The sequence below is a fragment of the Methylomonas stagni genome, assembly GCF_050154735.1.
GTDB classification, from domain to species: domain Bacteria; phylum Pseudomonadota; class Gammaproteobacteria; order Methylococcales; family Methylomonadaceae; genus Methylomonas; species Methylomonas koyamae_A.
Genome location: NZ_CP189557.1, coordinates 403,064 through 460,734, shown reverse-complemented (window position 1 = coordinate 460,734; position 57,671 = coordinate 403,064). Strand labels below are relative to the sequence as shown.

Annotated in this window: 37 protein-coding genes and 2 pseudogenes (2 of these 39 running past the window's edge); 22 read left to right on the top strand and 17 right to left on the bottom strand. The window is 58.8% G+C overall.

What is annotated here, in order from left to right:
• Positions 1-390 carry the 5' end (the start) of an N-6 DNA methylase gene (locus ACP4CD_RS02090; RefSeq protein WP_426993229.1) on the bottom strand. It extends 2,028 nt beyond the left edge of the window, so the window shows 390 of its 2,418 coding nt (coding positions 1-390); the start codon lies at positions 388-390; the stop codon falls past the left edge of the window.
• A 526-nt stretch (positions 391-916) separates the two neighbouring features.
• Positions 917-1,828, bottom strand: coding sequence for a PIG-L deacetylase family protein (locus ACP4CD_RS02085; protein WP_426993228.1), 912 nt, complete (start codon positions 1,826-1,828; stop codon positions 917-919).
• A 378-nt stretch (positions 1,829-2,206) separates the two neighbouring features.
• Between ACP4CD_RS02085 and ACP4CD_RS02080 the strand changes: the two genes are divergently transcribed.
• The gene (locus tag ACP4CD_RS02080) at positions 2,207-3,001 is read left to right on the top strand and encodes a zinc-dependent peptidase (RefSeq protein WP_426993226.1); all 795 of its coding nucleotides are present in this window, start codon (positions 2,207-2,209) and stop codon (positions 2,999-3,001) included.
• A 114-nt stretch (positions 3,002-3,115) separates the two neighbouring features.
• On the opposite strand, the gene ACP4CD_RS02075 is transcribed toward ACP4CD_RS02080, so the two are convergent.
• The 4 genes from ACP4CD_RS02075 to ACP4CD_RS02060 all read right to left on the bottom strand — a co-directional run bounded on the left by ACP4CD_RS02075 (position 3,116) and on the right by ACP4CD_RS02060 (position 8,899).
• Positions 3,116-5,359: a PKD domain-containing protein gene (locus ACP4CD_RS02075; RefSeq protein WP_426993225.1), complete on the bottom strand. Its 2,244-nt coding sequence runs from the start codon at positions 5,357-5,359 to the stop codon at positions 3,116-3,118.
• 769 nt (positions 5,360-6,128) lie between these two features.
• Positions 6,129-6,578, bottom strand: a complete 450-nt coding sequence (locus ACP4CD_RS02070) for a hypothetical protein (RefSeq protein ID WP_071157896.1) — start codon at positions 6,576-6,578, stop codon at positions 6,129-6,131.
• 129 nt (positions 6,579-6,707) lie between these two features.
• Positions 6,708-7,673, bottom strand: a complete 966-nt coding sequence (gene corA / locus ACP4CD_RS02065) for a magnesium/cobalt transporter CorA (protein WP_064028715.1) — start codon at positions 7,671-7,673, stop codon at positions 6,708-6,710.
• A 35-nt stretch (positions 7,674-7,708) separates the two neighbouring features.
• A complete protein-coding gene (locus tag ACP4CD_RS02060) occupies positions 7,709-8,899 on the bottom strand; it encodes a hypothetical protein (protein WP_426993224.1) in 1,191 nt (396 codons plus the stop codon).
• Positions 8,900-9,064: 165 nt separating this feature from the next.
• On the opposite strand from ACP4CD_RS02060, the gene ACP4CD_RS02055 reads away from it, so the two are divergent.
• A complete protein-coding gene (locus ACP4CD_RS02055; protein WP_426993223.1) occupies positions 9,065-11,770 on the top strand; it encodes a cation-translocating P-type ATPase in 2,706 nt (901 codons plus the stop codon).
• 252 nt (positions 11,771-12,022) lie between these two features.
• Here ACP4CD_RS02055 and ACP4CD_RS02050 read toward each other — a convergent pair.
• From ACP4CD_RS02050 to ACP4CD_RS02035, 4 genes and pseudogenes are all read right to left on the bottom strand, one after another.
• Positions 12,023-15,126: pseudogene (locus tag ACP4CD_RS02050) on the bottom strand (efflux RND transporter permease subunit).
• A 1-nt stretch (position 15,127) separates the two neighbouring features.
• Complete coding sequence (locus tag ACP4CD_RS02045) at positions 15,128-18,262, bottom strand: MdtB/MuxB family multidrug efflux RND transporter permease subunit (protein ID WP_426993221.1); 3,135 nt, start codon at positions 18,260-18,262, stop codon at positions 15,128-15,130.
• 3 nt (positions 18,263-18,265) lie between these two features.
• Entirely contained in the window at positions 18,266-19,537 is a 1,272-nt protein-coding gene (locus tag ACP4CD_RS02040) for an MdtA/MuxA family multidrug efflux RND transporter periplasmic adaptor subunit (protein WP_426993220.1), read from the bottom strand.
• A 1,781-nt stretch (positions 19,538-21,318) separates the two neighbouring features.
• Entirely contained in the window at positions 21,319-21,669 is a 351-nt protein-coding gene (locus ACP4CD_RS02035; RefSeq protein WP_426993219.1) for a hypothetical protein, read from the bottom strand.
• Positions 21,670-21,797: 128 nt separating this feature from the next.
• Between ACP4CD_RS02035 and ACP4CD_RS02030 the strand changes: the two genes are divergently transcribed.
• Together ACP4CD_RS02030 and ACP4CD_RS02025 are read left to right on the top strand one after the other, a co-directional pair.
• Positions 21,798-23,120 carry an alkaline phosphatase family protein gene (locus ACP4CD_RS02030; RefSeq protein WP_426993217.1) on the top strand — a complete coding sequence of 441 codons (1,323 nt, stop codon included), beginning with the start codon at positions 21,798-21,800 and terminating at the stop codon, positions 23,118-23,120.
• A gap of 317 nt (positions 23,121-23,437) precedes the next feature.
• Entirely contained in the window at positions 23,438-25,723 is a 2,286-nt protein-coding gene (locus ACP4CD_RS02025) for a hypothetical protein (protein ID WP_426993215.1), read from the top strand.
• Positions 25,724-25,756: 33 nt separating this feature from the next.
• On the opposite strand, the gene ppk2 is transcribed toward ACP4CD_RS02025, so the two are convergent.
• Complete coding sequence (ppk2, locus tag ACP4CD_RS02020) at positions 25,757-26,530, bottom strand: polyphosphate kinase 2 (RefSeq protein ID WP_064028691.1); 774 nt, start codon at positions 26,528-26,530, stop codon at positions 25,757-25,759.
• 401 nt (positions 26,531-26,931) lie between these two features.
• On the opposite strand from ppk2, the gene ACP4CD_RS02015 reads away from it, so the two are divergent.
• From ACP4CD_RS02015 to ACP4CD_RS01950, 14 genes are all read left to right on the top strand, one after another.
• Complete coding sequence (locus tag ACP4CD_RS02015; protein WP_064028688.1) at positions 26,932-28,317, top strand: CmpA/NrtA family ABC transporter substrate-binding protein; 1,386 nt, start codon at positions 26,932-26,934, stop codon at positions 28,315-28,317.
• A 186-nt stretch (positions 28,318-28,503) separates the two neighbouring features.
• Positions 28,504-29,517 carry an ABC transporter permease gene (locus ACP4CD_RS02010; RefSeq protein ID WP_168029609.1) on the top strand — a complete coding sequence of 338 codons (1,014 nt, stop codon included), beginning with the start codon at positions 28,504-28,506 and terminating at the stop codon, positions 29,515-29,517.
• A 10-nt stretch (positions 29,518-29,527) separates the two neighbouring features.
• Positions 29,528-31,279, top strand: a complete 1,752-nt coding sequence (locus ACP4CD_RS02005) for an ABC transporter ATP-binding protein (RefSeq protein ID WP_064028686.1) — start codon at positions 29,528-29,530, stop codon at positions 31,277-31,279.
• Positions 31,280-31,441: 162 nt separating this feature from the next.
• A complete protein-coding gene (locus ACP4CD_RS02000) occupies positions 31,442-32,803 on the top strand; it encodes an alginate export family protein (protein WP_426993214.1) in 1,362 nt (453 codons plus the stop codon).
• Positions 32,800-34,020, top strand: a complete 1,221-nt coding sequence (locus tag ACP4CD_RS01995; RefSeq protein WP_426993212.1) for an NAD(P)/FAD-dependent oxidoreductase — start codon at positions 32,800-32,802, stop codon at positions 34,018-34,020. Before ACP4CD_RS02000 ends, ACP4CD_RS01995 begins: the two co-directional genes overlap by 4 nt.
• Positions 34,021-34,032: 12 nt before the next feature.
• A complete protein-coding gene (locus ACP4CD_RS01990) occupies positions 34,033-36,708 on the top strand; it encodes a molybdopterin-dependent oxidoreductase (protein WP_426993210.1) in 2,676 nt (891 codons plus the stop codon).
• A gap of 36 nt (positions 36,709-36,744) precedes the next feature.
• Complete coding sequence (locus ACP4CD_RS01985) at positions 36,745-37,917, top strand: EAL domain-containing protein (protein ID WP_064028671.1); 1,173 nt, start codon at positions 36,745-36,747, stop codon at positions 37,915-37,917.
• 188 nt (positions 37,918-38,105) lie between these two features.
• Complete coding sequence (locus ACP4CD_RS01980; RefSeq protein WP_426993207.1) at positions 38,106-39,557, top strand: two-component system sensor histidine kinase NtrB; 1,452 nt, start codon at positions 38,106-38,108, stop codon at positions 39,555-39,557.
• Positions 39,550-40,776, top strand: a complete 1,227-nt coding sequence (locus ACP4CD_RS01975) for a response regulator (RefSeq protein WP_168029617.1) — start codon at positions 39,550-39,552, stop codon at positions 40,774-40,776. Before ACP4CD_RS01980 ends, ACP4CD_RS01975 begins: the two co-directional genes overlap by 8 nt.
• Entirely contained in the window at positions 40,773-42,419 is a 1,647-nt protein-coding gene (locus tag ACP4CD_RS01970) for an HD domain-containing phosphohydrolase (RefSeq protein WP_426993206.1), read from the top strand. The genes ACP4CD_RS01975 and ACP4CD_RS01970 overlap by 4 nt, the downstream gene beginning before the upstream one ends.
• A gap of 45 nt (positions 42,420-42,464) precedes the next feature.
• On the top strand, positions 42,465-42,923 hold the full coding sequence (locus ACP4CD_RS01965) for an EVE domain-containing protein (protein WP_064028663.1): 459 nt from the start codon (positions 42,465-42,467) through the stop codon (positions 42,921-42,923).
• Positions 42,924-42,938: 15 nt separating this feature from the next.
• Positions 42,939-44,711 (top strand): flagellar hook-length control protein FliK, encoded by a 1,773-nt coding sequence (locus ACP4CD_RS01960; RefSeq protein WP_426993203.1) that lies wholly within the window; start codon positions 42,939-42,941, stop codon positions 44,709-44,711.
• Between the two features lie 127 nt (positions 44,712-44,838).
• Positions 44,839-45,852: a class 1 fructose-bisphosphatase gene (locus ACP4CD_RS01955; protein ID WP_426993202.1), complete on the top strand. Its 1,014-nt coding sequence runs from the start codon at positions 44,839-44,841 to the stop codon at positions 45,850-45,852.
• Entirely contained in the window at positions 45,852-46,607 is a 756-nt protein-coding gene (locus tag ACP4CD_RS01950) for a helix-turn-helix domain-containing protein (protein ID WP_168029625.1), read from the top strand. The genes ACP4CD_RS01955 and ACP4CD_RS01950 overlap by 1 nt, the downstream gene beginning before the upstream one ends.
• Positions 46,608-46,700: 93 nt before the next feature.
• Here ACP4CD_RS01950 and ACP4CD_RS01945 read toward each other — a convergent pair whose 3' ends face one another.
• Both ACP4CD_RS01945 and ACP4CD_RS01940 read right to left on the bottom strand, forming a co-directional pair.
• Positions 46,701-47,465 carry an ABC transporter permease gene (locus ACP4CD_RS01945; protein ID WP_426993200.1) on the bottom strand — a complete coding sequence of 255 codons (765 nt, stop codon included), beginning with the start codon at positions 47,463-47,465 and terminating at the stop codon, positions 46,701-46,703.
• Positions 47,462-48,366: pseudogene (locus ACP4CD_RS01940) on the bottom strand (ABC transporter ATP-binding protein). The gene ACP4CD_RS01945 and the pseudogene ACP4CD_RS01940 overlap by 4 nt, the downstream one beginning before the upstream one ends.
• Before the next feature lie 118 nt (positions 48,367-48,484).
• Between ACP4CD_RS01940 and ppx the strand changes: the two are divergent.
• A complete protein-coding gene (ppx, locus tag ACP4CD_RS01935; protein ID WP_071158409.1) occupies positions 48,485-49,987 on the top strand; it encodes an exopolyphosphatase in 1,503 nt (500 codons plus the stop codon).
• A gap of 481 nt (positions 49,988-50,468) precedes the next feature.
• Positions 50,469-51,218 carry a hypothetical protein gene (locus tag ACP4CD_RS01930; RefSeq protein ID WP_426993198.1) on the top strand — a complete coding sequence of 250 codons (750 nt, stop codon included), beginning with the start codon at positions 50,469-50,471 and terminating at the stop codon, positions 51,216-51,218.
• A 75-nt stretch (positions 51,219-51,293) separates the two neighbouring features.
• Here the strand turns inward: ACP4CD_RS01930 and rpoS are convergent, their stop codons facing one another.
• Both rpoS and ACP4CD_RS01920 read right to left on the bottom strand, forming a co-directional pair.
• The gene (gene rpoS / locus ACP4CD_RS01925) at positions 51,294-52,274 is read right to left on the bottom strand and encodes an RNA polymerase sigma factor RpoS (protein WP_313729895.1); all 981 of its coding nucleotides are present in this window, start codon (positions 52,272-52,274) and stop codon (positions 51,294-51,296) included.
• Between the two features lie 456 nt (positions 52,275-52,730).
• Positions 52,731-53,240 carry a molecular chaperone DnaJ gene (locus ACP4CD_RS01920; protein WP_168029631.1) on the bottom strand — a complete coding sequence of 170 codons (510 nt, stop codon included), beginning with the start codon at positions 53,238-53,240 and terminating at the stop codon, positions 52,731-52,733.
• A 77-nt stretch (positions 53,241-53,317) separates the two neighbouring features.
• On the opposite strand from ACP4CD_RS01920, the gene mobB reads away from it, so the two are divergent.
• Positions 53,318-53,842: a molybdopterin-guanine dinucleotide biosynthesis protein B gene (gene mobB / locus ACP4CD_RS01915; protein ID WP_426993196.1), complete on the top strand. Its 525-nt coding sequence runs from the start codon at positions 53,318-53,320 to the stop codon at positions 53,840-53,842.
• The gene (gene moeA / locus ACP4CD_RS01910) at positions 53,839-55,092 is read left to right on the top strand and encodes a molybdopterin molybdotransferase MoeA (RefSeq protein ID WP_426993194.1); all 1,254 of its coding nucleotides are present in this window, start codon (positions 53,839-53,841) and stop codon (positions 55,090-55,092) included. The genes mobB and moeA overlap by 4 nt, the downstream gene beginning before the upstream one ends.
• 25 nt (positions 55,093-55,117) lie before the next feature.
• Here the strand turns inward: moeA and abc-f are convergent, their stop codons facing one another.
• Both abc-f and ACP4CD_RS01900 read right to left on the bottom strand, forming a co-directional pair.
• Entirely contained in the window at positions 55,118-57,010 is a 1,893-nt protein-coding gene (gene abc-f / locus ACP4CD_RS01905; protein WP_426993192.1) for a ribosomal protection-like ABC-F family protein, read from the bottom strand.
• A protein-coding gene (locus tag ACP4CD_RS01900; protein WP_426993190.1) for a competence/damage-inducible protein A crosses the window boundary here: on the bottom strand, positions 57,001-57,671 show its 3' portion. Its footprint extends 550 nt past the window's final position; 671 of the gene's 1,221 nt are visible here — the last part of the coding sequence; its start codon lies beyond the right edge, outside the window; the stop codon is at positions 57,001-57,003. Before ACP4CD_RS01900 ends, abc-f begins: the two co-directional genes overlap by 10 nt.

Here is a 57,671-nt window from a genome sequence, read left to right as displayed (position 1 = left end):
CAGCTCGGGCTTTTGGAAGATGCCGATCAGGTTGGAGAGCTTCTCCACCATGTCATTGCCTTCGCCGAGTTTGTTGGGATCGTTGAAATCGGGAAAGTCGCTTTTCGACAAGCGGGCATTAGCATTGACCAAGGGGCCGATGATCTGGGTGTTGATCTTGTCGCCGATGTCGGATTTGCCTTTGAGGGCGATCATGTCCTTGAAGCTGGCGCCGGGAGGAATCACCACCGGCGGCGCGAAGTCGTCGCTGTCGGCGTATTTGTCGGTGATGTATTTGATGAACAGCATGAACAGCACGTAGTCCTTGTACTGACTGGCGTCCATGCCGCCGCGCAATTGGTCGCACGAGGCCCACAGCGAGGAATAAAGATCGGATTTTTTAATAGCCATGAATCGGTGATGGTGTGGCGTGTTTAGTCTTGGTTATTGGGGTTAGTCGATTGGCTGGGAACGGCGATGCCGTATTAGCCGCAAAAGCCGTGAATCAGCACTTCTACCCTGTTAGCCAGAAAGCGATGCTCGCGTTCGGCGGCCAGGCGCAGCGCTGGTTTTAACGCCGAATCGATGCGAAACGTCGGCTTGGCGGCTTTGGTAGCCGGCCGGTCTGTTGCCCATCCGGATTACGGTACTGGGAACGTACCGCGATGTAAAGGAAAGCCGGCGACTATCCAAGTCCAGCGGGCCTAGCGAAGCGTGGAAGTTTAGCCTCCAGGCGAATGTCCGGCCGAAAATCGAGAGCGATCGGCGGCGGCGGCCGCGAACATCGCGCCGTTCGAAGCTATGCACTGCCACGGCAAGCCGTTCGAGTGGATGACTCTATCGGCTGAACGCGACAAGCCCTGAAGATGAAGGCAAAGGACCGCTGCCGCGCCAAATTGCTCGGATCGGCGCGGCGTCACGCCAATCCGAGCGCGAACTAGATTTTTCGCCGAGTCAGCGGGTGACTATCGAAGGCTTTGCGGACATGGCGCCAATGTTCAACGACATTTTCTATCCGTTGGGTATCGCCGGTTTGCAGCTGGGTGAAACACTCGCTGCTGCGCACAAAGGACGCCAGGAAGTCGCCCATGATCAATTGCTGAGTTTGATATTCCGCCATGGCTTGACGCTTGGTCGCCACTTCGGCGGGCATCAAATTCAGACACACCCGGTGATGTCCGCGCAGCGGTAAATCGTCGGGCAGTTGCATGGGTTGCCCGCTCCAGTCCTGAGCGATCCCCCAATTCGAGCCGGTCGGCCATCCGGGGCGCCAATGGATCAAGTAGGCCAGCATTTTCGGATGAATGTTTTGCGAGGGTTCGCGCGCCAGCCAATCGCGCACGGCCAACAACGTGAACATCCCCAGACCGGCGTGATCCGAGTCGTTTTCCATCACATCCGGGAAGGCTATCATGGTCGGACGGGTCTCGCGCAAGATCGCCACCAATTCGCTGAGTAAGTCCTGGCCGTCTTGCGCGTAGCCTCTATCGACCGCTTCGCTGTAAGGCACATGGTCGAAGCCGGTGAAGTCCGAGCGCATCGGCTGGTTGCGCCGCCAATGCGACACCAGTGCCGAGTAGATGCTGCCGTCCGAGAAGCCCAACAAGTCCAGATGCAGAAAACCCTTGCCCAACACTTGGGCCGCGCGCCGCGATTCGTCCAGGCGACGTTCGCCGAACGCCAGAAAATCGGCCGCGGACGGCTTGCGCTTGCCGGTTTGCTGAACCACGGCATCGACGTAGGCATCGCCCGATGTCACGACGACGCTACGGACACTGCCGCCGTTGGCGAATACTCGTTGCGCCAGACCGGCGGCGCTCAAGCTTTCATCGTCGGGATGCGGCGCCAATATGAGCAGGCGCTCCCCCTACCCACGTCCAGCGCTTGCTCCGGCGTGGCGGCGGCCGGTAATGCCACCGCAACGGAAAGCCAAAAAAACATAAGATGCCAAACACGATCAGACTGCCGCATACGCTGCTCCTGCTTCCAAAATAGACCCGGTTGAAATGTGTCCGCTCGGCCCGTCAACACGGACCGGGCTATAATCCGCCTCGACTGGAGACCAGCGAAGACCGTGCCAAACCATGCCGGCACCGCGACCGGCTGCAATTGTGGCCGACTAAATCCGGTTTGCAACCGACCCGGTTGAAATATCCGCCAGATTGGTTGCTATCAACCATTCGGGACGAACCCGCTATTCGGCCATCACCACCACCGCGACGACCTGATGAGAAACCGATTCAAACGCGCCTATCGACGTTATCGGCTACGCGGCCACGCCATTCCCTTCCAAACCTGGACCCAAGCCACCGCTGAGTTACCTTTACTGCAAGGACTGACGCCAATCGAACTGGCCCGCTTACGGGTGATGAGCTCGTTGTTTCTCCGCGAAAAAAACCTGGTCGGCGTGGATATTGATCTAAATACCAACATGCGCATCGTCATCGCGGCACAGTGCTGCCTGCCGGTTTTGTATTTGGGCTTGGCTCTGCTGTACGGCTGGTTGGATGTCGTGGTTTATCCCGACGCCTTCGTCGTGGCGCATGAAGACGTCGACGACGCCGGCGTCGTACATCAAGAACAGCGAATTCTGACCGGGGAAGCTTGGTCGGCGGGACCGCTGATATTGTCCTGGCAAGAAATCCTGGAAGACATCGAATATCCGGAATCCGGACAAAACGTAATCGTTCACGAGATCGCCCACAAGCTGGATATGCGCAATGGCGTCGGCAACGGTATGCCGCCGCTGCACGCCGATATGTCGGTGACCGAGTGGACGACCGCGTTATCCGCTGCCTTCCGCCAATTGCGCCAGTATCCCGAGTTGCCGATTTCGAGCTGGATCGATCCTTACGCGGCCACCGATCCAGCAGAATGCTTCGCGGTGTTTAGTGAAGCGTTCTTCTGCACGCCTGCGATTCTGTTGGAACATTGTCCGGCGGTGTTTCGGCAATTGAGCCTCTATTACCGCCAACAGCCGCATCGGCGTCGCGATCGACAGCTAAACATCGACCATCGTTAAGCCCCCGACCGGAAGCGCGTTGCAGGCTCATCCGAAACCGATGGAAATCCATTCGACCGCGCAAAAAAGAAGGCGCGGATAACCGCGCCTTCCGTTACAACAGGAAATGTTAGCTTACCAAGTAAAACTCGCCGCCACCTGGCCGCTGCCGTCGTAGGTATAACCGTTTTTGACGACGTTGCTAACGGTGTAGGCACAGGTTCCGGAGCTGCTGGTGGGCAGGCTGGAACTGCTGATACTGGCGATACCGGTGGAACCGGTCACGGCGGATTTAGCCCAGGTTTTGGAAATGTTACCGGTACTGGTTTTCGCCGAACAACTCCACGAGCCGTTCACCGTGGCGTTAGCCAATGTAGCTTCGCCATACTTGACGGTCACTTTGGCCAAACATTCCGATTTGCCGCCCGTCAACAATCTGCGGATTATCGCGGTGCTCGAGACTTTCATGCTGACGTTTACCGGCGCCTGAGCGACATTGATCGATTGCGTGGCGCTGTTTTTTAAGCCGACGTTATCGGTCACCGTCAGCGTGGCAGTATAGTTGCCCGGAGTTCCGTAGGTATGATCGACACTGGCGGTACTGCCATTCGTACTTCCGTCGCCGTAATTCCAATCATAACCGACGATGGTGCCGTCCGGGTCGCTAGAGCCCGTACCATTGAATGTTACCTTGGACGGCGCATCGCTCGCGGTCGGTAATGCTGAAATAACGGCCGTCGGCGGGATCAGTTTCACGACGTTCTTCGGATAGCTACCGGTAATCTGGTACTGACCAAGGCTGGCGTAATCCGAATAGCCGGTCGTCAAGTCGCCTTTACCGACGCCATCGATTTGCAGGAAATATTGACCCGCGTTCAAGTTGGCGCTCAGCGACGCCGACAGACTATCGACCGGATTTACCTCGCTGACCGACTTACCGGAAGCATCGAACAATTTCAGAGCAATATCCAAATTACCGGCCACCGAACCCGAGGCCGCATTGAACTGAACGTCGCCGCCATCGGTGTAAAAAGTGAAGACATCCAGGTCGGTATTGCGTTCGATAATGCCGGTTTGAACCACCGAGGTGGGATCGCCCGACAAAGGCGCGGCCGAGGCCATGCTGTCCGGAAAATCGTCGACTCGGATCGGAGCACCCGCCGCACTAATGACCGCAAGGTCGTCCTGAGCGTTATTGGCCCCAGGATATTCGCCCTTACTCCATTGCGAAACGGGTTTGTAATAACCGACCCCCATCAGCGGCGCCCAACCGGTGGCGCCGCTGCCGTGCCCCGAATAGTAACCGACACTGGCGGTGCCGTCGTGATAGAGACTTAGATTGTGGCCAACTTCGTGAGATACCGCTTCGGCCACATATTTGGGGTTGCCGTTACCCAATTTGTCGAAGAAAGCCCAAGCCGGTTGATAACGGTTGGGCGAAGTGGACGAATAAGACGAAAAGACGTTGACATAAGCAACGCCACCGCAGACCTGACCGCACAGTTCCGGCATCGATCGAGTGATGACCGCGCGGGTGCCGTATTGAGTGTCGCTACTGGTAAGGCGTTGCATCGCATCCGCCGCCGGCTCTTGCGTCGTCACATCCACGTCGAACGGCGCGTAGTCTTCCGCCACGCGTTGCCAGATTTCGCGGATGTTGTTCAACTCTGTGGTGCTGAATCCGTTGGGATTGCCATCCGTATCGTAGGCCTGAGCGGTCAACGTACCGTTGTACCAAGTGGTGTTGATGGCCTGATGACCGTTGAAATCCAGGTAAATGACGCGATTGGAATCGGGTTTGCTGTGCAGCGTGAACGGATCGGTCGTCGAGGCGGCGATCGCGGCGTAAGTACTGCCGCTTCCCTCCGCCGTCGCCGCGTCGGCGCTATCGGCGGTCGCGGTCTCGCCGGCACCCTGCTTGGGGTCGGGCTGGATATCCGACTCTATGTATAGCAAGCGGCCGCCTTGATCGATCCAAGCGGTCTGGTCGCTTTTTAAAATATTCTCCAAGCGTTCGGCGGACATCCCATAGGCCTTGGCCACCAAGGCCAGATTGTCACCTAGGGCGTCGACGGCGGCCTGGCCGTTGAGCTTCTCCTTCAACGAGATTTGCGGAAACGGCGATTCGGTTTCGTCCGACGACGGCAAATCGCCAATGTTGGCCAACGATTTTTGCGAGTTCGCCTTAACCACGCTCAACGGATTTTCGAGACCGGAACCGTTCAAACCGGTGACGATGGCCTGTACTCGGCCATTCGAAAGCAAAGTCAAGACATAGTTGTAGCCGACCAAAGCTTTAGCCGCATCGTCCTGATTGGAAAAATACAGTGTCTCTTTCAAGAGACTACCGGTACCGGCGGGCGGATACGACTGGCTCACGTCGCCTTCCGTCTGAGCGGTCTGGTCGGGAGTGACGGCACACCCTACAATAGTCGTGAGAGCGGCCGTGGCAACAAATAGTTTTGTATTCATAATCGACTTCCAAAGTATGAGCAAGATCCAGTCGATGAGTGCGAATCACGCGGCGCATCAAGACCAAAATCCTTGCGGCAAAAATTAATCGAAAAAGCTGACCGCCTGTAGGGAGTATGTGTTTGTTTTAAGCTGAACTATCGAAACGCATATCCCTGGTGATCCGGAATTTGCATTAGAAGCTTGGCAATAAACCTCGCGCGACTTGGAGCGGTAAAAAAAATTATTGAGTTAACGCCGTCGATTCTTGGCTAGCTAGCCTACTCAAATTCGAGTGCCTCTGGCACACCGATTATAGGGAAATTTGACGACAGACAGGTTATAGCCCAACGCGGCCGATTCGGCTAGCCTGGATCTTGGAGCCGGTTTAGAAAATGAAGCGTAGTTCCGATTCGCGATTTTAAAAGCCGCCGCGTTCGACGATTGCGATAATCTTTTCGCCCGAATCACGAACGCTGCCGCCTCGCCATACAAGAACGGTGTCCGATAGCGTTTACGCCGAGAAAATGCCCTATTCCACTTCGAATTCCGTGAGACTGTCGTTCAGCGCCGAAAGACGCCGCTCCACCAACGGCCCTCGGCATTCACGCTCGCTGATAGGAGTTTGGGCTATCCGTCTGCACGGGGTTCCAACACTCGCCGTCCAGGCGTGTTGATCGCCCGCAAGCCGCGCCGATCAGCGATTATTCCGGTACATATCCTGCTGACGTTCGATGGCTTCGGTCAGGTTATAACCCTGGTCGTTGAGCAAATCGCCGACAAAAAACAAACGCATCTCAAATATCCAGGCGATTTTCTTTTGCTTATTGTTTTCCACGACAATCGTCGCCAGCCTGGGGTTATTATCGACTACCTGACTTACGACAGTTTTCGGATTATTCGGGTCTTCGTTCAACGCGCCGGATACGATCCGCTGTGCGTATTCCAGCGTCAATACCGAGCGAGTGGCCGGGGCCGCCGCATTTTTTTCGTCTATCATCGACTGCGCTTTGAAATAGCCGATGTCATAGGCCAGTTTGGCGACAACACTCACGGCTATCGCGATTGCCCAGATCGACAAGCCGATCTTCAAGCGGCGTCTGACTTGGGGGTGGGAAAGTCTTCTAACTAAAACGCTAAACTTCATTGTATGGTGTTTCCGTGGCGCCATTCGCCGGTTTTTGATGGTTGAAACAGTTGAGGGATTTAAAAATAAACATTCAATCAGGGCATCGGCTATCCATCATCTCTATAATTTGGTCCTTACGAGCACGACTCACAACCAGCCGGACCGCTTCAAGCGCCAATACAGCAGCAAGCTACTCAAGGCCACGCCGCCCAGCACCAACGGGTAACTAAAGGTCCACTCCAGTTCCGGCATGTGGCGGAAGTTCATACCGTACCAACTGAACACCATCGTCGGGATCGCCAGAATCGCCCCCCAACCGGCCAGACCTTTAACCACTTCGTTCTGCCGCACGGTTTCGAAGGTCAGGTGAACCTGCATCGCCGCGATCAGCATCTCGCGCATGCCTTGAATCGATCGGTCTATGCGCTTGATATGGTCGGCGATGTCGCGAAAATAAAACCGCACGTCCTTCGGTATCAAGCCGTTATGAAAGCGCATCAATTCGTTGCAGATGTCGATCACCGGCGTGATCGCCGCTTCCAGCATCAACAGCTCGCGCTTTAGTTCGTACAAGCCTTCCATGGTCTGCCGACTGGGCCGTTGCTCGAAAATCGCCGACTCCAGCACCTCGAAGCGCTGTTGCAAGCCGTCGATCACCGGGACATAGTTATCGACGATAAAATCCATGATCGAATACAGCGCAAACCCCGGTCCCTTCGCCAATTGCTGCGGCATCGCCTCGCAACGCTCGCGTACCTTGGCGTGACTCAGCGACGAACCGTGTCGAACCGTTACCAAAAACTTCGCCCCCATGAACAAGTGGGTTTCACCGAACTCCACTTTATCGTCGACCAGTCTAGCGGTGTGCAGCACGATGAACAACGAATCGGCGTATTCCTCGATTTTCGGTCGTTGATGAGCGGCGCAGGCATCTTCGATTGCCAAATCGTGCAAACCGAATTCTTGTTGCAACTCGGCCAACAAGGCCGAATTGGTTTCTCGCAAGCCCAACCACACGAAGGTCTGATCCTGCCGGATCACTTCGCTGATGTCCGGAATCGACACTTCTCCGATACCAATGCCGTGCCGGTAGGCCACGCATTTCATAATCATGTTGCTATCGATGGATTCGGCCAAAAACTTTCCCCTTATTTGGAAATCGTGATGACGGGAGCCCCGGATTGGGCGAACTGGGTCATCGTCATTTGAAAAATCTGACAGAGCAACCGAAAGCCTTCCCGGTTCCATTGATAGCCGATTTCAGGGCGAAGCGAATAGTAACGGTCGCCCAAGCGCACGCTCGGATCGTCGTCGGGCTCGTCGCCGACCGTCAAGGCCAGCGTTTCCACCGGATTTTCGCGAACTTCCGGCGTGGCCGGATGGCGGGCCACCGAATATTCGGGCATATCGTCCAAGGTTTGGCCGACAAAATTCAATACGTTATGAAAACTGCGCAAGCGGAACACACCGTGCAACGGCCACTCGCCACCCGGAAATCCGGGGCGAATATCAACGCTGACATCGTTGTCGGCGCCCTGCTCGGCTTCCTGCTGCAAACGCATCCGTTCCTCGTTGCTTAAGGTAGCCGGATCGTAATTGGTCAGCACGATCCGGCCGACCTCGCGCTTGGTCAATGTCAGTTGTTTACGCGCCGGATCGAAAGTCACTTGGTAGTTTTTTTCGAGCGCCGCCAGTTGTTCGGCCGGCAACGCATCGGCCGGCAAAGTCCAACTACGTTCGAACAGCAACGGCTCGACGAACAAGCGGTGACGATCTTGAATCGACGACAAATGCAACACGGCCTGGCGAAATACCCGATAACCATCGGCGTCCGCAGGCAAGTTGCGATGGATGCCGGCTTGATCTCCGCCGGACAAGCGCAGCTCGCCGGCCAACAGGCGCAGTAACAAATCCACGTCCACGCCTTGCCTGAGCAACATCGTCAGCTTGCTTTCCTGAAACGGCGTCAACAAGCGGCGGGTGAATTCCTCGCCTTCGATCGGTACGATGCTAATGGTCGGATTCTCGGACAGGCTGCCGCCGAATACCGGCGTCAACAGCGAGCCGGTCGGTCCGGTCAGCGCCGGCGTGGCGCCGGCATTGAGCTGGAAATTGAAGGTGGCGGCGATATTGGATACGCCGGTGAAATGCAGCGGTTGGTGTTGATGGGCGCGGGCGATGTTTAGCAGCAACTGCTTCGCCAACACGTCGTTAGTGGCCTTATCGTACTCGATGACGGCCCTGTCCAGGGCCGGCGGCGAAACGCATCCCGCCAAGCTCAACGCCAACCCCGCCGCCAACGCCCTGCGCCCGCCGGTCATCCCGTAGCCGCTCCACATGTTTGCTTCCTCAAAACGTCATCCTACCGCGAACTCGCACTCTCAGACCGTTCATTTTATCAGCAATGCCCGATCCCGAGCAGCGTCGTCGCCGACATTTACCATCCGGAATCACTCGGCCACCGCTAAACTAAACGACACGCTAGCCGACCGCACGAAGCTACCATGAAAATTCACCACCTAACGCCCGAGGAAGCCCTCGACAGTCTCGGTTCGGGCCCCAACGGCCTGGCCGATACGACAATTGAAGGCCGCTTGCGCGAGTTTGGTTTCAACCGTCTCGAAGAAACCCGAAAAAAATCGCAGTGGCTGTTGTTTGCAGGGGAGTTTTTACACTTCTTCGCGCTGATACTCTGGCTGGCGGCCGGTCTGGCCTTCTTCGCCGAGTCCCAACAACCCGGCGAAGGCATGGCGACGCTGGGTTACGCAATATTGGGCGTGATCGCGATCAACGGCTGCTTCTCGTTTTGGCAGCGCGTCCAGGCCGAGCAGGCCATTGCCGCGCTACGCAAATTATTGCCGAACCAGGTCAAAGTAGTGCGCGACGGCGCGCTGTGCCGAATTCTCGCGGACGAACTGGTGCCCGGCGACGTGCTGGTCTTGCAGGAGGGCGACAACGTCCCGGCCGATTGCCGACTGCTGGAGGCTTTCAACCTGCGGGTGAATAACTCGACCATCACCGGCGAATCCCTACCCAAGGGCCGCGACGCTCTACCGTCGGCGGCCGAAGACCTGGCGCAAAGTCGTAACATTCTGCTGGCCGGCACATCGGTGGTCGCCGGCGAGGCCAAGGCCGTGGTGTTCGCCACCGGCATGCACACCGAATTCGGCAAAATCGCCCACACACTGAAAACCACGATCAAGGGCCAATCGCCGTTGCAACGCCAGATCGCTCGGCTGAGCCGCTTCGTCGCGCTACTGGCGCTGTTGCTGGGCGCGGCATTTTTTCTGATCGGCCAGGCCATCGGCCTGAGCTTCTGGGAAAATTTCATGTTCGCGATCGGCATCATCGTCGCCAACGTACCGGAAGGCCTACTGCCGACCGTGACACTGGCCTTGGCAATGGCCACCCAGCGCATGGCCAAGCGCAACGCCTTGATCCGCAATTTGCCGTCTGTGGAAACCCTGGGCTCGACCACGGTCATCTGCACCGATAAAACCGGCACGCTGACCCAGAACCGAATGGCGGTCAAACAACTATTTCTGGACAATCGCCACTGTCGGCCGGACGAATTGGGCCGCGACAGTCTGCGACACCATGCCGAGCTCCTGGCCTGCGCGGCCCTATGTCACGATCTGAAACGCGTCGAAGGCCAGCACTTGCTCGGCGACCCGATGGAAGTCGCGCTGGTCAATTTGGCTCACGACCAAGGTATGCGCGTGGCCTATCCCAAAATCGGCGAAGTGCCGTTCGACACCGACCGCAAGCGCATGTCCACGCTGCACGATACCCCGGCCGGCAAGCGGCTGTATTGCAAGGGCGCGCTGGAAATGGTGCTACCGCTGTGCTCGCAAATCGCCGTCGCCGATCAGATTCTGCCGCTGGACGACGCCGGCCGCCGCACACTCCAGGACGCCCTGCAGACCATGGCCGATCAAGGCTTGCGGGTACTGGCCCTAGCCCACCGCCCGCTGGCCGACAGCGTTGGCGCCGACCCTGAAGCGGCGCTGATTTTCAGCGGCCTGGTCGGCTTGGAAGATCCGCCGCGCCCGGAAGTCGCCGACGCCATAACCCAATGCCGGATCGCCGGGATCAAAGTCATCATGGTCACCGGCGACCATCCGCACACGGCGGTCGCGATCGCCCGCCAAATCGGTCTGGTGCAATCCGACCATCCCAAAGTCATCACCGGCGACCGGCTGAAAAAACTCACGCCCAGCCAATTGCAATTGGCCTTGGATGCGCCGGAAATTGTGTTCGCCAGGGTAGGCGCCGATCAGAAAATGCACATCGTCGAAGCGTTGCAGCGTAAGCGGCAAGTGGTCGCGGTGACCGGTGACGGCGTCAACGACGCGCCGGCCTTGAAGAAGGCCGACATCGGCATCGCGATGGGCCTGGCGGGCACCGACGTCGCCAAGGAGGCCGCCGACATGATTTTGCTGGACGACAATTTCGCCAGCATCGTCGCCGCGATCGAAGAAGGCCGCGCGGTGTTCGACAACATTCGCAAATTCTTGACCTACATCCTCACCTCCAACGTCCCGGAAGTGATTCCCTACCTGGCCTTCGTGCTGTTCAAGATTCCGCTGCCGTTGACCATCCTGCAAATTCTGGCGGTCGATCTGGGCACCGACATGCTGCCGGCCTTGGGGCTGGGCGTCGAGAAACCCGATGCGGCGGCAATGCGCAAGCCGCCGCGCTCGAGCCAGGAGTCATTGATCGACTGGCGCCTGCTGGCCCGAGCTTACGGATTTCTCGGCTTGCTGGAAGCCGCGGCGGCAATGGCGGCGTTTTTCTTCGTGCTGAACGCTGCCGGCTGGGACTACGGCGCCAGCCTGCCGCGCCACGATCCGCTGTACCTGCGGGCCACGACCGCCTACCTGACCGCGATCATTGTGATGCAGATCGCCAACGTCTTCCTCTGCAAGCAACGCCAGCGCGGCCTGCTGGCCACGCCCCTGCTGGACAACCGGCTAATACTGGCCGGCGTCGCCGTGGAGATTGCGCTGATACTCGCCATCGTCTACACGCCGTGGGGCAATCTGTTGTTCGGCACCGCGCCGCTCGGCCACGAAGTCTGGCTGTTCACGCTGCCGTTCGCGCTGAGCCTGCTAATCTGCGAAGAATTGCGTAAATGGCTGGTGCGCCGCTTCGCGCCGTTTCCGCGTCACGTTAAATCGCCTGTGCTCCGCCGAAGCCGGCGGTGTTAACTCGACGTTGACGGCCTCATGCGCACCCTTTCCCTGGCGGTTCGGCATGCAACTCGGCGAAACGATCTAAATGCGTTCCATCAAAACGCCGCGCCTCTCCTCCGAGCAGAGGCGGGTGGCGGCGCCGGGCCGATTTAGCTTGGTCGGAGCGGCCGGCCGGGGCAAAACGCTGGAAATGTCCGGCTATCGGCATGACCTTGATCTCTGAGTCGCGCGCGGGCGACCAAGTCAAGTCACGCGGCCCCGTGTGCGTCAGGCTGGCAATGGCGTTGCGCCGAGCCGTAGCATCCGGAGCCGAAACCGATCCAGATATAAATAAACCACCGGCGTTGTGTATAAGGTCAATAGTTGGCTGAATATCAAGCCGCCGACGATAGCGATGCCCAGCGGCTGGCGCAGTTCCGCGCCGTAACCGCTACCTAAGACCAAGGGCAATGCGCCGAACAGCGCGGCCAACGTCGTCATCAGGATCGGTCTGAAGCGTAGCATGCACGCTTGAAAGATCGCCTCGCGCGAATCCAGCCCGCGCTCGCGCTCGGCCAGCAACGCAAAATCGATCATCATGATCGCGTTTTTCTTGACGATGCCGATCAACAGGATCACGCCGATCAGCGCAACAATGCTGAACTCCTTACCGCAAACCATCAGAGCCAACAACGCGCCGACGCCGGCCGACGGCAGCGTGGACAGTATTGTCAACGGATGCACCAGGCTTTCGTAAAGCACACCGAGCACAATGTAAATGCTGATCAGCGCCGCCAAAATGAGCCAGGGTTGATTGCGCAACGCGTCCTGAAAGGCTTTGCCGGAACCTTGAAAACTGCCGGTGACGGCCGCCGGCAAGCCGATGTCGCGTAAGGCTTGATCGATCGCCGCGCTGGCGCCGGACATTGCCACGCCGGGTTTTAGATTGAACGACAGCTCGCTGACCGCGAACTGGCCTTGATGGCGCACCGACAGCGGTGCGTTGCTGGGGGCAAAACTGGCTAGCGCCGACAGCGGCACTTGACGCGGCTGACCGATGCTCGCGGTGCCGCTCTGGGCCGGCGCGCTGATATACAGTTGTTTCAGACTGTCCGTCGATTGCCAATATTGCGGCGCCAATTCCATGATCACCCGGTATTGGTTGAGCGGATTGTAAATCACCGACACTTGCCGCTGACCGAAGGCGCTGTTCAAGCTGTTGTCGATCAGGGCCTGGCTGACGCCGTAACGCGCGGCCAGATCGCGGTTGACGGTCAAGCCGATTTGCTCGCCCTTATCCTGCTGACTGCTGTTGACATCGGTCAGTTCGGGCAAGCGGGCCAAGGCGGCCTGGACCTTGGGCGTCCATTCTTTCAACAAGGCCAGATCGTCGGCTTGCAAGGTGTAATCGATCAATCCAAACGACATCCGTCCGCCGATGCGCAGCTCCTGGGCCGGAAACATATGCAAATTGGCGCCGGGGATTCGGCCGGCCGCCTTGCGCAATCGGTCCATCACGATCTCGATAGCTTCGCGCTCCCCGTGCGGCTTCAACGTGATAAACACCCGCGCGCTATTGCTGCTTTGCGAACTACCGGCAAAGCCGGCGACATTGGTGACCGCGGGGTCTTTCAGCAAAATCTCGGAGATTTGCCCAAACTGCTTTTGCAGCGTTTGAAACGAGGTGTTTTGGTCGGTTTGTATCTCGCCCAACAAACGGCCGCCGTCCTGGGTAGGGAAAAACCTTTGTCGATGGCGCCGTATAAATAAAAATTCAAGCCTATCGTCGCCAGCAACAGGCTCAGCATGATCCGACCATGACGCAAGGCCCAACTTAGGCTGATGCGATAATTGTCCTGCACCCAATCGAAGGCCGCGCCGATACCGCGATAGATCGGTCCGTGTTCCGTTGGCTCCTTGCCCAGCCAGCGCGCGCACAACATCGGCGTGGTAGTCAACGAGATCAGCAGCGAAACCAGCACCGCGGCCGATAAAGTCACCGCGAATTCACGAAACAGCCGGCCCGGCACGCCGCCCATCAATAGAATCGGCAGAAACACCGCGACCAGCGACACGCTCATCGCCAACACGGTAAAGCTCACTTCCTTGGCGGCCAGCAGCGCGGCCTTGAACGGTGCGATGCCGGCCTCGATATGCCGGTTGGTGTTTTCGACCACGACAATCGCATCGTCCACGACAAAGCCGGTGGCGATGGTCAAGGCCATCAAGGTCAAGTTGTTGACGCTAAAACCGCAGAAGTACATCACCGCGCAGGAACCCAGCAGCGAAGCCGGTACCGCGACGATCGGCACCGCCGCCGAACGCGGATTACGCAGGAATACCAGCACCACCAAAATCACCAGGACCACCGCGACGAACAAGCCGTGCTCGACTTCCCGGATAGACGCCCGAATCGACAACGATCTATCCACCACCACCGACAGCTCGATATTGCTGGGCAAAGCGGCCTTGAGTTGCGGCAACACCGTCAGCACTTGATCGACGGTTTGGATCACATTGGCCAAGGGTTGTTTGCGGATGATCAGCAACACCGAGGGTTTGCCGTTTTTCAGGCCGGTGTTGCGTAAATCCTCGACCGAATCGACCGCTTCGCCCAGGTCGGCGATGCGCACTGGCGCGCCGCTACGGTAAGCGACGATCAGCGGCAGATATTCAGAAGCGGTGCGGGCCTGATCGTTAGCCTGGATTTGCCAGCGGGTGTCTGCACTTTCCAACACGCCCTTGGGCCGGGTGATGTTGGTTTGGGCGATGGTGTTGCGCACGTCGTCCAAACCGATGCCGTATTTGCTCAAGGCGTTGGGATTCAGTTCCACCCGCACCGCCGGTAGGGTCGCGCCGCCGATTTGCACTTGGCCAATACCGGGAATTTGCGAAATTTTTTGCAGCAAAATCGTCGACGCGGAATCGTACAGCTGGCCGCGCGTGAAGCTGTCCGAGGTCAGCGCCAGGATCAGAATCGGCGAATCGGACGGATTGTCGCGCCGATAACTGGGCCGGTTGGGCATGCCGCTGGGCAGCATGCTGGCGGCGGCGTTGATCGCGGCCTGCACGTCGCGGCAGGCGCCATCGATGTCGCGGTTTAAATCAAACTGCAACGTAATCGAAGTCGAGCCTTGCGAACTGTTGGAGGTCATTTCGGTGACGCCGGCGATGCGTCCCAACGCACGCTCCAGCGGCGTGGCGACCGTCGCGGCCATGGTTTCGGCGTTGGCGCCGGGCAATTGCGCCTGCACCGCAACGGTCGGAAAGTCCACCTGCGGCAGCGACGAAACCGGCAGATTCAAAAACGCTAAAACCCCGCACAGGCTGATGGCGACGGTCAGCAAGGTGGTGGCGACCGGGCGGCGGATGAATAGCGCGGACAGATTCATATCAATGCAGGTCCTGTTCGACGGCGTCGCCGGACTCAACTCCTAGAGCGGTTTTGACCCGCCGCGCCAGCTTATCCATCGCCAGATAAATCACCGGCGTGGTGTATAAGGTCAGCAATTGGCTGAGCAGCAGGCCGCCGACCATCGTAATACCCAGCGGGTGGCGCAATTCCGAACCGACGCCGTTGCCCAGCATCAACGGCAAGGCACCCAGCAGCGCGGCCAGCGTGGTCATCAGAATCGGCCGGAAGCGCAGCAAGCAGGCTTGGTAAATCGCCTGGTCCGGCGGCAGCCCCTGATGGCGCTCGGCTTCCAGCGCAAAGTCGATCATCATGATGGCGTTTTTCTTGACGATGCCGATCAGCAAAATAATGCCGATGATGCCGATAATCCCCAGATCGCCGTCGGACAGCTGCAGGGCCAGCAAAGCGCCGACCCCGGCCGAGGGCAGCGTGGACAATATCGTCAGCGGATGAATGTAGCTTTCGTACAGCACACCTAGCACGATGTACACGGTCACGATCGCCGCCAGGATCAACAACAGCGTATTGCTTAAGGATGCCTTGAAGGCTTGGGCGGCGCCTTGGTATTCGCTACGGATCGCCAGCGGCAATTCGATTTGGCTCTTGGCGGCTTCGACCGCATTCACGGCGTCGCCGAGCGCATAGCCCGGCGCCAGGTTGAACGATACCGTGGCGACCGGATACTGGTCGAGGTGGTTGATCGCCAGCGTGGTGGGCCGCTCGGACAATTCGGCGATGGCCGATAGCGGCACCTGGCTGCCGTTGGTCGACGGCACCCGCAATTCGTTCAGCGCCGCCGGACTGGTCTGCTCGGCCGGATCGACTTCCAACACGACCCGGTATTGGTTCGCCTGGGTGAATATCGTCGAAACCAAGCGCTGGCCGTAAGCGCTGTACAGCGCATTGTCGATCGCGGCGGTGCTGACGCCCAAGCGGCTGGCGGTGGCGCGGTCGATGTTGACGAACACCTGCCGGCCTTGGTCGAGTACGTCGCTGACCACGTCGGCGAATTCCGGCCGACCTTGCAGCTGGTCTACCAATTTGCCGGTCCAGCGGTTCAATTCGTCCAGATCGGCGCCTTCCAACGTAAATTGATATTGGGTGCGGGTGACGCGGTTTTCCATCGTCAAATCCTGCACCGGTTGCAAATACAGTTGTATACCGGGCAAATCGGCCAGCCGGTCTTTCAGACGGGCGATAATTTCGCGGGCCGGCGGCCGTTGGTCGTGCGGTTTTAGATTAATCAAAAACCGGCCGCTGTTCGGGGTGGCGTTGATGCCGTCGACGCCGATAAACGACGACAAATTCTCGACCGCCGGGTCTTTCAGGATGCGTTGCGCCAGCTTGCGTTGTTGTTCGGCCAGGGCTTGAAACGACACGGTCTGCGGCGCTTCGGAAAAACCTTGAATAATGCCGGTGTCCTGACTGGGGAAAAAGCCTTTGGGTATCCAGAGGTACAGCGCGGCGGTCAGTACCACGGTGGCGAAAAATACCGCCAAAGTCGCCGCTTGGCGTTGCATTACCCAGCTCAGGCTGCGCCCGTAGAGTTTAATCAGCCGGCCGAACCAGTCGTCGCTGATTTCATTTTGGTGTTGATGTCCGGAGCCGGGCCGCAATAGCTTGGCGCACATCATCGGCGTCAGCGTTAACGACACCACGGCGGAAATCAGAATCGCCACCGCCAAGGTAATCGCGAATTCCCGAAACAGCCGGCCGACCACGTCGGACATGAACAGCAAGGGAATCAACACCGCGACCAGCGAGAAGGTCAGCGAAATAATCGTGAAACCGATTTGCTCCGAGCCTTTCAAGGCGGCTTTGAGAGGCGATTCGCCGCGCTCGATATAGCGCGAGATGTTTTCGATGACGACGATCGCATCGTCCACGACAAAGCCGGTGGCGATGGTCAGCGCCATCAAGGTCAGGTTGTTGATACTGAATTCGGCCAGATACATCGCCGCGAAGGTGCCCACCAGCGATAGCGGCACCGCGACGCCGGGGATGATGGTCGCCGGAATGTTGCGCAGGAACAGAAAAATCACCATCACCACCAGGGCCACGGCCAGCAGCAATTCGAATTGTACGTCGCGTACCGAGGCCCGGATTGTTACGGTACGATCGGTGAGTGCGTTCACTTCGACGCCGCTCGGCAAAGAGGCTTGCAGCTTGGGCAGCAAGGCCTGGATGCGGTCTACCACCTCGATCACGTTGGCGCCGGGCTGGCGCTGAATGTTGACGATGATCGCGGCCTTGTCGTTGGCCCAGGCCGCCAGCCGGGCGTTCTCGGCGCCGTCGATTACGGTGGCGACATCGGTCAATTTCACCGGTGCACCGTTTTTGTAAGTCACCACCAGATCGCGGTACTCGGCGGCCGAGCGCAGTTGATCGTTGCTGTCTATGGTCGCGGCGCGGGTCGGGCCGTTGATCGAGCCCTTGGGCTGGCTGACGTTGGCGGCGGCGATCGCAGAGCGCACGTCTTCCAGGCTGATGCCGTAAGCCGCCAGTGCTTTGTGGTTGGCCTGAATCCGCACCGCCGGCCTTTGCCCGCCGCTGATGCTGACCATGCCGACGCCGGGCAATTGGGCGATCTTCTGCGCCAGGCGGGTGTCTACCAGGTCTTCGACCTTGAACAAAGGCATGGATTCGGCGCTGACCGCCAGCGTCATGATCGGCGTGTCGGCCGGATTGACCTTGCTGTAGATCGGCGCTTGCGGCAGGTCGCTGGGCAGGAAATTATTGGCGGCATTGATCGCGGCCTGTACGCTTTGCTCGGCGACGTCCAGGTCCAGGCTCAAGTTGAATTGCAGTGTGATCACCGAGGCGCCGCCGGAACTGATCGAGGTCATTTGCGTCAAGCCCGGCATTTGCCCGAATTGCCGTTCCAGCGGCGCGGTGACAATCGCGGTCATCACCTCCGGACTGGCGCCGGGATACAGCGTGGTGACCTGTATCGTCGGATAATCGACCTGCGGCAGCGCCGAGACCGGAAGCAGCCGGTAGGCCAACACGCCGACCAGCAACAGCGCCACCATCAGCAATGAGGTGGCAACCGGCCGCAGAATGAACAGTCGAGACGGATTGAAGCCCGCCTTGCCGGGATCGCTGAAACTCATGGCTTAACCGCGCCGCCGACGTTGGCCGGATTCGTCTGCCGGCTTGGGCTGTAGTTCCGGCCTTGCCGCCACTGCCTGACCGTCTTTTTCGGCGACATCGACCACTCCACCATCCTTGACCCGGTCGATGCCGGTAACGATCAAGGTTTCGCCCGGCGCAATCCGCTTCTCGATCGCGACCTTTTCGCCTTCGCTGGGCCCCGGTTCCACCCGGCGCAGATGGGCGATGTTTTCGGCATCGACCACGTAGACAAAGGCGCCCTGACTGTCGTGCTGCAGCGCGGCGCTCGGTATTTGAGTGACGCCGCGCAAGGTGTCCAGATGCATGCGGATATTGACGAACTGGTTGGCGAACAGGGTTTGCTCGCGGTTGTCGAATTGGGCCTTCAATTTTAGGGTGCCGGTTGTCGGATCGATTTGATTGTCCAGCGCGATCAGTTTGCCGTCGGCCAGTTTTATTTTTCCGGCGCGGTCGTAAGCTTCGATGCCAATCTCCTTGCCTTCGCGATAGCGTTTTACCACGTCCGGCAACTTGTCTTCCGGCAAGGTAAACACCACGCTGATCGGTTGCAGTTGGGTAATCACCACCAAGCCGTTGGCATCGCCGGCTCTGACGAGGTTGCCTTGGTCCACTTGCCGCAAGCCGACTCGGCCGGAAATCGGCGCGGTCAGTTTGGCGTAACCGAGTTGCAGTTTGGCATTATCGACCAGGGCCTGGTCCATCTCGACATTACCGCGATATTGTTTGACCTGGGATTCTTGGGTGACGGTTTGTTGGGCGGCAATCGAATCTTGTTCCAGCAGGGTTTGATAGCGGACCCGGTCCAGCTCAGCGTTTTGCAGCAAGGCCTGATCGCGGGTCAGCTGGCCTTGGGCTTGTTGCAGCTGCACCTGAAACGGCCGCGGGTCGATTTCGGCCAGCAGATCGCCGGCCTTGACCATTTGCCCTTCGTTGAAGTTCACTTTCACCAATTCGCCGTCGACGCGCGATTTGACGGTGACGGTGCGTAGCGCGGTGACAGTGCCTAGCGCGTGCAAATACACCGGAAAATCGCCGCTATCGGCGGATTGGATGGCCACGACAGCCGGTGCGTCCGGCCGCTCGCCGAACGGCGGCCGGTTTTTGGAGCCGCGCTCGGCTTTAGTATCGGGCGCGGCCTGACCGAATTGCAGATAGACCAGAATACCGATCACGCCGAGGGTAGAAAGTGCGCCGCGCCAATACCAGCGAGAGCGGCGCCGGATAGAAGCATCGATGGGGGTTGGGTTAGTCATGCAAGGGATTCTATATGAGGATATAAGGTTGCCAAGGTATTGTCGTTATTAGGCGTGCGAAGCGGCCGCCGGTTCCGCCGAGAGTCGAAAAACGGTTGCATTGCAAGGCGAGCCGGCCGGGCTTCAAGCGGTAACGATTAATCGCTGGAACCTGGACACTGACGACGGCGTCGCGGCGGTTAGCCTGCTAACGGAGTTGAAGCCGCGGCTTGGCCATCGTTTGGTATTTCCCTTTGGCAAACATTGTTTCACGAACCTTAGGTCGACAGCGGCGATTTAGTTCCCGCCTCGGCCAGTGGCTTGGAGAGCCAACTCATATTGGGTTAGCAAAAGGTATGGCAGCGGCTTGCACGGCATGCCAGCAACAACTCTTCAGTTTGTGGGTGGCGAGGCAATACCGCTCGGCGAACTGGCTACAGTCCATCAATTCGCCGTCCCTGGCCGGGAAGTACCGCCCGGCTCGACCATCTGGCCGCGGGCGATCCGCACCCTGATGCTGGTATCGTAATTAAAGCTGTCAACCGCGACCGGAGGTCTAGACAAATCCGGCGCGGGTACCTGCACGAACTGAAACCAACGGCCGACACCGGAACATTCGATGCCTTTATCAGAGCGACACCGGCCGATTCGCTGGTCAGTTTAACCTTATCTTGGGATAAACCCGCGCGGCCGGCCAGAGCGGTACCGAGGCTGGCGGCGTTGAAGGAAATGCGCATGATGACTCCTGGTCAGATGTCGGATGAATGGCGATGCCGATGCTCCGTCAAAGGGCAAAACTTATGCCATGCGCTGTAATGGCGTGCGATCCGGACGGAAAAGCAGCGGTTGCTAGCGCGCCATGCGATGATCCCTGAATAGTCCAACCCGGCGTCTTTGCTCGGTCGCGCTTTGAATCCGGAGCGTCGAACCTAGGTTTGACACTCCGTAATAGACCGTGACGAGAATACGATCGGGACCTGGAGGTAACGCCGAACCCGGCCGTCGAATGTCGGCGGATTGTTGCTGCAGGATCGGCGATTGCTGGACGACTGCTGTTTCGGCAACAACGCGGCGTGGTCTCAGTCGACTACTGTCACAGCAAGTCTTCCCAGATCACGACTACTTCACACCGGAATCAATCGACATGTCGGGCATCGCCCCAACCGTCATTGCCCCAGCGTTCTGTGTTGGATCGATACTGTCTGGCTAGCCATTCAGGAAAACGACCTGCGTCAATTGCTTGGTGTGTGAGGCAATTGGTATATCTCAACAGGCCAGCCTGACGATCGAACCGCCCGTGGCCGACGAAATCCACCCAGTCGGTTCCGAACGCTCACGAACCGCGGCGGCGCGGACAACTTGGCCGCAATCGGCGCAGCGGCCTGCCGAATTGATGGACGCCGGCGGTCGGGCCGACATCCGGACTGCCGAGTGTACGGCTTGTCTCTGGGCTGGCGCGGTGAAACGTTGGGCGCGCCTTATTTGCGCATGCCGACCTTTTGGGATTGCCGCATCGCTTTACCCAGCCGAGAACACCCACCTGGCCATGCCCTACATCCGTCTAGCGGATTTGGGGGCGAGGAGAAACTTAAGCCACAAAGGAATTTAGGCGCCCAAACGACGTGGGTTGGGAAACACTTCTAAACGAACGCCCCTATAAAACACGAATAGCTTACGTCTCCCAGGCCCGGAATGCCGGTGTGACGAGTTAAGCGAGTGGGTATCTCAATCCGCCGGACAAAAAAACGGCCGCGAGCATGAAGCCCGCGGCCGTCGTAAAATACCTATATATGCAGCTGAGATTAGCCTAACAAACCGCCAACGTTGATGCGCGTGCCGTTGCCTTGAGCGGCGTAGAAAGCCGCCGGGTTGGCCGCGCTGGAGCTCACCAGATCCTCGGCGGCCCGGCGCGCTTCGGCGCTGGAATTCAGCGCCGGTTGTGCGTCGGTCTTCGATTGGTTTTGCGCCAAGCGCAACGAGGCTTGGGAAAAGCTCACGGTATCGCCAACGGCCTGATTGTCGCTATCGGAATCGCGATCCGGCGTCGTAACCGATTTGGGCTCCGCCGATTCGGCGCTTTTGGGTGCTTCAAGATCACGGGTTGCCTGAGTGGTCAGGGCGCTGGATTGCGAGTATTGGGTATTGATGTCCATGGGGCCTCCAGATCTTTACGGAGCGACGGCGTTGTGCCATCGTTGCGTCGAATTCTAATCCAATCCGCCGGCAATTGCCGAATTTAATCGTTTTCTTATTATGACGCCCCACATCCCGGAGTTTATTGATGAAATGTTTGCAGATCACTATGTTAGCGACCGGCGCGCTGCTGTCTACGGTGGCATCGTCCGCCGATTTATCGCGCATCGAGCACATCGTTGTGATCTATCTGGAAAACCGCAGTTTCGACAACATGTTCGGCCTATTTCCCGGCGCCGACGGCCTCAGCAACGCCCAATCGGCGCCGCCGCAAATCGACGAATTCGGTAGGCCCTACGGCACGCTGCCGCCGATTCGTAGCGACGGCAAAAACGACGAGCGCTTCCCGGCCGATCTCGCCAACGCCCCATTCGACATAGGCCGTTACATCAACCCCAACCAACGTCACCCGGATCTGACTCACCGGTTTTTCATCCACCAGATGCAAATCAACGCCGGCCGTAACGACCGTTTCGCGCAATTATCGTCGGCCGGCGGGCTGACCCAAGGCTACTACAATCTGGCCGGCACCGCGCTGTGGCAATATGCCAAGGAGTTCACGCTGGCCGACCATTTTTTCCAGGCGGCTTACGGCGGCTCGTTTTTGAATCATCAATGGCTGATCTGCGCCTGTACGCCGCGTTTCGACAATGCGCCGGACGACATGCTGCACTGGCAGGCGGACCCGGCCACCGGCAAGCCGGTCGGCGATCCCAGTGTCACCAGCGATGGCTACGCGGTCGGCACGATACAACCGTTTTATCCACCGCACGACGACAAGCACCCCGAACGACGTCTGCCGATACAAACCGCGCCAACCATCGGTGATCGCTTGTCGGACAAGGGCGTGAGTTGGGCCTGGTATGCCGGCGGTTGGGACGACGCCGTGGCCGGCCGCGACCTTGGCGACAACTTTCAGTACCACCACCAACCCTTTATCTACTACGCCAACTACGCGCCGAACAGCGCCGCCCGCGCCGAGTATTTGCGCGACAAACAGCGCTTGTTCGAAGACCTGAAAACCGGCTTTCCGCAAGTCGCGTTTTACAAACCGGTCGGGCGCAGCAACCAACACCCCGGCTACTCCAGCATCCTGGAAGCCGACCGGGATGTTCGCGATGTCGTCGAAGCGATTCGCGCCAGCCCGATCTGGCCTTCCACCGCCATCGTCATCACCTACGACGAATACGGCGGTTTGTGGGATCACGTCGCCCCGCCCGAGGGCGATCGTTGGGGACCCGGTACGCGGATTCCGGCTGTCGTGGTTTCGCCGTTCGCGAAAAAACACTACATCGACCACACCCGCTACGACACGACGGCCATCCTAAAGCTGATCGAAACCCGCTTCGGCCTGGCGCCGCTCGGCGAACGAGACGCCAACTCGGAAGGCTTGCTGGGCGCGTTCGAATGAATCGCCGGATTAATAGGCCCGAAGCAAAAAATATCGCCGACCTCGTGCCGATCGCTCGTTGTCGCCCCCTCTGGGTAGCCGCGGTCGCTTTACAGACGAACACGGCTTTTTATATGCGGCCGATATTTGCACTCCGTTTTCGAGTGGCTTAAGCTCTGCCGCGTCCAGCCGATTCAGGCTTGCCGCCAATCCGGCGGCTCGCGGCTCGCCCCCGCCTGTCGATGTCAAGGTTCGGCCGTTTCCGGGACAGAGACGGCGAATTTCCGGTTTTCAGTTAGTATTTGCAATCGTACGCCACCAAGCAGGGAGACCCTCCGATGAATCAAGCCTATCCACGCCAACCCGCCGAAAAATGGCGTTTCGCCAAACTCGGCGGTTTCGACCAAGTGGAACTGAAGCGCGCCAGCGATTTACTGGCGCTGCCGGAACTCGATCAGAAATTGTGGGCGGCGCTGAGTTGTCCGACCCACGGTCTGTACTTCGACGAACGCACGTTACAACTGCTCGACAGCGACGGCGACGGCCGGATTCGGGTACCGGAGGTGCTGGCGGCGGTACGCTGGGTCGGCAAGGTCTTGAAAAACCCGTCCGATTTGCTACAACAAAAAGCCAGCCTGCCGCTGGCGGCGATCAACGACCACGATGAGGAAGGCAAGCAGCTGCTGGCTTGCGCCAAGGAAGTACTGAAAAATCTGGGCAAACCGCAAGCCAGCGAAATCACCGACGAAGATTTGGCCGACATGGCGAAAATCTTTGCCGAAACCCGTTTTAACGGCGACGGCATCGTCCCGGCCAAAGCCGCCGCCGACGAAACCGGCCAAGCGGCTATTAGCGACATCATGGCCTGCCAAGGCGAGTTGATCGACCGTTGCGGCGAGCCCGGCATCGACGCCGAAAAACTGACGCAATTCTTCGCGGACGCCCAGGCCTATTACGACTGGTGGCGGGAATGCGACCGGGAAGCCGCCCAGGTGCGCGGCAACATCGCCGACCCGGAATCGGCGGCAGCCTCGCTGGACAAAATCAAGGCCAAGATCGACGATTATTTTACCCGCTGCCGGCTGGCGGCCTTCGACGAACGCGCCGCCACGGCACTGAATCCCAGCGACGCCCGCTACGAACAACTGGCCGGATTCGATCTGGCGCCTGAGCTGGAAGCGGTGGCGCAACTGCCGTTGGCCACCATCGCGCCCGACCGCGATCTGCCGCTGGATGACGGCCTAAATCCGGCCTGGAGCGAGGCGCTAGCGCAATTACGCGCCGACGTGCTGACGCCCTTACTCGGCACGCTGGAAAGTTTGAGCTACGCCCAATGGCGGGACGTACTCGGCCGGTTTGCCGACTACCGGGCCTGGCTGGCGCAAAAGCCGGCCAGCGCGGCCGCCGGCCTGCCGATCGCCAGCGTCAAAACCTATCTGGAAAGCGGCACCCAAGCCAAGCTGGCGGCGTTGATCGAACAGGATCTGGCCCTGAAGGCCGAAGCCGACGCGATCGACGGCCTGAGCCGCTTGCTGCACTATCACCGCGACCTGTACCGGCTGCTGAACAACTTCGTCTCCTTCCGCGATTTTTACACCGCCGAGCCGCACGCGATCTTTCAGGCCGGTACCTTGTATCTGGACGGCCGGGCTTGCCGTCTGTGCGTTAAGGTCGACGACGTCGCCACCCACGGCAAACTGGCCGAACTGAGCAAGATATTTCTGGCGTACTGCGAATGCCGCCGCCAGGGCAGCAGCGAGAAACTGACGATTGCCGCCGCGTTCACCGACGGCGACAGCGACAATTTGCGGGTCGGCCGCAACGGCGTGTTTTACGACCGCGCCGGACAGGACTGGGACGCGACCGTCGTTAAGATTATCGAAAACCCGATCAGCATCCAGCAAGCCTTCTGGGCTCCCTATAAACGGGTGGCACGGATGATTAACGAACAATTGGAAAAAAGTGCCAGCGCCCGCGACAAGGCGGCCCACGAAGGCGCATTCAAGGGTATCAACGAAGCCGGCGCTCAGGCCGGCGAAGGCAAGGCGCCGGCCGCGACCGCTTTCGACGTCGGCAAGTTCGCCGGGATCTTCGCGGCCATCGGTCTGGCGATCGGCGCGATCGGCACCGCGCTGGCTTCGGTATTTAGCGGCTTTTTGGCCTTGCAATGGTGGCAAATGCCGTTGGTGATTGTCGGCATCATGATGGCGGTTTCCGGACCATCGATGTTCATCGCCTTTCTGAAACTTCGCCAACGCAATCTGGCGCCGTTGCTGGACGCCTGCGGCTGGGCGGTCAACGCCAAGGCCTACATCAACATTCCGTTCGGCCATTTGCTGACCGACGTCGCCAAACTACCCAAGGACGCCGAAACCCATCTGGCCGATCCGTTCGGCGAAAAACCCAGCCGCTGGCCCGCGCTGTTGTTGCTGCTCGCGTTGCTGGCCGGCGCCGGCTGGGCTTGGCGACAAGGCTATATCGGACCCGCTACCGCCCCGCCGACCGCTGACGAAACCCCGGCAACCGCACCGGCGCCGGCGAACGGGCCGATTGCACCGCCTGGGCCGGCAACCCCAACACCCGCGCCGGAAGCCGCGAAACCGGCCGCGAAACCCGCCAAGTAAAGGGCGGCAGGCGGCCGTCTCGGCGGTCGCCGGCTAAGGCGCGATCATGCCGTTATGCAAATAGCTTTCTTCGTAGTTGAAAACGACATTACCGTCCGGCAAGATCAACTCCTCGTCGCGACCCTTGTAATCCAGTCGCGACAATAAATCCTTGATAATGTTGACGCGCGCCGCCTGCTTGTCGTCGGCGCGCACCACGGTCCAAGGTGCCGATAAATGATGGGTCCGGGCGAACATGATGTTACGCGCCTCGCTGTATTGGCGCCAATGCTTTTGGGCGGCTTTGTCGATCGGGCTGATCTTCCATTGTTTCAGCGGATCGTCCAGCCGCGCCTTCAGACGCTTTTTTTGCTCTTCCTTACTGATATCCAGATAGTACTTAAATAGCTTGATGCCGGAACGCACCAGCAATTGCTCATAATGCGCGACGGTTTCGATGAACTCGTGGTAATCGGCGTCGCTGCAAAATCCCATGACCCGTTCCACGCCGGCCCGGTTGTACCAACTGCGGTTGAACAGCACCATTTCTTGCGCGGCCGGCAGATGCTCGGTATAGCGCTGAAAATACCAGCTCCCCAGGTCGCGATCCGACGGTTTGCCCAAGGCCACCACTCGAGTCTCGCGCGGGCTCAGATGCTGAATGATGCGCTTGATGGTGCCGTCCTTGCCGCCGGCGTCCCGGCCCTCGAACAGGATCAAAATCTTATCGCCGTGCTTGATGATATGGCTTTGCAGTTTGACCAGTTCTACCTGCAACTGCCGCAGCACGTCCTTGTAATTCGGTCGTTCGGATTTCTTTTTGCCCATGGCTGCATCCTCGAAAGTGAATTGGCTGACTACCAGTGTAGCGGTTTCGCCGCATCGCGCTATCGTTCCGCACCACAAGCGTGCAAAATGTCGTAAACCGTACCGATTGAGTGCAACTTTGATCCCACTTGGCCACACACCGACAAGCCACACCGACAACCGCGACCGACCGAACTCAAGTCATATTATTGATTTTTAATTAAATTATCGAAAAGCGACTCAGAAATATCGGTTTTGGCATCCGAATTGCTTTCGGGCTAACGTGGCTCCGCGATAGGAGCCGACTGAATTTAGGCTCGACGTAGAGCCGACAGACAAAGGCGTCTAACTCTCGTTTCGGTAACGAAACGGGGTAGACGCCTTTTTTTGGCCTGACTTTTTCAAACCCACGGGAATCCGCCATGACTTATCGCACGACATTCGCTCCGAAATCTCTGATCGCGGCCTTGGCTACGCTGATCGCCGCCGGCCTGGCCGGTTCGGCCTGGGCGGCCGGCAAGCCGGAAAAAGAAGACCTGAAATTCGGCTTCATTAAACTGACCGACATGGCGCCGTTGGCCGTCGCCGCCGAGAAAGGCTTTTTCGAGGACGAAGGCCTGTTCGTGCAACTGGAAGCCCAAGCCAATTGGAAAGTGGTAATGGACCGGGTCGTCAACGGCGAACTGGACGGTTCGCACATGCTGGCGCCGGCGCCGCTGGCGGCCAGCATCGGCTTCGGCACCAAGGCCGACATCGTGACTGCCTTCAGCATGGGTTTTAACGGCAACGCCATCACCATTTCCAACGACATCTGGAAGCAAATGAAGCCCAACGTGCCGATGGACGGCGGCAAACCGGTTCACCCGATCAAAGCCGACGCGTTAAAACCGGTCGTGGACAAATACAAGGCCGAAGGCAAGCCCTTCAACATGGCGATGACCTTCCCGGCCGGCTCGCACAATTTGAAACTGCGCTACTGGCTGGCGGCCGGCGGCATCCATCCCGGTTACTACGCGCCACCGCAGGATATTTCCGGTCAGGTCAACGCCGACGCACTGCTGTCGGTAACGCCGCCGCCGCAAATGCCGGCCACGCTGGAATCCGGCACCATCTTCGGCTATTGCGTCGGCGAACCCTGGAATCAGCAAGCGGTATTCAAAGGGATTGGCGTGCCGGTGATCACCGACGAAGAGCTGTGGAAAGACACGCCGGAAAAAGTCTTCGGCGTCACCAAGACCTGGGCCGATAAATACCCAAACACCTATCTGGCGGTGACCAAGGCGCTGATCCGCGCCTCGATCTGGCTGGACGCCGAGAACAACAAAAACCGCAAGGAAGCCATCGAAATGCTGTCGCAAAAACAATACGTCGGCGCCGACGTCGAGGTACTGGCGGCCAGCATGAACGGCAGCTTCGAGTACGAGAAAGGCGACAAGCGTTCGCTACCCGACTTCAACACCTTTTTCCGCCACGGCGCCAGCTATCCATCCTACGGCAGCGCGGTCTGGTATCTGACCCAATTGCGCCGCTGGGGCATGATCAACGAAGCCAAACCGGACAACTGGTATCTGGAAACCGCGAAAAATGTCTACCGCCCCGACATTTATCTGGCCGCCGCGAAGGAACTCGTCGCCGAAGGCAAGGCCAAGGCCGAGGATTTTCCGGCCGACACCGCCATCAAGCCTTCGCAAAACTTCTTCATCGACAAAGTACCGTTCGACGCCAATAAGCCCAACGACTATCTGGCCAAGTTCGCGATCGGCTTGAAAGGCAAACAAACAGTTTCCGGCGGCAAGGTCGTCGACTAAGAACCTTTGGTGGGTGCTCAAAAGCAGGGACGCGATTTGATGCAGGGAGGCATCTTTTTTACCAACCGAAATTTTGCAGCAAGCAGCGTAGGGTACCCACCGCGTACCTTGCCAGCCGATCCGATTGTCAAGACCGAAAAAAGGTACGCGGTGCGTATCTACGACATCACATACAGAGGTATCCAGATGACTAACAAACTCATCAAATTCTTCAACATCACCGGCCTGACCTGGTTCGTGCCGCTGGTCAAAATAGCCGCCGGCGAAAATCCGGCCCAACAACTGCGGCAACTGTTCTTGGTAATGGGCGTGCCGATGATTGCCTTCGCGCTATTCTTGGGGCTGTGGAGCGTGTCGGCGTCCGGTGTCAATACCAGCCTGGGCACGATTCCAGGTCCTGTCGCGGTGTGGGACGAAGTCGGCGGTCTGATAGCCGAACACACCGCCGAACAAACCAAGAAGGCCGAGTTCTACCAGCGCCAGGAACTGCGCAATAAGGAAAAACTGGCTGAAGACCCCAAGGCCGAGATTAAATCCCGGCCCTACACCGGTAAACCGACCTACCTCGACAAAATCCTGACCAGTCTGCGCACCGTGTTCGCCGGCTTCGTGATCGCGACCTTGATCGCGGTGCCGATCGGCATCTTGTGCGGCATGAGCCCGGTGCTCAATACCGCATTCAATCCGTTGATCCAGATTTTCAAACCGGTGTCGCCGCTGGCCTGGCTACCGATCGTCACGCTGGTGGTCAGCGCCGCCTACGTGACGACCGACGACTCCTGGTTCGAGAAATCCTTCATCACCTCGGCGATTACCGTGACCTTATGCTCGCTATGGCCGACGCTGATCAACACCGCCGTCGGCGTGTCGTCCATCGATCGCGACCTGGTCAACGTCGGCAAGGTATTGCGGCTGGACTGGATGACCCAGATCAAGCGCATCATTCTGCCGTCGGCCCTGCCCTTCATCTTCACCGGCATGCGCTTGTCGCTGGGCGTGGGCTGGATGGTGCTGATCGCCGCCGAAATGCTGGCGCAGAATCCGGGTCTGGGTAAGTTCGTTTGGGACGAGTTCCAAAACGGCAGTTCCAATTCGCTAAGCCGCATCATGGTGGCGGTGTTCACGATCGGCTTCATCGGCTTCGCGCTGGACCGCATCATGCACTCGTTGCAAAACCTATTCTCTTTCCAAAAAGTGTAAGGCCGCCGCCATGAATGCCCCCGCCAAAATCATCGAACTTTCCATGCAAAAAACCGCGACCAACCAACCCGCCAACGACGCGCGCGCGCCGCTGGTCGAATTGAAAAATGTCTGTAAATCCTACGGCGAGGGCCGGAGCAAGACCTCGATCCTGAAAGACATCAATCTGGACATACAAGAAGGCGAATTCATCGCCATCGTCGGCTTTTCCGGCAGCGGCAAAACCACGTTGGTGTCGCTGATCGCCGGCCTGATTCAGGCCGACGCCGGCGAGTTGCTGAAAAACGGCGCGGCGATCCGCGAACCCGGACCGGACCGGGGGGTGGTGTTTCAAAACTATTCGCTGATGCCGTGGCTGACCGTTTACGAAAACGTGGCGTTGGCCGTCGATGCGATCTTCAAGGACTGGACGCCGGCGCAACGCCGCGCCCACGCCGAAAAATACGTCAAGATGGTCAATCTGGGCCGAGCCATGGACAAGCGCCCGGCCGAACTGTCCGGCGGCATGCGCCAACGGGTCAATGTCGCCCGCGCCTTGGCAGCCAACCCCGATATTTTATTGCTGGACGAACCGCTCAGCGCGCTGGACGCTCTGACGCGCGGCAACTTGCAGGACGAGATTCTGCAAATCTGGGAGCAGGACAAGAAGACCGTCATTCTGATCACCAACGACGTCGACGAAGCCATCTACATGGCCGACCGGGTGATCCCGCTGAAACCCGGCCCGGACGCCACCTTCGGCCCGGATTTCGTCATCGATCTGGAACGGCCGCGCGATCGCGCCGCGTTGAACCACGATCCGGAATTCAAACGACTGCGCGCCGAAATCACCCGTTATCTGATGGACATCGGCCTGCAAAAAGCCCAAGCCGAAGTCGGCGACCGGGTCAAGCTGCCGGACGTGCGTCCGAACACCAGCAACGACTGGAAACTCGATACCTCGGCGCTCAAGCCCAGCCAAACCGACCTGGGTAAGGCCCGCTATTTGGAGTTCGCGAATCTGTCGAAAATCTATCCGACCCCGGACGGCAACAGCACTGTCAAGGTGGTCGACGGTTTTGATTTGCGGATGAAAAAAGGCGAGTTCGTGTCCATCATCGGCCATTCCGGTTGCGGCAAATCGACGGTGTTGTCGATGACCGCCGGCCTCAACGATATTTCCGAAGGCGGCATCATTCTGGATAACCGCGAAATCGACGGCGCCGGCCCGGATCGCGGCGTGGTGTTTCAGGCGCCGAGTTTGTTTCCGTGGCTGACCGCGTTCGACAACGTCATGCTCGGCGTCGATAAGGTTTACCCGCACGCCAGCCAGGACGAGCGCGACGACATCGTCGAATACTATCTGACTCGGGTCGGATTGGCCGACTCGATGTTCAAGAAAGCCGCCGACCTGTCCAACGGCATGCGCCAGCGGGTCGGCATCGCCAGAGCCTTCGCACTGTCGCCGAAACTGCTGTTGCTCGACGAACCCTTCGGCATGCTGGATTCGCTAACCCGCTGGGAATTGCAGGAGGTGTTGATGGAAGTGTGGGAACGGACCCACGTCACCGCCATCGTCGTCACCCATGACGTCGACGAAGCGATTCTGCTGGCCGACCGGGTGGTGATGATGACCAATGGCCCGCACGCCAAGATCGGCAAGATACAAGACATCGATCTACCGCGGCCGCGCAGCCGCAAGGCGCTGCTGGAGCATCCGGACTACTACCGTTACCGGGAAAGCCTGCTGACCTTTCTGGCGGAGTGCGACCACACCCATTAGATATTGTTGGGTACGCATCCCGTACCATTTCAAGCCATGAACAAACCGAATTCAACCAGGTACGCCCTGCGTACCCTAGGACGCTTTGTGCCGAAATTCCCGCCTTGCAGGCTTAGGCGGATGGCAAACCGACTTTCGACCGACCACAGACCAGGAGACATCATGTTCAAATCCACACACATCTTGCCGGCCGGCGTGCTGGCGATCGCCGGAGCCGGCACGCCGGCCCAAGCCGACATCACCAAGGAGGTGGAGGACGCGCTGAATTTTTACCACTACGGCAGTAACGGCGCCGTCAAAATGGATTTGAACTACCGCTGGGAAAACGTCGATCAGGACAAAGGCCCCATCATCCCCGGCAAGGCGCCGAAACGGGTGGAAACCGCGAACGCCAATACCGCCCGCTTGCGCTTGGGCCTGCTGTCGCCGACTTTTTACGATTTCCAAGCCTACGCCGAATACGAAGGCAATTACGCGCTACAGGAGGACTACGATCAGGGCGGCACAACGTTGAACCGTCACCGCGACTATTCGCTGATCGCCGACCCTGACCGTAGCGAGCTCAACCAGTTCTGGCTCAGTTACAAGGGCATCGCCGACACCTTAATCAAGGTCGGCCGGCAACGCATCAAATTCGACGACGACCGCTTCATCGGCAACGTCGGCTGGCGGCAGATGGAATCGACTTACGACTCGGTGCTGCTTACTCACAACAACCAAACCCTGTTCGGACTGACCGTCAACGCCGGTTATCTGGACCACGTGCAAAACATTTTCGGCGAAACCGACACCTTGAACGCGCCGGTGCTAAATCTGAATTACAAGGTCGGCGACTGGGGCAACCTGATCGGTTACGGCTACTGGCTGGACTTCCGCGAGCGCGCCAATTACGCCAAATCCTCGCAAACCTACGGCCTGCGCTTCGACGGCAAATCGCCGCAATTTTTCGATACCGTGAATTTTCTGTACACCGCCGAATGGGGCAAGCAATCCAATTACGCCGACAACCCCAACCATTACCAGGCCGACCGCATCAACCTGATGGGCGGTCTATCGGCTTTCAACCTGACCTTGCAAGGCGCGATGGAACAGCTGAACGGTTACGGATTGAACAAGACCTTCAACACGCCGTTGGGCACCAACCACGCCTTCCAGGGCTGGGCCGATTTGTTCATCAATCCGTTGGGCAACGCCACCTTGGGCCAGGGTATCCGCGACGTGTTCGCCACCGCCAGCTATAAGGCGATGAACGATACGTTGATCGTCACCGGCATGTATCACGATTTCTACGACGACACCGGCGGCGTCGAATACGGCAGCGAGTGGGATTTCTCGATTTTGAAGAAATTCGGCAAGCACTACTCGCTGCTGGCCAAGTACGCCAATTTCAACACCGAAAACGCCGCGTTTACCGATACCCAGAAAATCTGGCTGCAGGCCAACGTCAGTTTTAACGACTTAGCACGGGAGCCGGCCGGTAGCGGCCGGCTCCCGTGGCGCAACGTTATCGAGGCAAGAACATGAAACCGAAACTCGTCGTCGTCGGCAACGGCATGGCTGGCATGCGGACCGTCGAACAACTGCTGCAAATCGCCCCCGACCTTTACGACATCACCGTATTCGGCGCCGAACCGCACGGCAACTACAACCGCATCATGCTGACGCTGGTGCTGTACGGCGCGAAAAATTTCGCCGACATCGTGATCCACGACTTCGACTGGTACCGGAGCCGCGCCATCACGCTACATTGCGGTCCCGCCAAAACCGTGGTCGCCATCGACCGGACGCGACGCCAAGTCATAGCGCGCGACGGCACGACGGCGGACTACGATAAACTGCTGATCGCCACCGGTTCGCTGCCGCTGCTGCTGGACATTCCGGGTCGCGACTGCGACGGCGTGATGGGCTTTCGCGACATCGCCGACGTCGAGACAATGATCGCCAAATCGGCCCGGCGCCGTCACGCGGTGGTGCTGGGCGGCGGCCTGCTGGGACTGGAAGCGGCCAACGGCTTGTTGAAACGCGGCATGCAAGTCACCGTGGTCAACCGCGCCGACCACTTGCTGAACCGGCAACTCGACGCCCAGGCCGGCGAATTCCTGCGCCGGCACCTGGCCGAAACCGGCATGGAATTCCAACTCGGCGCCACGATCGCGGCGATTGCCAGCCGCGCCGGCCACGTCGTCGAGGTCGAACTGGACAACGGCCAAAAACTACCCGCCGATTTGCTGGTGATGGCCACCGGCATCCGCCCTAATATCGCGTTGGCGGCGGCCGCCGGCCTGGAATGCCGGCGCGGCATCATTGTCGACGATGCGATGCAAACCAGCGATCCGGCCGTGTACTCGGTCGGCGAATGCATCGAACATCGCGGCGAATTGTTCGGCTTGGTGGCGCCGGTCTACGAACAAGCCAGAATCTGCGCCGACCAACTGGCCGGCGGCACGGGCAGCTATCGGACCGGTTTCGCCGCGACCATGTTGAAAGTCACCGGCATCGATTTATTTTCAGTCGGCGACTTCGACGGCGATGCCGACAGCGAAACCCTGCGCTTCGTCGATTATGGCCTCGGCATCTATAAAAAAGTGGTACTGCGCGGCGACGTGCCGATCGGCGTGATTCTGTACGGCGATACCGGCGATGCCAATGGCTATCTGCGCTTGGTCCGCGACGGCGTGCCGGTGAGCGACAGACGCCGGCGCTTACTGTTTGGCGGCGCGACAACCGCCGAGGCCGCCTGAGACAATAGCACCATGAGTCCAACCACCATCGTCAAGACCACTTGCCCTTACTGCGGTGTCGGCTGCGGCATCTCGGCCGAAATCGAGGATGCCGCCGGCCACCGCGTCCGGATTGCCGGCGATCCGGAGCATCCGGCCAATTTCGGCCGGTTATGTTCCAAGGGCGCCGCACTGGCCGACACCGTGTCCTTGGAAAACCGCCTGCTCTATCCGCGTATCGGCGGTGCCCGCGCCGATTGGGACAGCGCGCTGGACCTGGTCGCCGAGCGTTTCCGAGCCGCGATCGCCGAGCACGGCCCGGATTCGGTGGCCTTCTATGTATCCGGCCAATTGCTGACCGAGGATTACTACGTCGCCAACAAATTGATGAAGGGCTTCATCGGCTCGGCCAATATCGATACCAACTCGCGGCTGTGCATGTCGTCGGCGGTGGTTGGTTATAAACGGGCCTTCGGCGCCGACGCGGTGCCGTGCAATTACGAAGACCTGGAATTGGCCGATTTGATCGTGCTGGTCGGCTCCAACGCGGCTTGGTGTCACCCGGTCGCCTTCCAGCGCATCCGCAAGGCCAAGGAACGCAATCCGGCGTTGAAAATCGTCGTGGTCGATCCGCGCCGCACCGCCAGTTGCGACATCGCCGATCTGCATCTGCCGATTCAACCCGGCATGGACGCGCTGCTGTTCGACGGCCTGCTCGGTCATTTGGCGGCGATCGCCGCCACCGACGCCGCCTATATTACCGCTTATACCGAAGGCTTCGAGGCGGCCTTGGCGCAAGCGCGAAGCGCCGCGCCGGACATCGCCGCGACCGCCGCGAATTGCGGTCTGGCCGCCGCCGACGTCGGTTTGCTGTTCGACTGGTTCGCCGCGACCGAAAAAACCGTCACGGTGTACTCGCAAGGCATCAACCAATCCAGTTCCGGTTCGGACAAATGCAACGCGATCATCAACTGTCATCTGGCCACCGGCCGCATCGGCCGGCCCGGCATGGGGCCGTTTTCGTTCACCGGCCAACCCAACGCGATGGGCGGCCGCGAGGTCGGCGGCCTCGCCAACATGCTGGCCGCGCACATGGATTTGGACAATCCGGTCCATGTGGACCGAGTCGGCCGATTTTGGGGTAGCCAGCGGGTCGCCGACCGCCAGGGCCTGAAAGCGCTGGAACTGTTCGACGCGGTCGCGGCCGGCAAGATCAAGGCGATCTGGATCGTCGCCACCAATCCGGTCGCGTCGATGCCGGACGCCGACCGGGTCAGGCAGGCGTTGCAGGCTTGCGATTTCGTGGTGGTCTCCGATTGCATCGCCGATACCGACACCACTCGATTGGCGCACGTGCTGCTGCCGGCCACCGGCTGGAGCGAAAAAGACGGCAGCGTCACCAATCTGGAGCGGCGGATTTCCCGCCAACGGGCGTTGTTCGCGCCGTCCGGCGAGGCCCGCCACGACTGGTGGATCTTCAGCCAGGTGGCGCAACGCCTGGGCTTTGGCGAGGCTTTCGCCTACCGGTCCAGCGCCGAGATTTTCCGCGAACACGCCGCGCTGTCGGCCTTCGAAAACGATGCCGGGCACGGTCGCCGCGACTTCGATCTGTCCGGTCTGGCCGGGCTGAGCGACGCGGCTTACGCGGGCCTGCAACCGCTGCAATGGCCGGTAAACGCCGCCGGCGGTACCGCCCGGCTGTTCGGTGACGGCCGGTTTTTCACGACCAGCGGCAAAGCCAACTTCGTGCCGGTGTCGCCGCGCCCGCCGCGCTACGCCACCGACGCCAACTACCCATTCACGCTGAATACCGGCCGCTTGCGCGACCAGTGGCACACGATGACCCGCACCGGCCTGGCCGCCAAACTGAATACCCACCAAGTCGAACCTTGCGTCGAAATCCATCCGGACGACGCCGCCCGCCTGCGGTTGCCGGCCGGTGCCATCGCCAAACTGACCAGCCGCTGGGGCGGCATGCTCGCCAAGATCGCGATCAGCGCCGAACAACGGCCCGGCAGTTTGTTCGTGCCGATGCACTGGACCGGCGTCAACAGCAGCCACGGCCGGATGGGCGCGTTGGTCAATCCGGTGGTCGATCCCTTGTCCGGTCAACCGGAAAGCAAGCAAACGCCGGTCGCCATCGAAGCCTGGCCGGCCCGCTGGCATGCCGTACTGTTGTCCCGGCAAGCCTTGCCGCTATCGGACTGCGAATACCGGGTGGAGATGCGCGGCGACGGTTTTTACCGTTACCAACTGGCCGGCGGCCATACCGGCCGGGACTGGCGAGTCTGGAGTCGCCACCGGCTGGCCGCCAATGCGGCCGAACGGTTGGACCGCCACTGGCTGGAATACAGCGATCCGCCATCCGGCGACTTTCGGACTGCTCTGATCACCGAAGCCGGCCTGCAAGCTTGTTTATTCGTCGGCGCCGGGCCGGAATTGCCGGAACCCGGCTGGATCGCGACCTTGTTCGGCAAAACGGCCTTGAGCCGGGGCGAACGCCTGAGTCTGTTGAGCGGCGCACCGCCCGCCGGCGAAGCCGATATTGGCCGAATCGTCTGTTCGTGTTTCAATGTAGGCGAGAAAACCATTCGGCAAGCGGTTCGCGACCGCAAGCTCGGCAATGTCGCCGAGATCGGCGCCTGCCTGGGGGCGGGTACCGGCTGCGGTTCCTGCCTGCCCGAGTTGAAGGTTTTTCTAGCGACCTGAACTAACAACGCGCATGCGAGCAGCCACCAGGGAACGATGCAAGCCAAACTACAGTTATTTCCGTATTTTCAACCTATCATTTCCACCGCCAGCGGCCAGATCGTCGGCTACGAGGCGCTGGCCCGCCAGCACGACGCTAACGGCCGCGTGGTTTCGGCCGGCGCTTGGTTTTCCTCGGCCGACATCGACGCCAAGCAGCGAACCGAACTCGACCGTCAGGTGCGTTGGCAGGCCTTGCAAAAATTTGCCGAACACGCCGATCCCAACAGTTTTCTGGCCATCAATATCTCGGCGGCCTGGATAGACAATCTGCGCCAGCTGAACGCGGTGCCGACGGTGCGGATGCTGGAAGAACTGAATATCGACCGCGGCCGGGTCATCGTAGAAATCTCCGACGCGCCCGCCGATCCGCAAAAACTCAAGCAAATCGTCCAGCGCTACCGCAAACACGGCCTGAGCGTGGCGATCGGCGATTTCGGCGCCGGCTCCTCGCAGCTGGAACGACTGATCGCGGTCCAGCCCGACATCATCAAGATCGACATGCGCTTGTTCAAGCAAGCCGCCAAGGGCGGTATCGCCGGCGACATCATGCAAGTGTTGTCGCGACTGGGCAAGCGCACCGGCGCCCGGCTGACCTGCGAAGGCGTCGAAACCGACGAGGAATTCTGGTTCGGTTTGGACTGCGGCGCGCAATATATGCAGGGTTTTTTGTTCGGTAAGGCCGAGGCCGATTTCAAGCCGGCCCAGCAATATCAGCAACACATTGCCTCGCTGCGCGGCAAGTTTCTAAAACAAACCCTGGTCCGCGAAGAACGCAAAATCAACGCCATCAACACCCTCAAGAGCTTGGCCTATCGGCTGGCGGAGGCTTTGCAAGACGATTTCAATCTCAACGAGCTGGTCAGTTGGAATTTCGCGGAAAGCGGCGTAATCCGCTTTTATCTGTGCAACAACCTGGGCGACCAGATTTCCCCCGACTTCAATTTCAGCGCCAACCGCTGGTTTACCGATCCGCGCAAGATCGGCTTCAATTGGTCATGGCGGCCTTATTTCTTTCAACTGTTGGCACTGGAACATTGCGGCGACCGCGACCGCATCGTCAGTTCCGAACGCTATCGCGATTTCGAGACCAACCTGCTCTGTAAAACGCTGGCATTACGGCTGGACGGCGACCGATTATTGCTGGTCGATACCGTCGCGGTCGATTAAGCGGTCTATACTGTTTCAAGCGGCGGCGCATCAGGAAGCGGGTTTAGGCCCGGGTCGGCGCTTTTCGTGCGTCCGTTCCCGCGATTGAAGGCATTCCGGGTTTTTCAGGCGTGTAGGCGACCAAACCTCCCCGCGCCGAAAACCGGTGATCGCAACGCTTTACGGCGCGTACCTACCGAGCTTACGGAATGACCAAGCCATCGCGCATCCCCACTTCACTTTCATTCGCTATCCTGGCCGCCGGCCTGGGATTGTTGTTCCCACTAGGTACTAGCGCCTTTCTGTTGAATGGCGAGTACTTCCAGTTTAATCACGCCGCTCTCGCCTCCTTGCACCGGCTCCACCCCGAACTGTGGGTCATCTGGGGCGCACCGCTGGTTCTGGGACTAGCCGGCTACCTACTGGGTCGTCAAAACGAAACACTGCAACAAAAAATGCGTAGCCTGGAGCGACAAACCAGCCAGCTGAACACAATTCTGGATACCGCGCCCAGCGCGATCATCACCATCGATCAAACCGGAGCGATCCGAAGTTTCAATCGCGGCGCGGAACGCATTTTCGGTTACTCCGCCGGACAAATGGTGGGCGAAAACGTCAAACGGCTGATGCCGGCCGACATTGCAAGCCGACACGACGGTTATTTGGCGCACTACATCGCGACACGGGAAAGCCGCGCCATGAACCAGCGCCGCGAGTTCCAGGGCCGCCGTGCCTCCGGCGAAATTTTTGCAGTGCAATTGCACATCAGCCCCATCGAAATCGACGGCGAGACGCTGTTTTGCGGCATCCTCGACGACGTCAGCGAAACCAAGGCACTGCAAACCCAACTGACCCAAGCTCAAAAACTGGAAGCCATCGGCCAACTGGCGTCCGGCGTGGCTCACGAAATCAACACGCCAATTCAATATATCGGCGACAACCTGGCCGCGTTGCAAAACTACTTCGCCGACCTGAGCGCCTGGCAGTCGGCGGTTTACCAACAAGCCGACCCGGCCTCGAAAACCCGGCTAGACGATCTCGGCGAGCAATTCGATCTGGCCTATATTCTGGACGACAGTCCCAAAGCCATCGGCCAAGCGCTGGAAGGCGTGACCAGGGTCGCCGAAATCGTCAAGGCCATGAAGACTTTTTCGCACGTCGAACCTAGCCAATCCCGGCAAGCGATCAACCTGAACGACACCGTCGCCGGCGCGATCACGATCAGCCGAAACGCCTGCAAATACATTGCCGACGTCGAAACCGACCTCGCCGCCGATTTGCCTGCCGTGCCCTGCTACGCCAACGAACTTAGCCAGGTCCTGCTCAACCTGATCATCAACGCCGCCCATGCCATCGAAGAAAAAGGCGGCGAACGCGGCGTGATCCAGATTGCCACCCGCAAGCTCGGCGATATGGCGGAAATCCGCATCCGCGACAATGGCGCGGGCATTCCGGCCGAGATTCGGGAGAAAGTCTTCAACCTGTTTTTCACGACCAAAGCGGTCGGCAAGGGCACCGGCCAGGGGCTGAGCCTGGCCCACAACATTATCGTGGAGCGACACCGAGGCAGACTATACTTCGAATCCGAGGCGGGACTCGGCACCACCTTCCACGTACTGTTGCCGCTCGACCCGCAGGCACCGGTTACCGAAAATGACTAAGAAGCACATACTGTTTGTCGACGACCAGGAATTGGTTATTCAAGGCATACAACGCCAATTGCGGCCCTACCGCGAGCAATGGCGACTGTATTTCGCGACGAGCGGCGCGCAAGCCCTAGCCATCATGGCGGCGGAGAAAATCGACTTGGTGGTTAGCGATATGATGATGCCGGGGATGCACGGCTACGAATTGCTGAAGACCGTCGCCGAGCGCTATCCCGGCGTGGTTAGAATCATGTTGAGCGGCTACACCGACGAAAACAACCTGAAACAGAGCCTGGAAGTCGCCCACCAGTATTTGAGCAAGCCTTGCAGCGCCGAAACCTTGCGGGAAGCGCTGAGCCAAATCTTCAAAATCCAAGATTGCATCAACGATCCGCTGATCGCCGGCACCCTCGGGGATGCCAACGCCCTGCCCAGCCTGCCCGCGATCTACCGGGAGTTGAACGCGGCAATCGCCGACGAAAACACCACCACCAAGGACATCGCCGACATTTTCGCCCGCGACATGGTACTGTCGGCCCGATTGCTGCAACTGATCAACTCGCCCTATTTCGGACTGAACCGGGTGGTCTCCAGCCTGACCGACGCCATCAACCTGATCGGCATCAAGCGCCTGAACAATCTGGTCTTGTCGGTACATGTGAAGACTGCGTTTCCGATCGCCAGTCCGGAATTGGAGCGAAAAATGGAATATTTGTGGCAAAACGCCGGCCGGGTCGGCGAGTTGGCACGCCTGATCGCGCTAGCCGAACATCAGCGGGAAGACCGTCCGGACCAAGCCTACCTGGGCGGCTTGCTGCACAATATGGGCTTGCTGCTTTTTCTGTCGCGCGGCGGCGGCAAAACCCTGGAATTGTTGGCGCGCGCCAAACGCCACGAGCAACCGATAACGGCCTTGGAAACCGAGATTTTCGGCTTCAATCGCTGTCAGGCGGCGGCCTATGTGTTGAGCCTGTGGAAAATCCCGCCGCGTATCATCGAAGCGATTTTGTTGCATTACACCCCCAACGAGACCGATTACGACGGCGTCAACGCATTAACCGCCGTTCACGTCGCCGCTTGCCTGTTGCAGCCGGCAAATCCGAACGACTACAGCCATTTGTTCGAAATGCAATTGGACGAAGCCTATCTGCGGCGTTTGGGCAAATGGGAACGTCTTGCGGAATGGCGGGCGTTGGCGGAAAAAGTCGCGGAACAAGCCGGAGGCAGCCGATGACCTTACCCAGCAATCCGACCGCCGAGCCGGCCGCCTTACCCGAGATCAGCCGGAAAATCCTGTTCGTCGACGACGAAATCCTGCTGTTGGAGGGCATCAAGCGCCAATTGCGCCGCGATTTCGACCTGACCGTCGCCGACGGCGGCGCGGCCGGCTTGCGCATCCTGGCCGAGCAGGGACCGTTCGCGGTGGTGGTGTCCGATTACAACATGCCGGATATGGACGGCATCGCCTTTTTAAATGCGGTGTACCGGCAGTATCCCAATACGGTCTTGGTCATGTTGACCGGGCGGGCCGAATTGGACATCGCCGTCAACGCGCTACACAGCGCTCATATCGCCCGCTTTTTAAACAAACCCTGTCCGCCGGAAATTCTGCGCGAGACCTTGAACGACGGCCTGGAGCAATATCGCCTGAAAATGGCCGAGCAAATCCTGCAAAACCAATTGCAGCAAGCCAACCATCAACTCGGCCAACTCAACGCGCACCTCGAAGACTTGGTGGCCAAGAAAACCCGCGCCCTCGCCTTGCAATATCGCTACGTGGCCAACATGACCCGCTTGAACGACTCAAGAGGCGTGGTATCGGCACTGATCGCCACGTTGACCGAGCTGATCGGTAGCAATGCGATCGGTTTGTGGTTGAGTCCGGGGGCTGATCAACAGTTTCGCTGCTTCCATCCGCAAAACGGCGAACCGAACCAGTTCGCCGTCGCCGATCTGCCCGAGGGCGCGATTCGCCGCGCGATCGCCGAGAACCGGCGTTGGCAATTCGGTTCTCCTCTGGACGGCGGCGGCATCGCCTGGTTTACCGGCCAGCCGCTGGCCTGTCTGCCGATGGTCAGTTCTCGCGGCGTCATCGGCCTGGTCACACTGGCCGGCGACGGACCTTCCCTGACGGCCGACACCTTGTCGACATTGATCGGCATGCTGAACGTCACCGCCACCGCGTTACAAAGCCACTGGCACCGAGAAGCCTTTATCGAAGCTCAAGACGCCATCATCACCGCGTTGGCTAAACTGTCCGAATACCGCGATCCGGAAACCGGCTCGCACCTATTGCGTCTGAAGAAATATTGCGAGCTGATTTGCCGCCACATGAGCCGCACCGAGCGTTATGCCGCCAGCGTGACCGCCGAATTCACTCAGGATCTGGTGCGCTCGTCGCCGCTGCACGACATCGGCAAGGTCGGCATCCCCGACGCGATTTTGAAAAAGCCCGGCCGGCTGACGCCGGAAGAATTTCAGATCATGAAAACCCACGCGGCGATCGGCGGCGATACGCTGCGTTCGGTTTACGAGCAATATCCGTCGCAGGGCTTCATTAAATGCGGCATGGACGTCGCCTACGGCCACCACGAGCGCTGGGACGGCAGCGGCTATCCGCTGGGCTTGCGAGGCGAGGACATTCCGCTGGCCGCCAGAATCCTAGCCTTGGTCGATGTATACGACGCACTGACCAGCCGCCGGGTTTACAAAGCGCCGATGCCGCGCGAGGAAGCGATGAACTTGATCGTCGAAGGTAACGGCAGCCACTTCGATCCCGACATCGTCGCGGCCTTCCAGGAACTCGAACCGCAATTTCATCGCATCGCCGAAACTTACGCCGACCACGTCGAGGTACTTGCACCCGACGACCAATAGCGGAGACAATGCCGACAACGCTAGCCACCGCCTCGAGGAACCGAGATGAATTATTGGTTGATGAAATCCGAACCGGACACTTTCGGCATCGACGACTTGCAACGCAAACCCGAGCAAACCGAGCATTGGGACGGCGTCCGCAACTATCAGGCCCGCAACATGATGCGCGACGACATGCAGCCGGGCGACCTGGTGTTTTTCTACCATTCCAACTGCGCCGAACCGGGCATCGTCGGCATCATGCAGGTCGTCAAGGCCGGCTATCCGGACTTCACCGCCTTCGATCCGGACAATATCCATTTCGACCCGAAAAGCCGTCCGGACAATCCGACCTGGTTCATGGTGGACGTCAAATTCGTCCGCGAATTGGCGCGTAACATCACCCTCAAGGAGTTGAAGGAAAAGTCCGAACTGGCCGAATTGGCCCTGCTGCGCCGCGGCAACCGCTTGTCCGTGATGCCGGTCGGCGCCGCGCACTGGGACTTCATCCTCGGCCTGGAATAGCCGGCCGGCCGAGCCATGGCTGACATCGCGGCATCCGGATCGATGACGCCGGCTTACGCCGAACTACCGGCCCTCGCCGAAGCGGTACGCATCATCCTAAACCTGACGGCCGCCGGCCAAGGGGAAGTCATGGATATCAATCTTCCGTTGGACGCCCGCTTGCAAGCCAGCTTGAACAAGGTCGCGGAGGACTTTCCCGAACTCAAGCTCAATCAATTGGTGGAAGCCAAAATCACGCTGGTGGATAGCCCAAACCAGGCCGTGACGGTGACAATCGGCGAGCGCAACCTGCTGTTGCAAAACCCCGCGCGAATGCCGGTCCAAGTCGGCCAGACCCTGCAACTCCAAGTCGTCAAATTGGCGCCAACCGCCGAACTGCGCCTGGTGGCGGTCAGTCAGCCGAATCGAAACGAATTTTTGCCGGTAGCCGGCGCTAGCAACGGCGGCGTTTTCAAACTGCCGACCGCGCCGGCGAATTTAGGCGCGGCGACCTCGGCAGCGTCAGCAACCTCGGCGACTTCCTCTCCCTCCGCGACCTTGGCGGCCGGGGCCGGCGGGGCGGTGCCCGCCTCTGCTCCGGCGAACTCGAACCCGGCCGACGGCGTGACGGCGGTCGTGGTTAAGGCCGATGCCGGTCGATTGACCTTGCAATTGCTGCCCGCCGCCAACCCGGCATCGCCGATGCCACCATCGCCAACGCCACTGCTTTCGCCATCGCCATCGTTTTCGCCACCGCTTTCGGGCAATCCGACGGCCAGCCCGCCAAACCCGCGCGCCGATCTGATTACGCTGACCGACAAACAATGGATGTGGTCCCAGCCGGCCAGCGGCACCGGCACCGCACCGGCCAGCGTCTCCGCGCCGCCCGCGCCGGGCCAGACCGTAACGCTACACATCGTTAAAACCGCCGACGGGCCGATGGTCGCGCTATCGCCACGCGGCGCGGATACCGAAGCCTTGGTCGCCGCCGCTTACAAACAACTGCTACCGATGCAAACCCCGCCGGCCCAGTTCGCCAACCACTTGGCGCACGTGGTAACGGCCGACTTCGCCGGCGCGAATGTCGGTGAAACCCTGAAACGCGCCGCGCTCAATCTGCTGGCCGCGATTCCGCCCCGCGCGGCCTTGCTCGAACCCGCGCCGCTACGGCAAGCGATTCGTGGCTCCGGCCTGTTCATGGAAAGCGACTGGTTCGGCGGCCCGCATCCGCCGCCCGATCAAACGCCGCCGCCCGAGGACTTCAAGTTGAAGTTGAGCAAATTCGTGGCCTTGCTGCAGCGGGAACTGGCCGAACAAACCGCGCTACCCGCCGCCGAGCGCGAACCGCTCAGCGAAACCCTGCAAAAAGCCCAGGGCGGCCTAGCCAAATTGACGCTCGATCAACTGAATTCGCTACCCAGGGACGACGCGACCAAACAGGTCTGGTTTCTGGAACTACCCTTCTTCAACGCCGACCAAGCCGACAGCCTGCGGCTGTGCATCGAACGCGACCAAACCGGCGGGAGCGAGGAACATAAGGACGCCTGGACCGTCAGCATTAGCCTAAGCCCGCCGCTTATTGGTACAATACATTGCAAAATTTCCTGCTACGACGGCAGCGTCAACACCCGCTTCTGGAGCGAGTCGCCCCGCACCGTCGAGCTGATCGACAGCCGCCTGCCCGAACTCAGGCAACAATTTGAACAAAAAGGATTAACGCCCGGATTTATGGACGCACAACAAGGCCGACCCGCCCAGCCCCAACCGCCCGCGTTACCGCCGCAAACGCTGTTAAGCGAAAAAGTTTGAACGCCCCGATGAAACCATTCCCGGCCACCCCTTCGCGCCGCGCGCCGACCGATTTCCGACCAGCCATCGGTCGCGAGCAAGCGTTGCGCCCGAACACCTATTCGAATACCCGACGGAGAATCACCGCATGACCAACCAAGTCACCCTGACCCAGTTCATCATCGAACAGCAGCGCGGACTGCCGGAGGCATCGGGTACCTTCACGCTATTGCTGAACAACATCGTCACCGCCTGCAAGCAAATCTCGCATCGGGTCAATTGCGGCGCGTTGATCGGCGTGTTGGGCAGCGCGGAATCGGAAAACGTCCAGGGCGAAGTCCAAAAGCTGGACATCATCACCAACGACATCATGGTCCGGGCGCTGGATTGGAGCGGCTCGCTGGGCGGCATGGCCTCCGAGGAAATCAACGACCCGATCCAGATTCCCAAGCAATATCCCAAGGGCAAATACCTGGTGTTGTTCGATCCGCTGGACGGCTCGTCCAACATCGACATCAATCTGACCGTCGGCACTATATTTTCGATCCTGCGCTGCCGGGAAGGCGTCGAGCCGGAACCCGAGGATTTTCTGCGCAAGGGTAGCGAACAAGTCTGCGCCGGCTTTGTGCTGTACGGCCCCTCGACGATGCTGGTGCTGACCACCGGCAACGGCGTCAACGGCTTTACCTTGGACCAGGACGTCGGCGAATTCATCCTGACCCACTGCAACATGAAGATACCCGAAGACGCCAGCGAATTCGCGATCAACATGTCCAACCAGCGTTTCTGGGAAGCCCCGATCAAACGCTATGTGGACGAATGCGTCGCCGGCTCCGACGGCCCGCGCGAGCGCGACTTCAACATGCGCTGGGTGGCGTCGCTGGTCGCCGAGGTGTACCGGATTTTGAATCGCGGCGGCGTGTTCATGTACCCGTTCGACCTGCGCGATCCGGCCAAGCCCGGCAAGCTGCGCCTGCTGTACGAAGCCAACCCGATGGCCTTCATCATCGAGCAGGCTGGCGGCGCCTGCAGCACCGGCCGGGAACGGGTGCTGGACGTCAAGCCCACCAGCATCCATCAACGGGTGCCGTTGATCCTGGGCTCGAAAAACGAGGTGGAACGCATCGTCGGCTACCACCGGGACACGGACGGAGCAGCCTAATGAACAACCTGCAACATTGCGACTCGGCCGGCGGCGACGCCAAGGTCGTCGCCCTTAACAAGCAAGTCAGTTGCGCCAATTGCAGCCTGGACAACATTTGCCTGCCGCGCGGCTTGTCGCAATCCGAGATCGCCAACATCAGCCAAGTCATCCGCGCCCGCAAAACCCTGCAACGCGGCGATTTCATCTACCGCGAGGGCGATAATTTTCGCGGCATTCTGGCGATCAAGTCCGGCAGCGCCAAACTGGTCGCCAACGACAACCACGGCAACGAACACATCCTGAATATCTTGTTGCCCGGCGAACTGCTCGGCTTCGACGGCCTGTCCGGCGCCAAGCACGGCTGCGCGGCGATCGCTCTGGAAACCATGAGTTTCTGCATCCTGCCGGCCGACAGCATGGAAGAATTGTTCCAAAACGTACCCAGCCTGACCCGCGAATTGTTCCGCCATACCGGCGAAAAAATGATAGAGGACAAGAACCAACTGGTGCTCAGCAAGCGCCCGGCCGAGGAAAGGCTGGCTTATTTCCTGATCAGCCTGTCCGAGCGTCTCAAGCGGCGCGGCTTCTCGTCGTCCGAATTCAAATTGTCGCTGACTCGCCAGGAAGTCGGCAACCACCTGGGTCTGGCGCTGGAAACGGTCAGCCGGATGCTGAAAAAATTTCAGGACGACGATCTGATCAGCGTGCAAAACCGTTTCATCGCCATCAAAAACCCGACCGCGCTCCGCAAACTGCTGCAATCGACCGATTGAACGACCGCTTGGCCGCGCCCGGCCTCCGGATCGCAATCCCGGCATTTTAGACTTTCAGCAGGCACGGATTCGCTTAAACGGTCCGAAACGGTCTCAGTTTTTGATGCCGACGCCTTTGTGCAGCAACCATAGACTCAGGCTTATCAGCAGCGCGATGACGCCGGCCGTCATTTCGAAGGCCAGCAGGATGGGAACGTCGCTGACGCCTATCATGCCGTAGCGGAAGGCGTTGATCATGTACAGGATCGGATTGGCCCGAGCGACCTGTTGCCAGACCTCCGGTAGCATCGCCACCGAATAGAACACGCCGCCCAGGTAACTCAGCGGCGTCAGTACGAAGTTGGGGATAATCGAGATGTCGTCGAAGCTGTCGGCGAACACCGCGTTGATGAAGCCGGCCAGCGCGAACAAGGTCGCGGTCAACACGAACACCACGCAAACCAGGTCCCAATGCAGCACTTGGATCTTGGTAAACAGCATCGAAATCCCCGCCACCACCAAGCCGACCAACACGCCGCGGGCGATGCCGCCGCACACGTAGCCGGCCAGTATCACGTAATTCGGCACCGGCGCCACCAGCAATTCCTCGATATGGTGTTGAAACTTGGTCGAATAAAACGACGACACCACGTTGGAATAGGAATGGCTGATCACGGACATCAAAATAATGCCCGGTACGATGTAATCCATGTAGCTGACGCCGTGCACCAAGCCTATGCGCTCGCCGATCAGCTTGCCGAAGATCAAAAAGTACAATGCGGTCGTGATCGCCGGCGGCAACAAGGTTTGCGGCCAGATGCGAGTGAAGCGGCGAATCTCCTTGCCCAGGATCGTCCAAAACGCGACGGAGTACGTCATTGCACCAGGTCCATAAACATTTGCTCCAAGCGGTTGGATTTGTTTCTAAGGCTCAGCACTTCGATGTCCCGCGCCGACAACTCCTGAAACAGGCGGTTCAGCCCCAGCGCCTTGGGTACCGAAACGTCCAGCACGCGCTCCCCGGCCAACGCGATCGCGCAACCGGCAATGGCCGGTGCCTCGCGGAGCGGCTCGGCAATATCCAGCACGAAATGGTCGGTATGCAGCTTGGCCAGCAGATCGCTCATCGCCGAATGCTCAACGATCCGGCCATCGTCGATGATGGCGATGTTGCGGCACAGGCTTTCGGCTTCTTCCAGATAATGGGTAGTCAGGATAATCGTCGTCCCCTGCTGGTTGACCTCTTGCATCATGTCCCACATCGCCCGGCGAATCTCAATGTCGACGCCGGCGGTAGGCTCGTCCAGGATTAGCAGACGCGGCTCGTGCACCATGGCTCTGGCGATCATCAGCCGCCGTTTCATGCCGCCCGACAAGCGCCGCGATACGGTATCGCGTTTGTCCCATAACTCCATTTGCCGCAAACAGATTTCGGTGCGCCTCAGGGCTTGCTTGCGGGGAATGCCGTAGTAGCCGGCTTGGTTCAACACCACGCCATGCGCCGTCTCGAATTGATTGAAATTGACTTCCTGCGGTACCAAGCCGATACAGCGCTTGGCGCCGGCCGTGTCGCGATCCAAGTCGTGACCGAAGATTTCGACGGTCCCGCTGGACTTGTTGACCAGCGAACTGACGATGCCGATCAACGTGGATTTGCCGGCGCCATTCGGGCCGAGCAATGCGAAAAAATCGCCGAGTTCCACGTCCAAGTCCACGCCGTTCAAGGCCTGGAAGCCATTGTTATAGGTTTTTTTAGGTTGCGGATGGATAAAGCCGTCATGCTCTAGTTTATAATGCCCGGCGGTAGTGATGACGTTCCGGCGCGGATCGCCGGCCGTAAAAGCAGTCGATTCTATCAGAATTGGCATTTACTCAGCAGCCAGAACAGGAATACTACTTTGCCATTTCCGATACCGACCAGCGTTGCCGCCGTGGACCTGGGTTCGAACAGCTTCCACATGATTATCTGCAGCTTGATGAACGGCAAACTACAAACCGTGGACCGTTTAAAGGAGATGGTGCGTCTGGCGGCGGGTCTGGATCAAAACCGCAATCTGGAACCGGCCACCCAGGAACGGGCGCTGGCCTGCCTGGAGCGATTCGGCCAACGTATCCGCAATTTTCCGCCGCACAGCGTGGCGATCGTCGGCACCAACACGTTGCGCATCGCCCGCAATTCCCAGCAATTCATCAACAAGGCCGAAAAAGCCCTGGGCCACCCGATCCACATCATTTCCGGCATCGAGGAAGCCCGTTTGATTTACCAGGGCGTCGCCCATAGCCTGGGCAGCGATGCCAACAATCGTTTCGTGATGGATATCGGCGGCAGCAGCACCGAATACATCATCGGCCGCGAAGATGTCGCCCATATCAAGGAAAGCCTGAACATGGGCTGCGTCACGGTCAGCCAAGCATTTTTCAAAAGCGGCAAAATCAACAAGAAAGCCTTTCGCAACGCGATGTTGTTTGCCGAACACCATTTGGAGCCGTTTCAGGACACCTTCAACCGCAAGCAATGGGACGAGGCAATCGGCGCTTCCGGCAGTCTGAAAGCAGTCAGTAACGTATTGCAAACCTCCGGCTGGAGCAACAACGGCATTACGATGGCGGGACTGGACGCGCTGGTCGAACACCTGTTGAAACTGAACGATATTGCCGAGATCGACTTTCCGGCGCTCAGCATCGAGCGGCGGCCGGTTTTCATCGGCGCGGTAGCCATCGTCTACGCGACTTTCAAGACGCTGAACATCGAACAAATGACTGTCGCGGACGGTGCGCTGCGGGAAGGTTTGGTTTACGATTTGTTGGGCCGAATCTACAACCACGATATTCGCGGCCAAACCTGCGAATTAATAACAGCCCGCTACCACACAGATCGCCGCCACAGCGAACAACTTAAGGCCACTTTGCGCTACATGGCCGAACAACTGAACGACCACCCCAGCTTTGCGGACAACCCGGCGACGCTACAGTTTTTGGAATGGGCCGCCGATTTACACGAAATCGGTTTCGAGATTGCACACAGCCAGTATCATAAACACAGCGCTTACATCATCGAGAATGGCGATCTGGCCGGTTTTTCCAAACAAGATCAATTGTTGCTGGCGTCGCTGGTCCGCAGCCACCGGAAGAAATTCAAGGCCTGCCGCTTCGAAGACCTGCCCATGCCTTGGCGCCAACACGCGCCGATCATGGCGATCTTGTTCAGACTGGCCGCGCTACTGCATCGCAATCGGCATAGTCCGCGCCCTGACTTCAAACTGAACGTCGAAGATCGCGACATCCGGATCGATTTTCCGCAAGGCTGGCTCGAACAGGCGCCGTTAACCGACGCCGACCTTAGAAAAGAAATGCTGTATTTAAAGGAAAGCCGCTTCAATTTGATCTTCGATCAATGCTGAAACGCCTGCTCTATTCGCTACTGGGACTAGCGCTATCGATTACGATATTACTGTGTTTTGCATTGGATGACAGCCCATCGCCGCAAATCCAACAAAGCCTGAACCGCGACGACATCCAACGCGCCAAGCAATTGCTGAACGTTAGCGCCGATGAACGCGACTCTGTAAAAACAGTCAATTTAAACCAAAAAGACTTAAATATCGCGGTCAGCTATCTGCTTAACCACTTCGTCGAAAACACCACCCAAATTCAGTTGCTCAACGACCGCCTACAGGCGCAAATCGCGATTTTCGTACCGGAAAACCCGTGGGGCCGCTATTTGGACATCAACTTCAGCCTTCGGCAAGCCGACCGCGGTATCCGCATCAAATCCTTTAAAATCGGGGAAATATCCATCCCGGATCCGGCCGCGAATGTGCTGATACCCGCCATCGTGGAATACCCGCCCCTAAAAAATATTGGCTGGTCGCCAGCCAATACGTGCAAAACGTCAGGATCACCCCGAACGCGCTGGAAATCAGTTATCTTGGCTCGGTGGTCGAATCGGCGAAGCAGTTGGCCATCCAAAAACATCGGGAATACCCCAATCTGCACCGCTATCAGCAGCAGATCAATACTATCGTCAGCCAACACGATCCGGCCTGGCGCTTGTCATTGATCGATCTGCTACAACCCTTGTTCGATTTTGCCTACCGCAATACCGAAGCAGCCGACGCGATTCGGGAAAACCGCGCGATCATTATCGCGGTCGGCAGTTACATTTATAAAAGCGAGCTACGCCGCTTTTTGCCGATCGGCTTGGTGTACAGCAAGGAACTTCCGGTCTACGCCTATAAACGCGTCGATATTCCGCAACATTTCATTGCATCGGCGCTATTGGCGGCGGTCGATGCCAAACTCTTAGGCGAACAGCTTGGCGTGGACAAGGAATTGGGCGATGCGGAAAAAGGCAGCGGCTTTAGCTTTATCGACTTGAGCGCGGACCGGGCCGGTACCAAGTTCGGCACTCTGGCAATTTCGACTACCGAGCGGGCCAGGGAATTACAGAAGGTCCTCTCGCAAATCAAGGACTATTCCGCGATTATCCCCGACGTGCAAGACTTGCCCGAGCACATGGACGCCCAGACCTTCAAAAACCGTTACCAGACAGTTGGAAGTCCGAAATACGCCGCCACGGTAGCGGAAATCGACCGAAGGATTTCCGACTTACCGCTCTACCGCACCGACTAACGAAAAAACTCCGCTCCGATCCTGGCGAAGAGAACGAAACGTCCGCTACACCAGAATAACAAACGGGCAGTCGAGTTAATTAAAAATGGATTCGAACGAATAACCGTTGGTTTCCAGGATTTCTTTCAAGCGCTTTAAGCCATCCATCTGGATCTGTCTGACCCGCTCGCGAGTGACGCCCATTTCCAGCGCGACTTGTTCAAGGGTGGCGTTTTCGAAGCCGCACAGTCCGTACCGACGGCAAATCACTTCGCGTTGTTTTTCGCCTAGTTGATACACCCAATGGGTGACGTTGTTTTGAATGAAGTCTTCCTGCAGGATTTCCGCCGGACTGCGGCTCTCTTCCTCGGAAATGGTTTCCAATAAAGGCTTGTCGAAATCCTTACCGAACGATACGTCGACCGAAGTCACTCTCTCATTCAGTTTCAGCATTTTGCTGACGGTTTTCGCGGGTTTGTCCAAATGCTTGGCAATTTCGTCCACGGTGGGCTCGTGATCGAGTTGTTGCGCCAAACTGCGTTGAGCCTTCAGGTAAACGTTCATTTCCTTGACGATGTGAATCGGCAAGCGAATCGTGCGGGTCTGATTCATGATAGCCCGTTCTATCGTTTGCCTGATCCACCATGTCGCGTAGGTGGAAAACCTGAATCCGCGATCGGGATCGAATTTTTCGACTGCCCGAATCAAACCGAGATTGCCTTCCTCGATCAGATCCAGCAGCGGAAGGCCACGGTTTAAGTAGCGCCTGGAAATTTTCACAACCAGACGCAAATTGCTTTCAATCATGATTTTGCGGGCTTGAGTATCGCCTTGTTGCGTGCGCCGACCGTAAATTTTTTCTTCATCGGCGGTCAGCAGTTGGGATTTGCTAAGTTCGTTAAGATAGGCTCGGGTCGCGTCGAAAGTCCCTTCGTTTTGCGAGTCGCTGGTGTCGATTTCCGCTAGTTTGAACGTTTCCGCGGAATCGACCTCTTCGATTTCGTCCTCCACTTCATCGAAAGAAATGAAATCGGGCATATCCATGTCTTTTATTACATCTATCGCTTCTTCCATCATGATTAGTCTCCCAGGTATTTGGCTTGCTGATTCAGTTATTGTTCTGTTCGGGCCGTCCCTAACCTAATAGGGAATCGGCCTTCAATCTCAAATACGGATTAGAGTGCAATCCTTACGTCGCCTAGTCCGGCCCGATAGGACGGTCCGACCAACTGCAACCCTCATCTCCCTTTTTTTCGCCTTAGCATAAACTCAGAAATTATCCCTGTTTACGGCGAGCGCCAGTATAACTTTAATTTTTTTATCCTATGAGTTGAATTTCCAGGTTTTTTTGTGGCTCACATCTCCTTTTTGGAATTGATCCGGCGACTGCAGAATATCGAAACCGCGACTATTTCACACTAAGTTCAAAATCAAAATCTGACTTCGATCAGATTTATCTTTCGTTCAGAGTGATGCGCTTCACATAAATTCGAAATTCAAACTCAATAGCGGTTTGGCACGATGCCGTCACGATCAGTTTTTCAGCAGCACCCGCTTCGCCAAATTAATCCGCGCGGCCAAATAGTCGGACCCGCCACGGTCGGGATGCACCCGCGAAATCAGCTTGCGATGGGCTTGCACAATGTCGGCCTGACTGGCGCCGATTTTCAGCCCCAAAACCTCCAGGGCTTCCGCCTCGCTCATTGCAGCGGTCTTACCGCCGCGCCCTTGCCCTGAGCCAGCCTGCCCCGACCGACCGGAATCGCGGCGACTGGTTTGAAACCAAAGCCACAAGCGCTGCAATTGCGGCGCCACTCTGATCAATATCGGTAAACCGCGCCAGACAAACGCCGCCGCCACACCCAGCGCGCCGAACAACCAACCCAGACGACCACTCAACGCTAAAACCGCCAACAGTAGGACGCCGCCAATCGTCAACCATTGACGCAATTTGTCGCCCGATGGTTTAGCCGGCAACGCCATCCACCAACGTACCGCGAAAAACAAGCCCACCACCAGCAATAACAAAACGATGCGTATCACCCCACCTCCGGACCGCCACCCAAGGCTAGCCATAATACCTTAGAATACCCGGCTTTCTTGCGCTTCCGAGACCCGCGATGCTTCAGCCGCCGCCGCTGTTGGGATTCGCCGCCTACAGCGGCACCGGCAAAACCACGCTATTGACCCGTCTGTTGCCGCTGCTCAACGCAAACCGGCTGAAGGTCGGCGTGATCAAGCACAGTCACCACGATTTCGAAATCGACCAACCCGGCAAGGACAGTTACCGGCTCAGACTAGCCGGGGCGACACCGGTCATGTTGGTATCTCGCTTCCGACGCGCGATCATCAGCGAATTGTCTGCTGCTACCGAGGTCACGCTAGCCGAGCAATTAGCGGCATTTCCTAGCGCCGGCCTAGACTTGATTTTGGTGGAAGGCTTTCGAGACGAACGCTATCCCAAAATCGAATTGCACCGATCGGCGCTGGGCAAACCGTTGCTGTATCCGAGCGATCCCAGCATTATCGCAATTGCCTGCGATACCCGACTGCTGCAAGAACCGCCGATACCCAAACTCGACCTCAACGACCCGTCGGCGATTGCCGACTTTATTCTCAACACCTATTTGAGCTCGCTATCGTGACCAACCTTTGTTACCCAAGCCATAAACCGTTACTCAGCGCCGAACAAGCCTTGGAGCGGATCGCCTCGGCAATAATCCCGCTATCGGAAACCGAAACCGTCGCGTTGTCGGACGCACTTGGCCGTGTGATCGCGGAAAGTCCGCAAGCGCCTCAAGATATTCCGCCGCAAGCCAACGCGGCGATGGACGGTTACGGTTTAAACAGCGCGCAGATATTGCCGAGTCAAACCTTCCGCTTGCACGTCGTCGGTACTGCGTGGGCCGGCCAACCCTTCGTCGGCGAACTGGCGGATGGCGAATGCGTCAGAATATTCACCGGCGCGGTGGTACCCGACGGGGTCGATAGCGTGGTCCAGCAAGAGCAAGTCGATAGGGACGGCGAGTTTGCGCTGTTCGGCGCCGATTGTCCCGCCGGCAGAAACGTCCGCGCCATCGGTAGCGACGTGCATCGCGGCGATACCTTGATCAGCGCGCCGAAAAAATTGACCGCCAGCGATCTGGCCTTGTTAGCCGGCGCCGGCATCGCCGACATTCGCGCCCGTCGCCGTTTGAATATCGGCTTTTTCTCGACTGGCGACGAATTGACACCGCTCGGAGAGCCATTGGGACGCGGCAAAATCTACGACAGCAACCGCTATCTGCTATCCGGCCTGTTGGCCGACGCCAACCATCGAGTCGTCGATCTTGGCATCGTCAGAGACGATCCGGCTCTGCTCGAGCAAACCTTGCTCGACGCCGCCGATCGTTTCGATGTCGTCTTGTCCACCGGCGGCGCCTCGGTCGGCGACGCCGATTACGTTCAAGAAACCCTGGCCAAATGCGGCCAGGTCGAGTTCTGGAAATTGGCGATCAAACCCGGCAAGCCGCTAGCTTTCGGCAAAATCGGCGCCAGCTGGTTTTTCGGACTACCGGGCAACCCGGCCGCCGTATTGGTCACTTTCCGGAAGTTCGTGGCGCCGGCCTTGCGTCAACTGGCCGGCGAACCGGCCGCCGGGCCTTTGCAATTGCTGGCCCGTTGCGACAGCCGGCTGAAAAAATCGGCCGGCCGTCAGGAATATCAACGCGGCATCGTCAGCCAAATCGCGCCTGGCCAGTACGCAGTCAAGCTCGCGGGCGGCCAAGAGTCGCATCAATTGACAGTAGCCAGTCACGCCAACTGCTTCATCGTGCTGGACGCAGACTGTGCCGGCGTCAAACCGGGCGAGTCAGTCATCGTCGAGCCCTTCAGCACCAACCTGCCACCGCTCTGATTCCGACTCGGCCGCCGGCAACTTTTCAGCCCTGCAACGCATCCAACTCGTCCCAACGGCTGTAAGCGGCGGCCAGTTCGGTTTCCACCGACTGCAATTCCGCCAAACTGGCCGCGACGGCCTCTTGCGTTTGCTTGTAAAACTCGCCGCCGCCGATCGTCGCGGTCAGTTCGGCTTGGCGGCTTTCCAGTTGTTCGATGCGTTCCGGCAGTTGCTCCAGCTCGCGCTGTTCCTTGAAGCTAAGTTTCTTGGCCGGCGCGGTTTTGGGCTTGTCTTTCTTGGCCGCCGCTTCGGCGACTTTCGCCACCTCGGCTTGTTGTTTTTTATTGCGCTCGGACAGCGCAAACCAATCGGCGTAACCGCCGATGTATTCTTCAACCCTGCCCTCGCCCTCGAACACCAACACGCTGGTCACCACGTTATCCAGAAACTCGCGGTCGTGGCTGACCAGCAATAAGGTTCCCTGGTACTCGACCAGTTTTTCCTCGAGGATTTCCAGGGTTTCCAAATCCAGGTCGTTGGTCGGTTCGTCCATGACGATGAGGTTGGCCGGCTTGGTAAACAAGCGCGCCAACAGCAAGCGGTTTTTCTCGCCGCCGGATAGACTCTTGACCGGCGAACGAGCCCGCGCCGGCGCGAACAGAAAGTCGGCCAGATAACTCATCACATGGCGCCGGCCGCCGGGCAGGTCGATGAATTCGCCGCCGTCGAGCACGCTGTCGGCCACCGAGATTTCAGGGTCGAGCTGTTCGCGCAATTGGTCGAAATAGGCGATTTGCAGATTGGTACCCAGTTCGACCGTGCCTTGCGTCGGCTGCAACTGACCGAGCAACAGCTTCAACAAGGTCGATTTGCCGGCGCCGTTGTTGCCGATCAAACCGATCTTGTCGCCGCGATCGATGCGAAGCGAGAAATCACGGATGATAGTGCGGTCGCCATAGCTGAACTCGACATCGACCGCCTCGATGACCTTCTTGCCGGATACCTCGCCCTTATTCAACGATAGTTTGGCGGTGCCTTGAGTATTGCGGCGCTCGGCGCGTTCGGCGCGCAATTTTTTCAGCGCCCGTACCCGGCCTTCGTTGCGGGTGCGTCTGGCCTTGATACCTTGGCGTATCCAGACCTCCTCCTTGGCCAGCTTCTTGTCGAATTCGGCATTCTGATTGGCTTCGTCTTCCAGTGCCGCCGCCTTGCGCACCAGGTAATCCTGATAATTGCCGGCCCACGACGTCAACTGACCGCGATCCAGATCGATGATGCGGGTCGCCAGTTTTTGCAAAAACGCCCGGTCGTGGGTCACGAACAGTACCGCGCCGGCGAAGTTCAACAACTGTTCTTCCAGCCAGGTGATGCTTTCGAAATCCAGATGGTTGGTCGGTTCGTCGAGCAGCAACACCTCCGGATCAATCACCAAGGCCCGCGCCAAGGCCACTCGCCGCTTCCAGCCGCCGGACAGACTACTAACCTTAACATCGGCCGGCAATTGCAAGCGGCTCAATACCGCCTCGACCCGCTGTTGAAACTGCCAGCCGTTGGCGGCTTCCAATTTGTGCTGGACTTCGCCCAGCGCCTCCAGGGACGCTTCGCTACCGTCCATGTGCGTCAACAACTCGTGGTAGCGGGCAATTAGTCCGCCCAATTCACCCAACCCGCCGGCCACAGCTTCGTAGATCGTATCGCCGTCATTCAGATTCGGCTGCTGTTCCAGCCAAGCCAACCGCAATTCCGGCTGCTTCCAGATTTCGCCGTGGTCGGCATGAATGTCGCCGGCGATGATTTTCATCAACGTCGATTTGCCCTCGCCGTTGCGGCCCAACAGCCCGACCCGTTCGCCGGGATCGAGTTGAAAATCGGCATGATCGAGCAAGGCATGGGTGCCGAAGGCGATGGAAACGTTGGTCAGGCGAATTAAAGGCATAGCTGTTGTAGGTAGCGGCGGAGTAAGTCCAGGGTCAGCCAGGCTGATTGGGTTTGTTTGGTGGTTGCGGTGCCGGCCAGTGTATGCTGTTTGCCATACCAGCCGGCTGGGCTTAGCAGACCATTATAAAGGACGATGGCGGCATCGCGGTTGCGGTAATCGTCCAGGCTGCCTCGATACAGCTGCACCAAGGCCAGATCCGCGCCACGCGCTTGCAGGCTTTCGGCCAGTCGTTGCGCAACCAGTTCGAGAGGCTCGTTCTCGGTAGAAACCTCTAATTGCCGGCCGGCTTGAGCCGCATCGCGGCAAACTAAGGTTGAATCCAACCAGGCGTAAGACTGGCATTCGGCCGCCAGCCGGCCGCCGCTGGCGGTTTCCAGTATCGCCACGCGGCTATCGGCTGGTAGCAATCGATCGACAACCGTCGGTAAATCGCCGCCCGCTTCGCCGTCCAGACCATCGATCGCAAACACGCAGTCGCCGATCGCCGCGCGTACCCGGCCGGCCCAGTCGCGAATATCGGTCAGCGGAAAGTCGGCCGCAAACAGTAACTTGGTTTGCACCTCTTCCGGCGCCGCCCGAAAACCCAATTGCACGCCGGCCGGCAGGTTGACCTCGCTCAAGGCTTGCTGTATCGCCGATTCGCCGATCCCAACGCTGC

Coding starts and splice junctions, on each gene's coding strand:
- ACP4CD_RS02080 (WP_426993226.1), top strand. CDS start 2,207: ATGAGAAACCGATTCAAACGCGCCTATCGACGTTATCGGCTACGCGGC.
- ACP4CD_RS02070 (WP_071157896.1), bottom strand. CDS start 6,578: ATGAAGTTTAGCGTTTTAGTTAGAAGACTTTCCCACCCCCAAGTCAGA.
- corA (WP_064028715.1), bottom strand. CDS start 7,673: ATGATTATGAAATGCGTGGCCTACCGGCACGGCATTGGTATCGGAGAA.
- ACP4CD_RS02060 (WP_426993224.1), bottom strand. CDS start 8,899: ATGTGGAGCGGCTACGGGATGACCGGCGGGCGCAGGGCGTTGGCGGCG.
- ACP4CD_RS02055 (WP_426993223.1), top strand. CDS start 9,065: ATGAAAATTCACCACCTAACGCCCGAGGAAGCCCTCGACAGTCTCGGT.
- ACP4CD_RS02045 (WP_426993221.1), bottom strand. CDS start 18,262: ATGAGTTTCAGCGATCCCGGCAAGGCGGGCTTCAATCCGTCTCGACTG.
- ACP4CD_RS02040 (WP_426993220.1), bottom strand. CDS start 19,537: ATGACTAACCCAACCCCCATCGATGCTTCTATCCGGCGCCGCTCTCGC.
- ACP4CD_RS02035 (WP_426993219.1), bottom strand. CDS start 21,669: ATGGACATCAATACCCAATACTCGCAATCCAGCGCCCTGACCACTCAG.
- ACP4CD_RS02030 (WP_426993217.1), top strand. CDS start 21,798: ATGAAATGTTTGCAGATCACTATGTTAGCGACCGGCGCGCTGCTGTCT.
- ACP4CD_RS02025 (WP_426993215.1), top strand. CDS start 23,438: ATGAATCAAGCCTATCCACGCCAACCCGCCGAAAAATGGCGTTTCGCC.
- ppk2 (WP_064028691.1), bottom strand. CDS start 26,530: ATGGGCAAAAAGAAATCCGAACGACCGAATTACAAGGACGTGCTGCGG.
- ACP4CD_RS02015 (WP_064028688.1), top strand. CDS start 26,932: ATGACTTATCGCACGACATTCGCTCCGAAATCTCTGATCGCGGCCTTG.
- ACP4CD_RS02010 (WP_168029609.1), top strand. CDS start 28,504: ATGACTAACAAACTCATCAAATTCTTCAACATCACCGGCCTGACCTGG.
- ACP4CD_RS02005 (WP_064028686.1), top strand. CDS start 29,528: ATGAATGCCCCCGCCAAAATCATCGAACTTTCCATGCAAAAAACCGCG.
- ACP4CD_RS02000 (WP_426993214.1), top strand. CDS start 31,442: ATGTTCAAATCCACACACATCTTGCCGGCCGGCGTGCTGGCGATCGCC.
- ACP4CD_RS01995 (WP_426993212.1), top strand. CDS start 32,800: ATGAAACCGAAACTCGTCGTCGTCGGCAACGGCATGGCTGGCATGCGG.
- ACP4CD_RS01990 (WP_426993210.1), top strand. CDS start 34,033: ATGAGTCCAACCACCATCGTCAAGACCACTTGCCCTTACTGCGGTGTC.
- ACP4CD_RS01985 (WP_064028671.1), top strand. CDS start 36,745: ATGCAAGCCAAACTACAGTTATTTCCGTATTTTCAACCTATCATTTCC.
- ACP4CD_RS01980 (WP_426993207.1), top strand. CDS start 38,106: ATGACCAAGCCATCGCGCATCCCCACTTCACTTTCATTCGCTATCCTG.
- ACP4CD_RS01975 (WP_168029617.1), top strand. CDS start 39,550: ATGACTAAGAAGCACATACTGTTTGTCGACGACCAGGAATTGGTTATT.
- ACP4CD_RS01970 (WP_426993206.1), top strand. CDS start 40,773: ATGACCTTACCCAGCAATCCGACCGCCGAGCCGGCCGCCTTACCCGAG.
- ACP4CD_RS01965 (WP_064028663.1), top strand. CDS start 42,465: ATGAATTATTGGTTGATGAAATCCGAACCGGACACTTTCGGCATCGAC.
- ACP4CD_RS01960 (WP_426993203.1), top strand. CDS start 42,939: ATGGCTGACATCGCGGCATCCGGATCGATGACGCCGGCTTACGCCGAA.
- ACP4CD_RS01955 (WP_426993202.1), top strand. CDS start 44,839: ATGACCAACCAAGTCACCCTGACCCAGTTCATCATCGAACAGCAGCGC.
- ACP4CD_RS01950 (WP_168029625.1), top strand. CDS start 45,852: ATGAACAACCTGCAACATTGCGACTCGGCCGGCGGCGACGCCAAGGTC.
- ACP4CD_RS01945 (WP_426993200.1), bottom strand. CDS start 47,465: ATGACGTACTCCGTCGCGTTTTGGACGATCCTGGGCAAGGAGATTCGC.
- rpoS (WP_313729895.1), bottom strand. CDS start 52,274: ATGATGGAAGAAGCGATAGATGTAATAAAAGACATGGATATGCCCGAT.
- mobB (WP_426993196.1), top strand. CDS start 53,318: ATGCTTCAGCCGCCGCCGCTGTTGGGATTCGCCGCCTACAGCGGCACC.
- abc-f (WP_426993192.1), bottom strand. CDS start 57,010: ATGCCTTTAATTCGCCTGACCAACGTTTCCATCGCCTTCGGCACCCAT.